Raw genomic sequence first — 57,671 nt, 5'->3', positions numbered from 1 at the left:
TAATTGATGACCGAGAGTTGACTTTATCAAAGAAGTTTTACGAAAAAATACAATTAGAAAAGTACAATGAATATAAAATTAATTATGTATATAATCGTTTGGTCAATAATGATGGTGAAATCGTGAAGCTTAAAAGATATGGTGAACAGCCATGGGGGAAATAACGAAACACTTTGAATGTTCAACATTAATTATACAGGGTAAGGAATTCACGGATATTCAAATACATCTGCAATTAATCTACCTATACCTCTAAGCAACCAAAATACTAATCTGAATGGGACTAGAAAGAGCTCTGGTAACCAAAAAAGCACATCAAGTAATAATTCAAATAGGGAGTAATTATTATTTACTTTCCTTTTTGTCGTTTTTCTTTTCTTACTTTGCCACCATTCCTTCATCAAACAACCTCGTTTTCTAAAAATAGTCGAATTTAAATAAATTTACGTGCTAGCTTTGATTTAGTTTCATTTTTGGAACGTTTGCCTTTGTATTCACAAGTGTCATAGCCAGTTACTCACTATTCGAGTAACTGGCTATATGAATAAGCTATAAAAGGAAGTTGAGTTAAAACTTGTTCTCGTTTAGAGTGGCCTATGTAGAAAATCCTATTAAATTCATCTTAAAAAGAGTCGGGCATCCTGATTATCTACATACTAAAACATTCCATAGACAATTAATCTAGCGCTTTCCTTTTTGTCATAATGAGTATAATCCCCCATGTTAAATATAGAATACAAGCCCATATAGTGCTATACAATAATACCGATATAGAGGTCGGTGCCCACACCTTAATAAATGCCCAATTTAAACCGCCAAGTAAAACTTCTGGTGCCAGAAAAATTGCGATTAACATGCTGGCAACAAGCATTGAATGGAGAGTTAATAATAGTATTCTCTTGGAAGCAAGCTTTGTCAATTGGCGTTGTTTTTTATAAATGCTTGAGGTCATTTTGATTACAAAATAGCAAAAGATTAGACTGATTCCTATAATAATGATACTTATAATCGTGGCGATTTTATCCAACTTTTGATAGCTGTTAGTATGTAGAGGAGTTGTTGTTTTACCTTCCCACAAATCCATAATCCCTTGTCCAATAGCAGTTGTCGAGCTTGTATTCATATTGGCTAAGATGGCTACCCCTATTTGCTCATCGGGCTGCATGATGAAATACGATGTAAAGGTTGGATTTTCTCCAGCATGGTAAATGTATGGCTTGTTTTCTTTTTCAACCACTGCCCAACCGGTAGCATAATAAGTATTTGTATCAAAAGGTTCTACCGTTTGGTCAGGATTATGTGATTCTTTAATGGTTGTAGCATCAATTGAATAAATTTCACTATTGCCTAACTGTAATTTCAACCATTTTGCGATATCATTTGCGTTACTGATAATATAGCCAGCAGGGATATTTCCACGGTAAATAGGTGGTGTAAAAGGTAACTCTCTCATAAGTCCTATTTTATAACCAGAAGCCATATGAGGGAATGCTACTTGATGAATTCCTACAAACGATTGATACATACCAATAGGTTGTAAAATCTTCTGTTTGACATATTGATCATAGGGCAGCTTAGTTACTTGCTCTATGATTAGTCCTAACACATCATAATTAATAGTTGCATACTCAAAAGAACTTCCTGGTTTTCTATTTAATGTTTGATCTAGTAATGTTTTGACAGTTAATTCAAGGGCGTTTTTGGCTGTGCTTTCTGGAATTTGAACAATTGAATTAGAAGGAATTCCACTTGTATGCGACAGTAACTGCTGAATTGTTATGATTTCCTTTTTTCCATTATAGGTCAATGTTAACCATGGGATATACGTTTGAATATCATCCGAACGCCTTAGTAACCCTTGTTTTTCCAATTGAAGAATGGCAAGGCCTGTAAAGGCTTTAGATGTGGAGCCTAGCTCAAAAAGAGTATCTGAAGTGACGGGTGTTTTTGTTTTTATATTTGCATACCCAAATCCCTTTTGATATACGGTTACCCCCTTATCGACAATAGTGACAGAAAGGCCGGGGATTTTACTAATGGCTTGTTGCTCCTCAATAAAGAGTTCAATGTTACGAATTTTGTCATCAGATGCTGCATGCGCAAATTCTGGTAGCATTGTACAACATACTAGCATTACAGTCATCATCACAGTTTTTTTAATAAATTGTGTCATGCTCATTTCTCCTTAACTTATAAATTACTTGTTTCAACAACGATTACTATAACAAGCAAATTATGGTCAAACCATCGATTCACATGACTATTCAATGGAGTACATGACAATTTTGTCATGTACTAGAAAAGGGCTACTCCTTATAGTGAATAGGAGAGCCCCAAAAACATTATTTTGTTTGTTCTGGAAGTAAATCGTTACCGTGAATGATTAACTTCGATGCTGAGATTAGAATGTCTCTATTTGCCGAATAATAGGGATCTAAAATTTGATAGAAGGCTTCCCATTGGGCAGCAGCCTTTTCATCTTCACCTTTTTGATCTAAGGCATTTGCTTCCTCATAGAGCTGTTTTAATTTTGTGTAATCCGATTCGCTAATGTCAAATTCGATATCTGACATATATTCTTCAAAGGAAACAGGTTTGTAATATGAATTAATTATTTCATAGAATTGATCCCATAACTTGATTGAGAGCTCTTCGTTTTTATCTTTATCTGCTTTTTGAGCTTCCTCATAGAACGCCTTAAGCTTTACGAGATCCTCTTTTGTTATGTCTAAGTCCATATCAGCCATATATTGTTCAAAAGTTAGTGGAGGATATAGCTCTTGGAAGTATGGCTCTAAAATAGTAAAGATTTTATCTATTTTTTCTCCTGCCTCATCTGTTTTATCTTCTTTAGTGAATTTTACCCAGTCATTATAAAGTGCTTTAAGCTGTTCTTTATCTTGTTTTTTGATGACTATGTTTTGCTCAGAAAATGCAGCTTCGTTAATAAAATCTTCAAAAGGCTCAGGCTGCCAATTTGCTAATTCATAAGGTCTTGTAATGTTATTCATGGCCTGATAAACTCGATCCATTTCTTCATAATTCTCTTCTTTTTCTGCTTTTTTCATGTCAGTAAAGAGTTTTTCTAATTGAACTAACTCTTCTTTTGTGACTTCTTTAGGTAAGCTTTTTTTATACACATCAAAAGTATAGAAATCTGAATAATCTTCTACAATGCTTCCTTCAACAGCGATTTCCTGTCCTTCCACTAGCTTCAATTTTTCGATTTGCTTGTCAGAGAATTTGTGTAAGCCAATAAAATAATTTTTGCCGTCAGACCCTTTAATTGAGATGCCATCGCCATCAAAGTACTTAATAGTACCTTTTATTTTTTGTTCTACTTGTATAGTGACTTGTTTAGTTGTATCTACTGAAGTTGCACCAGCTTGAAGCGGGGTCATTACGGCCATTCCTAGTGTTAATGCGGAAGCTAAAATCCATGTTTTCTTAAACGGTTTTTTCATCTTTATTCATTCTCCTTTAGGTTAACTTCTGTTACCAATTATTAGACGTTTTACCAAACAAAAAAGTTTTATCTTTTTAAGAAAAATTTGAAAAGAAATAGTGTTTTTTTTAAGACAAAAGAGCAACTCCTAAAATGGGAATGTCTCTTTTACAAAAAAATAAAAGCGTTGATTTTCACTACAGCGGTCGAGCTGTAGCACTCTAAAAAGATAAAAACCATCGAGCGTGAACTTTTCGATGGTTTTGGTCAATAATTTGAGGCATTTTTAAGTGAGCCTCCTTTATATTTCATCCTGGAAATAAATCTTATAAAATTTTCGATTTGTTGCCTCATCATAGCCAACTTCAATCAGTTCGTCTATTTGATCGATATGCTGAATATTGACTTGAATTTCAATATTGGAATCAAGCTTTATTTTACGTTTGTATTTTTTTTCAGCTTTTTCTAGTGCACTGTCAGAAATAACTGTTTCATAAGGTTTGACTGCATTGACGAGGATATCTTTTTGGGTAGCATCCGCTTGATCAAATACGGTTTCGATGTAATGGTCCACTTGAAACTCATCTTCGTTTCTAAAGTAGTCCAATGTTTTATTTAAAAAGCCTAGCTTCTCTGTGTTCGAATAATTCTCTTCTTTTAAAATATACTTTTTGCATTCATTTAGCGCTAAATCTGTATTGTGATAATGTTCATCGGCTGCTTTAATGTTTAAAAATCGTTCCTGCCAGTATACGATATCCTCTTTTCGCTTCGTTTTTATAAAAACAACAGGGGGTTTCTCTTCCCCCATATCTACAATGATGGCCATATTATTAATTTTTTTCACGTTTATGCCATCAACACCATGAATGATCATCTTATTATTGTCATTTTTGACATCTAAAAACATCTCTTTTTCATCAATTTTGACAATGGCAATGACCTTTTTAACTTCATTTAATAGAAAGCAATTTTCAAACAAGCCAATAAATAGCTCTCCGCTTTTAATATTTGGGTGCTGGGATACACTGTGTAAGTGCTTCGCCATATTTTGAGATTGTTCAAGAAAGCTACTGTCCTGTTCGAATATTTTTTTTGAATAGGTAAAAACTTCATTAAGCGCAATATCTGTTTCATGGAAAAATTCATATTGCTGCTCAAGCTCTACTTTACTAAATGCAAGCTGTGTAAAGGCTGCTTCTAGCATGAGCTCTGGCTGTATATAATCCTCTTCTCCTAAAATTAGTGTCGTCTCGCTCAAAAAATGGATACTATAGTGAGCTAATTTACTTTCATTAACTTCTAACATTTATTTCACCTTCTAATTTTTCATAGTAGCTAGTATACCATATCTTATTTTCTAAATTTCAATGATTAGAAATAATAAAACGGGATGTAAGGACTTGGAAATTCATGGATTAGAAAACAAAAAATATACCCTAATGTCAGCACTCAGGCATATTGAGGCTGATTTTTTGTCATGGGAGGATGTTGATGTTTAGAAGTTTAAAATAGGACTGCTTAGATAAAAATATGTAGTAATTAATTCCTTGTGGATTGGTAAAGAGGGTGATCATCATGTGGGAAAGGGTAATATCCTATATACCACAATGGCAAGTTTTTATGCAGGGTTTTTTAGCATTCGTTATTCCATTTTTGATTTTCAAATTATTTAATGGTTTAATACTTGAAAAAAAGAATAATGGCAAGATCGACATGAAAGAATACACGAATCAAAAGGAAGTAGATCAGCCATCTAGCCAAGAAACAGTTGCCTCGCTAACGGGTGATTTTATCAAAGATTTTGAACGAATAAAACAAGAACTTGGGCATAATTGGGATGCCCACTTTAGAGAATTTCACATAGGAAATACTCATATTCGTGCGGCTATTGTTTATCTTGAAGGTCTAGCAGATAAAGGGCAAATCGAAGAGCATATTTTGACTTCGATGATGGAGCGTTTTTCGGACACATCCGCCACTGCTTTAACAGAAAACGGCAACATGCAGAACCTCATGAAAAATAATATACCTATCGGGGATGTACTAGAAGAATCAACGATGCAAGGAATAGTAAGTAAGGTATTAATAGGTTATACAGCTTTATTTGTAGATGGTATGCCTAATGCTTTATTACTTTGTACGATAAATGGCAAGACGCGTAATATAGAGGAGCCTATTTCAGAAGCGGTTGTTAGAGGGCCAAGGGTAGGCTTTACAGAAAGATTAAGTGACAATACAGCTCTTCTAAGACAGCAAGGTGAAAATCAGCAATTATCTATCATTCAGATGAAAGTGGGGAAGAGGGTAAAAAAAGAGTTAGTCATTGCCTATATGGATGAGATAGTGGATCCGGAGTTGGTGGATGAAGTAAAAAATCGGATACAAACAATCGACCTTGATAACCTATTAGAATCGGGCTATATAGAGCAGTTAATTGAAGATAATTTTCTGAGCCCTTTTACACAAGTGCAGAACACGGAGCGTCCTGATCGAGTATATGGGGCATTAATGGAGGGGCGGGTTGCCATTATATTAGATGGCACACCATTTGCTTTAATTGTACCAGTTACAATTAATATGCTACTACAATCTCCGGAAGATTATTATGAACGCTGGTTTGCAAGTTCGCTCATTCGGCTTCTACGATACTTGGCTGCTGCGATAACACTTTTTGGTCCATCCATGTATATTGCTTTTGTGTCGTTCCATCAGGGATTAATCCCAACTAAGCTAGCACTGTCCATGATGTCCACAAGGGAAGGAGTTCCATTTCCAGCGTTAATCGAGGCGCTTATTATGGAGGTAGCCATCGAAATTTTACGAGAAGCTGGACTTCGTTTGCCCAAGCCGATCGGTCCCACAATGGGTATCGTCGGGGGTCTTGTTATTGGAGAAGCAGCTGTACAGGCTGGAATTGTAAGTCCGATTATGGTTATCGTCGTTGCTTTAACCGCTATTTCGTCCTTTGCTATCCCTCAATATAACGCAGGGATTACATTACGAATGCTACGATTTGTTGCTATGTTTTTTGCTGCCATATTTGGTCTTTACGGGGTCATTCTATTTTTCCTTTTCCTGGGCAGTCATTTAGTAAAGCTGAAGAGTTTTGGTGTTCCTTATGTTAGTCCGACTGTCCCATATAGAGCAGGGGATTGGAAAGATTTTATGGTACGTATGCCATTAATGATGATGAAACGCCGACCAAAATTATTACAGCCAAAAGATTCTGTTCGTAAAGGGGAAATACGAGGAAAGGAAAACAGTAGCCATGATTACCAGTCCAAAAGATAACATTACGACGTCCCAAACAATGGTCATTATTATTAATTATATTCTTGCAACTGGCATCCTCACCCTGCCTCGTGCCTCGGTAGAGAAGGTAAAAACGCCAGATGTTTGGATTAGTGTTTTTTTAGGTGGTCTTATCGCCATGATTGCTGGAGTGATTATCGTCAAGCTAAGTCAACAATATCCAGACAAGACATTTTATCAATACAATCAAGATATTGTTGGAAAATGGCTAGGATGGTTGATTAGTGCACTTGTCATTACTTATTTCTTTACGATTTCTGCTTTTGAGGTTCGAATAATGGCTGAAGTAACCTCCCTCTTTTTATTGGAGGGAACACCCACATGGGCTATTATTCTACCTTTCTTATGGGTGGGGCTCTATTTGGTGAGTGGTGGAATTAATTCGATCGGTCGTTTATTCGAAATTATATTTCCCATTACCTTTGTGATTTTCTTACTTGTCGCTTTTTTAAGCTTAGGAATCTTTGAAATCGATAATCTTCGACCTGTTTTAGGGCTGGGAGTCGTTCCGATGCTGAAAGGAATAAAAACGGCGACATTAGCATTTCTAGGTCCTGAGATTATGTTGCTCTTAGTGGCATTTATGTACCCATCTGATAAAAAGAAAGCAGTCAAAGTCGTCTTAGTGGGCATAGCGATTCCATTACTTTTTTATGTTATTACTGTCGTAATGGTGATTGGCGCTCTTTCCATCGAAGGGGTCATGACAAGAACATGGCCAACAATCGAACTCATGCGGAGTTTTGAAATTCCAGGATTAATTTTCGAGCGCTTTGAATCATTTTTACTTGTTATATGGATTATGCAAATTTTCGCCACCTTTACCATTACCTATTATGCTGCCGCTCTAGGGTTAGCTCAGCTTTTTAAAAAAAGTATGCACCCTTTTCTATATGGATTATTACCGATTATTTATATTATCGCGATGACACCCAAAAATATAAATGACCTTTTTAAATTTGGCGATAAGATCGGTCATGCTGCTTTATTTTTATTTGGTGCACTACCCATAACCTTACTCCTTATATCAAAATTGAAGGGCGATAAAACATGAAGAAACTCTATCCATTTTTACGTATTTCTCTAGTAATGATTGTATCTCTCCTACTTACTGGTTGCTGGAGTAGTAAAGAGATTGAGGATTTAGGATTGATTGTTGGTACCTCATTAGATTTAGCAACAGAAGAGGCTACCACTGAGGAACAAAAAGAGGCTAAATATGCTAATAGAACGTTACTCACCGTTACGAATCAAATGGTCACTTCTGAGACAACTGTTACAGGAATGAAAGATGGAACATTACGAGAAAAGGCATATAAAAATGTTTCTGAAACAGGGGATGTTGTTTTGCCTACATTACGAAATATGCTATTAAAGTCTGACAAACATTCATTCGCGGAGCATTCCAAGGTTACCATTATTGGCGAAGAACTTGCCAGCACCATTAACCTGCAACAGCTGTTGGACTTTTTTCTAAGAGAGCTGGAGATACGGCCAAGCGGATTGCTTCTTATTGCTCAGGGGCGGGCAAGTGAGACACTTGAAACAAATGAACCAACGAAAATTCCTGCCTTTCAATTGGTAGAGATGATGGAGGGGAATGAAAGAACAACCAAAATTTTGCCACCTATGACCATTGCAAAATTAGAGGGGAAATTATATTCTGATTCAAGCTTTTTATTACAAAACGTCGTTTCAGAAGATGGAGAAGTAAAATTTGTAGGTGCTGCTGTCATTGATGGGAAAACTAAAAAACTTCGAGGCTTTCTGGATGAAAACGACTTAGGGGGCATTGCATGGATCACGGGGAAAGGGGAAGGGGGGTTAGTAAAGGGGTTTGATAAAGAATCGGATTCACCTATCGTTTATGAAATAATGTCTATGAAAAGTAAAATCATACCAAAAATAGATGGTGATCGTATTTCATTTACAGTGAACATTCAATCGGAAGGAAGAATTGCTGAACATTGGGTACTGTCAGACAAAGCATTTAATAATAAATTTTTAAAAAAAGCAGAGAAAACAATTGAGGAAGAAATTCAACGATTAGTGATGAAAACGTCGGAAAAGCTGCAACAGGAATATCAAACAGATGTTGCAGGATTCGGCAATAAATTAAGAATAAAGTATCCAAAAGAGTGGGAAAAGATAAAAAAGGATTGGGATAAAATATTTAGTGAAGCAGCTATAAAATGTGAAGTTTCCATAACCATCAAGGATTATGGAACGTCAGGTGATTAACGTATTAATCACCTTTTTATTTATTTCTATATATTGGAATTATAGGGAGGATTATAATATTCAATAATGTCTTTGAAAGACTGGTGCCAACTGCCGCAAAGCTGTTACAGAATATGTAGAAGCCGCTAAATATGTTTTAAATTGAACAATCTGAGTTCCTTTAAATAGTTTGTAATTCCTCTTTTTAGGATAGACTTTTATCAAATGAAAGGAGGAGGTTTCAACATGCTACAGTTTGATTCAAAAATAGTTGGAAAAGAGATAGGCTATGGTTATTTGCGAGATCATATTATTCATCGCGGTTTTACAATTGGTGGGAATTGGGAGTATCATAAAGGGAGCTTCGACGCGGTACTATGGAGAGGCGGCGGCGAAACAATATATTTACGCGTGCCCTTTATCGTAACAGCAGGGGAATTAGACAATGAAGATGCCCAAATTCGATTTCAAAAGCCGTTTGTCATTAAACATGTTGCTAACGTTGGTTTAGATTATGATGAAGGTTCTCTACTGGATGCTACAGGAGCTAGCCAGTTCCAGACACCGCTTGATAAGGATGGGCATATTCATGATAAAAGTAGATGGATTCAGGCGGGTGAACAAGTTGTAGAAGAAAAAGTACTGCCTTTTTTTATCAACTAATTAGATAAATATGTATATTCTTTCGAGCGTTCTTATGTCTTTTATCCTTCCATTTTTGGGAACTTATAATCAAAAATAGAAAATAGAATTGTCGTAAGAATTTACCAACCTTATAATAGTGGTAGCAGACAACTACTATAAGAGGTGAGTTTATGGATAAAATAGCTATAGATGACTTTTATTATTCCTATCTAAAATTACGACAAGAACGACTCATCCATCGAAAAGAAGCTTATCTTAAAGTGCTAGAGCACACAAAAACATTTGGTGAAATAATTATGTTCGAAAGTATAAAAGTAAGTAAAAGAGACGTCTAGGGCGACGTCTTTTTCTATTTCAAAAAATAGTATTATTTTTATGACAGAAAAGGAGGAAACAAAATGAGGCGAATGATTCCGATTTTACTGCTAGTCATTTTTCTATGTTTGGGCTGTACATCTACAGAGGGGAAGGATGAACGGAAGGTCATACAAGAGGAACCCTTAAAAGTCACTCCAAACGTTGAAGTAATAGCAGAGCAATTACATACACCATGGTCTATTGAAAAGAGTGATACAGCGTTATATGTAGCAGAAAGACCAGGGAATATTGTGAAGATTACGGAAGATGTAGTTGAAAGACAACAGGTTTTATTAAAGAAGGATTTGTCGTCAGCTCCAGAAGCAGGTCTCCTAGGATTTGTGTTAGCTCCTGATTTTACAACAACATATATTGCTTATGCGTACTATACGTATGAAGAGGAATCAGCGCAATTTAATCGGGTTGTGACATTAACGTTAATCGATAATAAGTGGCAGGAAACGGATCTCCTAATTGATCGAATACAGAGTGGTACATATCATCATGGTGGACGTTTAAAAATAGGTCCCGATAGCAAATTGTATGTTACTGTGGGCGATGCAACCCAGCCATCTTTAGCACAGGATTTAGATGCGTTGGAAGGAAAAATTTTACGTCTCAATTTGGATGGTTCCATACCGAATGATAATCCCTTTCCTCGTTCTTATGTGTATAGCTATGGGCATCGAAATCCGCAGGGATTAGCATGGGCAACGGATGGTACGATGTACGCAAGCGAACATGGCAATGCAGCAAATGACGAAATCAACGTGATTGAAAAAGGGAAGAATTATGGTTGGCCGCTCATGGAGGGAACAGACAAACAGCAACGAATGGTTACACCTCTATTTACTTCAGGCCCATCAAAAACGTGGGCACCCTCTGGCATAACCGTAGTGAATGATCGATTATATGTTGCGGCACTAAGGGGGACAGCGGTGCTAACATTTGATATGAGCAAGCATAAACAAGATGTACTATTATCAGATTTCGGAAGAATACGAGATGTCTTTATGGATGATAGCTATTTGTACTTTATCAGCAATAATACGGATGGACGTGGCAATCCACAACCCGATGACGATAAACTATACAGAACACCGTTATGATATAATATTTGTGAAAACATGGAATGCCATGTTGAAGGGAGAGGACTAATATGGCTAATTATCTAAAAATCGCAGTAGCAATTGATTTCTCAGAACAATCATTGAAGGCTTTAGAAAGAGCGAGTCAATTAGCGATGCAACACAATGCTACTTTGCAACTAGTGAATGTGATTGATACAAAATCTTTTGGTGCGGTGTCAGCCTATGATTTAAAATATGCAGAGGAATTGAAGAAAGAAAACAAGAGCAAAATGGCAAGCTTGGAAGAGCAAGTGGTTCAGACCGGTGTTCAAAGCGTAGAGTCAGTTGTAGAAACGGGTTCGCCAAAGGGGATTTTGACACAGCTTACGAATGTTGATTTGATTGTATGTGGAGCAACAGGGTTAAATCGAATGGAAAAAATGATGCTAGGGTCTGTAGCAGAAAAAGTAGTACGTCATGCTCATTGTGATGTATTAATCGTTCGATAATTTTACGGAAATCTTCGTCATATTTATATGGATAATAACACAACAAACCTGCTTGTCATCTATATACAAGCAGGTTTGTTTTTTATTCGATTGTTTGTGCGTTATCTACTATGTTTTGAGGAATATCAATTGTTTTAAGGTGATTGAAATCAGTATAAGTAACGACTGATTTTGTATTCATTAACAATTCATCACCTTCTACTGCCATTTTCAAATCAAAATTCATATCCATTTTGTTTGTATCGAAAGTCTTTTTATCGATGTGTAGCACATAGTTGATTTTTTCAATTGTTAGTTGATCCATAGGGTTTTCTTCTAATCCCATATCCTGCATTGATTTATTAATCTCAGAATCAATTAGCTCTTTAAATTTATCACCTTTTGCTTCTAATGTAAGGACGTATTCTTTATCAGTTTGTTCAAATGTAAAATCTTTGATGAACTTTTTAAGTTGTTCTAACTGTTCCTTTGCATCAGCAGAAGCAGCCGTTTGATCTAAAATAGCATCAAAATTCTCATCAGGAAGTTTTAACCAACTGTCTGTAGTCACATCTTTCATGAAAAGGCCAGCGTCTTTTTTCATATACATTTCAATAGGCATGTCCGTTGTTTCTTGGCCTTCACTCATCATATCTGGCATTGACATTGAGCCTGATAAATGCATAGCAAGTGGATCAACGATAATGTCCATTTCCATTTTAGAGTTGATAGAGAATTCCATAGCCTCTTCGCCAGCTCCAACCTTTGTTACCTGTGTCATGTCCATATTAGCACTAGCACTTTTAATATCAGCCTGGCGATCCACTGCTTTGTCATACACTTGTTCTAAAGTGAGTTTGCTTTTTTCGGTTGTGTCTTTCGTAGGTGTGGCACTTGAATTACAAGCAGCAAGCGTTAATGCTAGTGTTCCAACTGCTAATACTTTAAAAATCTTCTTCATTACTTTCATCTCCTATTCTTGGTAAAAAACACTATCTACTAGTATACGCCCAAGAAAAGGAAAAGTTTCGTTATTTTATAAAATGAATCTAATTCCTTAGTAATAAAACAATAATCTTGCAACAACGACCAGTGACAAGCATGAAAATTATTAAAAAAGCTGTCACTGACCAATCGAATAATGCGAAAGGCCGTGACAGCTTTTAGAGGAGCTTTTCTTCAACAAGCTCGAAAATATCTAAATGAAATTAATTACTTAGTAACCCCAGATCATGGCGAACAATGTACCAATGATTGTTACAACACCTACAAATACTGAATATAAAATCGTTGTATATAACGTTTTCTTATCTTCAGATTCACCGATGTGCATAAATAACACTAATTGTACAGTTGCTTGTGCAAGGGCAGTGACAAGTAAAATAGCGAATGCCATTTTATAACTCATATCAAAGGTTACAACGGCTAAAGCGACAAGTGTCAGTAATAGTGAGAAGCCGAAGCCCATGACATGTTGTTTTGGGAATAATTCCTTCATCAGCTAATCAGTCCTTTCAAATAGACGAAGCTGAAGATGAAAATCCAAACAACGTCTAGGAAATGCCAGTACAATGAGAAGATAAACGCTTTGTTCGCTGTTTGTGGATTTAAACCACGTTTAGCTACTTGGATAATGATAGCTAGTCCCCAGAAGAAACCAAATGTTACGTGGGCACCGTGTGTTCCAAGTAAAGTCATTAATGATGACAAGAATGCGCTTGTTTGAATTGTCGCACCTTCATGTACATAAGTGATGAACTCATCAATCTCAATAGCTAAGAAACCTAGTCCAAGTAAAAGGGTAATGATGAAGAAAGTCATCATTGCCTTTTTACGACCAATACGCATTGCATGAACACCCAGACCAATGGTGAAACTACTTGTTAATAATAAGAATGTTTCCCATAGTACTGGTGTTAACTCAAAGATTTCGGCACCATTCGGGCCATTACCTGTCCGTGTGTGAAGTGTGAAATACACAGTAAACAATGTGGCAAATAACACGATCTCGGCGCCAAGGAATATCCAGAAACCAAAGATTTTTAGGCGATTTTCCTCTGTACTATATTCTAATGGAAGTGAAGAATCGATTTTCATATTATTTATCACCTCTCAAGCTTTTCTCAGTTGCCATAACTTCCTCAACTGAAATATAACGACCATGGTCTTTTTCGAAAGAACGATGGATCATGAAGCCAAATACACCAAGCATACTAATGATGGCTGGAACCCATAGATTAAATACAGCGAAGAATGCTGCAAGGAAGAAGAATCCACTCATCCAGAATGGTGTGCCTGTATTATTTGGCATGTGAATTTTTTCAATTTTACCTGCTGTAATATCGCGACCTTCTTTTTTCGCGAACCAGAACTCATCTAAGCGAGTAACAGTTGGAACTACTGCAAAGTTGTATTCTGGTACTGGAGAATGAGTAGCCCATTCAAGTGTACGACCATCCCATACATCTGCCTTTTCATTGCGAGGCATATGTTTCCAGCTGTAGTAGATATTATAAACGATCAACGCAAAGCCGACTGCAAGTCCTAAAGCACCAACGAATGATAACATGTTCAATGGTCCATAGCCTGTTGATTCTGAGTAAGTGTACATACGACGAGCATAGCCATCTAAACCTAAAATGAATAATGGGAAGAATGTTACATTGAAGCTGATTGCAATAAACCAGAACGCAGTTTTCCCTAATTTTTCATTTAAACGGAAACCGAACATTTTTGGCCACCAGTAGTGATAACCTGCAAGTACACCGAATACTGTACCTGGAATTAAAACGTAGTGGAAGTGGGCAACTAGGAACATCGTATTATGATATTGATAGTCAGCACTTGCCATCGCTAACATTACCCCTGTAACCCCACCAATTGTGAAAATTGGAATAAAGCCAAGTGCATAAAGCATCGGTGTTGTAAATTGAATTTTCCCGTGCCTCATCGTCAGTAGCCAGTTAAATATTTTAACACCAGTAGGAACGGCGATTGCCATTGTCGTAATAGAGAATACGCTGTTTACCATTACCCCGTGACCCATTGTATAGAAGTGGTGAGCCCAAACTAAGAATGATAGTAAAGAAATGACAACCATACTCATAACCATTGATTTATAACCATACAAGTTTTTACGTGCAAATGTTGCAATGATTTCTGAGAAAATACCGAAAGCAGGTAGAATAACGATATAAACTTCAGGATGTCCCCAAACCCAGAATAGGTTGGCCCAAAGCATATCCATACCGCCGTCTTGCATAGCAAAGAATTTTGTACCGAATTGACGGTCTAACATCATAAGAGCAAGCGCTACAGTTAATACTGGGAATGCGAATACAATAATTACGTTTGTAATTAAAATCGACCACGTAAACATTGGCATTTTCATTAATTTCATACCAGGTGCACGCATTTTAATAATGGTCGTGATGAAGTTAACACCTGTCATCAATGTACCAATACCTGATAATTGAAGTGCTAAAGAATAATAGTTATTCCCTACAGTCGGACTAAAATCCGTACTTGCAAGTGGGAAGTAGGCTGTCCAACCAGCATCTGGCGAACCACCGATAATGAATGATAAGTTTAATAAACCCGCACCTGCTGCAAATAACCAAAAGCTGACAGCATTTAGACGTGGGAAAGCAACGTCACGTGCACCGATTTGAAGGGGGATGACAATGTTCATTAAACCAATAACAAATGGCATAGCCATAAATAAAATCATTAATAAACCGTGTGTTGTAAAAATCTCATTATAATGTTGTGCATCAAGAAGTCCGTTATCCGGAACTGCTGTTTGTGCACGCATTAACAGTGCATCGATACCACCGCGGAATAGCATTAATAATGCTACAGCGATATACATAATCCCGATTTTTTTATGGTCAACAGTTGATAGCCAGTTTTTGTAGAAATAGCCCCATTTTTTGAAATAAGTAAGGCCAGCTACGATAACGACTGCTCCAACTACGATACTAATAGCTGCCGCTAAAATCATCGGTTCTTGCATTGGATGGAATAATTCTTCCATACTCATTGGATGCGCTCCTTTCAAAATTAAAAAATTAATATTCTACTCGTTCAAGTTAAATGTAAATTAATGACCTGAATGTTCATTATTCATATCTTCTTCAGACATGTCACCATGATCCATGTCACCCATTTTCATGTTTTTACCATGTTCCATTGGGGCAGGGCTGAATTCTAAGTGTGTAGATGAGAAGCTTTGGCGACCAACATGCTCAGCCTTTAAAAGCTCATCAAATTTTTCTTCTGTTAATGGTTTTTCTTTTGCTTTAACATCAGCTACCCATTTGTCGAAGTCTTCTTGTGTCATAGATTGTGCTTCAAATTCCATTTCTGCAAATCCGCGTCCATTGAAGTTAGAGTTACGTCCCATGAATGAACCCACCTCATCTGCAGCAAGGTGAATGGTTGTTAACATATCACTCATGGCATATTTTTGACCTGCTAATTGAGGAATCCAGAAACTTGTGATCGGACCAAATGAGTATAATTTAAACTCAATTGGACGATCCACTGGAATGTTGACATAGTTAACTGTTTCAACACCTTCTTCAGGGTAACTAAAATGCCATTTCCAGTTTGATGATGAAGCATAAATTACTAAAGGTTCTTTATCGTCATATCCTGCTGGCTGAGCCTCTACAGTAGATGTTGTTCTTACAGTTACAACGGCCAAGAATGCAACAATAATAATTGGAATTACTGTCCATGTGATTTCTAGAAGATGGCTACCCTCTTCATGAGGTGGCTCATAATCAGCAGCTGTTTTAGATGCACGATATTTAGTTAGCATAAAGGCTAAAAGCACATACACGACTAGTAATATAAAGGCCATTGTAATAATGGATAAAATAATTGTGTTTGATAATGTTTCGGCATTTGGCCCTTTAGGATTGAACACTGTTAATGGCTCACATCCAGAAAGAAGTGCAAGAGCACCCAATGCTACAAACATTAAACTTAATTTTTTCTTCATGTTTGACTCCTTTCTATAGAACGGCTATTCATAAAATTCATGTGTTTTTTGTCAGTTCACATTTATAAATAGTGGATACTGAGGTCACCTCTTTTATCTTGGCGTACCAATCAACAACTTAAGAATTTACAATGGCATGGTTCAATATGAAACATAAATCTTGAAGTTGATTGGTCTAATGCAAGCGTTAGCAAAATCAATGATTTGTGCAATCGTTTCACATACGTACATGTCTATAACGATTGTCACATCTTGTCGTTGTTTGCACATTGGATTATACGCCCTGTTTTTAAGAAAAAACATAATTTTGTTATGAAAAAGATAGTAAAGATACATTGAATTTGAACATTTTTTGAACAAAAATCGTTATTTTAGTATTGGTATTTTAAGGTTTTGTTCATTAAACACTGTGGAAACGTTGAAAACACTGGATTCTTCATGTTTAACTAAGTAAATAGTTTTTTTTATGAAAAATTGCATTTCACATTTTGGACGCTGTTTTGTAATAAAATCAGTATCTCATCGGGCATAATAATGTTTTTTATTTGCCTTTTTTATATAAAAGGAGTAGCTAAAGAGTCTTTGTATGGAAACATTAGGATGAACTATCAATGAAAGGAATGATTGAAAAGGGAATAAATGGGGAGTGTTATTAATTATGTTAATATAACAAATAGTTTTCTTGATTATACATAAATTTACATATTCATATTCTGTTTGAAAAACAAAAAGCAAACTAAGAAAAGTCTTAGTTTGCTAGTATGGTAGAAATTTTTCATGTTTTTGAGAAAGAAACGTATTGAATCAGCATTTTTTAGTCAGTCACCAAGCTTTAGCCATTTGGCTACTTGTCCATAAATTGTATTTTGTAATTGAGGGGCTTTATTATTCATTTTTAAAGAAAAATATAATGTCTTCATGAAGTTTAATGTACAAGTACGCCCACTAAAAAAGCTTTCGTTATAACCTTGAGTCATTAAATGCATTTCAAATTTGTCAAAGGCTTGTTCAACAAATTCAATCAAAGCTTTCTCCGAGTAATTTTGTTGTAATAAAGCATCTACGATGTTAATTAATCGCTCTTCTTCATCGTTAACATAGACTGTACCTTTCCAAGTGGCAAGCTTTAGTGCATGTAAAATGGACGGAGCATATTGCAAATCGAATTTTGGGTGTTTAATGGTCATGGCGGCTAAATCAGCTCCATGTGAAATACTATGTGCCCATCCTTTATCCTGTACGTAACCTCTTGTATCTTGCTCTAATAATAGATAACGTCCAATTTTTTTAAAAAACGGTTGCAACTCATCGTCCTTTAAAACAAGCATCTCGGCATCCTTTGCAAGCAAACCTGCAATAAGCAATGCAGAGAATGACCTAGTAAAGACACTGTCTGTTGGCGCTTCTCCGATATGTAAATATAAGGAGTTATCACTAGTTGCTGTTTCAAATAAAAATTGTAATTGTTGTGTGCTTAATAAATTATCACTCAGTAAATTAATAAACGTACGATAAATTAAATGATCGCGCAATTCAGCATCAGTTGAGCCAATATGAATCATCATTTCCTGTAAGAGCCATTCTCCTTTGTCCTTCATCATTGCCTGACGTTCATGCAGTGTCATGGTAGAAAAAGATTGTAGTGTTTCTTTTAAATTCATATTTAAATGTGCCTCCATCATAAGGATTGTTCTATTATTATAGCTCTTTTTTAAGCAAATCGACCAATTTGCAATCCTGATGGACGGTTAGTATACAAATACTTTAATGTTGAGAGTTGCTATAATATTATTTCCAGAAGCTATAGAAAGTTGTTATGATAGAAACGCAACAAAATGGAAATGCTTAAATAGGAGTAACAAAAAAAGACATACCGATGAAGTATGTCTATCTCTACCTATATTATGGCGGCTGACTTTATACCGATTGGCCACTCAATCAGTGAGTGTTGGTTTGTCTTCAGCTCAACGAGAATATTGGTATTTTTTATAGCATCAATAAGCCATTCACTGTAATGACGATTCGGCTCAGGATGTTGTAAAATTTGATGCATATCTTTTTTGTCAACATGTAACAGTTTGTCATTACATTCAATATTTACTTTTTGAGGAATTATAGAAAGAGTTTCATTTTGATGTCCAATTGCAATAGAACCGGGGATTGTTCCAAGAATACGTAAAAGATAAGTGCTAGCCTCTTGCGTGTAAACATCAATTTTTGTACGTGTTAAAAATTCAAATTCAATCGGACTATCTTGAGTAGGTCCGTCCGCTGTAGAAAATGAAATGACTTTAATCGATAATGCCTCGAATGCAGGTGAGATACAATGGTCAAATTCTGTGATTGTATCTAGTAATTGCATGTATTCCACTCCTTGTTAAGAACTTGATTTTCTGGATGCAGACAACCGTGTAGAAAGTCTGCAAGTTGTAATAGATTTTCGACTAATGTAATTATAATACATTTTATTACAAAATATGAATGTAAAAACAATTATTTTTGTAAAAAATAAGAAACTTGTGGATATTTTTAGTAAATAATTGAAAAGAAAAATAGAACGGAGGAGGTGAGGGGAATGACAAAACGTAAGCGTCATGTCATTAAACATGACAATATTGTTGTTTTTCCAGGAGCTGTCCAAACATTAATACGTGAAGGGCATATGTTTGCAGAAAATTATCAATATGAGAAAGCTATTGCAAGTTTTGAAAAGGCCTTTATATATGAAACGGGTGATGAATTTGCACTTAGTGCTTATGCCTTTGCTCTATACGAGTTAAAGGATTATGACAAAGCGAAAGGTGTTTGTGAACAGCTTTTTGCCATGGGGACAACCATGTATGTGGAAGTCATGGAATTGTACATTACAATTTGTATGCAGCTGAAGGAATACCATCAAGTAGAGACGTTAATCACAACCCTCCTTGAGGAAAGCGTACTGCCAAGTGATCAAGTGGAGAAATTTGAACGATTAAAAAACCTTAATAGAGAAGTATCTAAAAATCTTGAAAAAAAAGAAAATGTGCAACAGTTTATTGAGGAGCAGGAATATGAACTAGAAAAATTCAGTGCACTAACAGCCAATGAGCAATCTATAAAATTACATCGTCTGATGGATACCAATGTAAGGCAATTAAAAACGGCATTGCAAGAAATTATTGAAAGTTCGACCGTTCATCCTTTTGTCCAGAGCTTGGCTTTAATCTTATTAGTTGAACAGGAAGTTTCAATGGATATTATGGTTTCGAAATTAGGGCATTCAAAAACGATAAACCCAGCACAACTATCGTTACCTAATCAATTACCACAATATGGTGAAATAAAAAATATAATTGAAGATAAGTTGGCACAAGACCCAACGACGTTAGAAATGGTACAATATTTAATGGCGAAACATGCTATTGTCACATTTCCCTTTGAATGGCATCCTTTTGTGGCAGAGGATGTAGCCTATAGTTATATAGATTTTGTATCATCAATGCTAGGAAATGTGAAAGAAATGGATGATGACATCGTAGACTTTTTACAAATGTTAGAAAAGCTAACAGAACTACATTAGGCATGAAAAAAGTTGAAACTATACACATCTATGTTATACTAAAATGGTTGTCAAAATCGTAGTTACGAATGAATTGTCTAACATCCTAAACTTGATTATTTATTTGGAGGTATTTATACATGTCAGCAAAATGGGAAAAACAAGAAGGTAATATCGGTACTCTTACAATTGAAGTACCAGCTGCAGAAGTAGATGCAGCAATGGACCAAGCGTTCAAAAAAGTTGTAAAACAAATTAATGTACCAGGTTTCCGTAAAGGTAAAATGCCTCGTAAAATGTTCGAACAACGTTTTGGTATCGAATCTTTATACCAAGATGCATTAGAAATTATCGTTCCTGATTCTTATGCAAAGGCAATCGATGAAGCTGGAATTATGCCAGTTGATTACCCAGAAATCGCAGGTACAGAAAACTTTGTACATGGTCAAGATTTCTCATTCACTGCACAAGTAACAGTTAAACCAGAACCAAAACTAGGTGACTACAAAGGTCTAGAAGTAGCTAAGCTTCCAGTTGAAGTAACTGATGAAGAAGTAGATGCTCAAATTCAAGAGCAATTAGCTCGTAAAGCTGAACTAGAAATTAAAGAAGATGAAGCAATCGTTGAAGGCGATACAGCAGTAATTGATTTCGAAGGTTTCGTAGGTGACGAAGCTTTTGAAGGTGGTAAAGGTGAAGACTACCCACTAGAAATCGGTTCAGGTTCTTTCATTCCTGGTTTTGAAGAGCAATTAACTGGTGTGAAAGCTGGCGAATCTAAAGATGTAGTTGTTACATTCCCAGAAGAATACCATGCGGCTGAATTAGCAGGTAAAGAAGCTACTTTCAAAGTAACAGTGAAAGAAGTTAAAACAAAAGTTCTTCCTGAATTAAATGATGAATTCGCAAAAGAATTAGATTCAGAAGTGGAAAGCGTAGAAGCTTTACGCGCTAAAATTAAAGAACAAACTGCAGCACAAAAGGTAGCTGAATCTGATGCAGCTCTTCGTGATGAGCTAGTAGAAAAAGCTTCTGAAAATGCTGAGTTTGAAGTACCAGCAGGTATGATTAACTCTGAAACTGATCGTATGTTACAAGAGTTTGGCCAACGTCTACAAACACAAGGTATGAACTTAGATTTATACTACCAATTCTCTGGTCAATCAGAAGAAGATTTACGTGGTCAAATGAAAGAAGAAGCAGAAAGCCGTGTACGTGTATCTTTAACACTAGAAGCGATTGCTGAAGCTGAAAAAATTGAAGCAACTGAAGCTGATATTGAAGCAGAATTAGAAAAAATGGCTGCTCAATTCAACATGACTAAAGAGCAAATCACAGGTGCTTTAGGTGGTACGGCAGTACTTGAAAACGACATCAAAATCCAAAAAACAGTTGAGTTTTTAGTAGAAAACGCTAAAATTACTGAATAAGATTTTATGTAATTAGATAGCTAAAAAAAACAAGGTACGGCATTAAACCGTGCCTTGTTTTATCACATCAACTAAAAATCAGTCCCCTTAAAGTTTAGTACGACTCACTTTACACTTCACATACATAGTATTGTTTTTATTTTTACACGATGCTCATTTAACTTCATTCTGTAAGATCATAAGGACATTAACAATCAACATATCTTCGAATGAACAAAGCCTTTGTAGATGAATGTAGTAGATTTATAAATAAAAAGCTATGTAGCTGATCGAGAAATCAGTAGTTGATGACAGCTTGAATCTTATGTGTCAGTAGTGAAGAACCGAGACCTTAGGTAACGAAAGGTTACGCAAATGGGTTCCTGAAAAATATGCTGCAGACGGCGAAGGAAGTAAACAACATGACGTTATAATCTACTTGCATGAATGCGAAGGCGTAAATGATGCAGACAATTTATTTGATAAAGGTTCAATAATCTTGTAAGATTGTTGCTTGAATAGGGGTGAAACATATTGTTCAAATTTAATGATGAAAAAGGCAATTTAAAATGCTCATTCTGTGGAAAACCACAAGAACAAGTACGTAAATTAGTAGCAGGTCCTGGTGTGTATATTTGTGATGAGTGTATTGAGCTTTGTTCAGAAATCGTTGTTGAGGAACTAGGTGTAGAAGAGGAAATCGAATTTCAAGATATTCCAAAACCAAAAGAGATTCTAACGATTTTAGATGAGTATGTAATTGGACAAGAGCGTGCTAAAAAAGCATTAGCAGTTGCGGTTTATAATCACTATAAACGCATCAATACAAACAGTAAAATTGATGATGTAGAATTGGCAAAATCGAACATTGTGTTAATCGGCCCAACTGGTAGCGGTAAAACTTTATTAGCTCAAACGTTAGCACGTATATTAAATGTTCCATTCGCCATCGCGGATGCTACTTCATTAACTGAAGCAGGATATGTTGGTGAGGACGTTGAAAATATTTTATTAAAGCTAATCCAATCAGCAGATTATGATATCGAACGCGCTGAAAAAGGTATTATCTATATTGATGAAATTGATAAAGTTGCACGTAAGTCAGAAAACCCATCCATTACACGTGATGTTTCTGGCGAAGGTGTTCAACAAGCACTTCTTAAAATTTTAGAAGGAACTGTTGCAAGTGTTCCACCACAAGGTGGCCGAAAACATCCTCATCAAGAGTTTTTACAAATCGATACAACCAATATTCTATTCATTGTAGGTGGAGCATTCGATGGTATTGAATCCATCATTAAACGTCGCCAAGGTGAAAAAATAATTGGATTTGGATCAGATCCGAATATAGTGGACGTAGATGAAGGTTCTATCATGTCTAAGCTGATTCCTGAGGATTTACTGAAATTTGGTCTAATACCAGAGTTCATTGGTCGATTACCAGTACTAGCTAGCCTAGAGCAATTAAATGAAGCTGCACTTGTACAAATTTTGACGGAGCCTAAAAATGCACTAGCTAAGCAATATCAGAAAATGCTTGAACTAGACGGTGTTGAGCTTGAGTTTGATGAAGGTGCGCTTGCGGAAATTGCGAAGGAAGCAATCGAGCGTAAAACAGGTGCACGTGGTCTTCGTTCAATAATTGAGTCAACGATGCTTGATGTAATGTACGAACTGCCTTCACGTGAAGACGTAAAAAAATGTATCATTACTGCAAAAACAATTACGGATAAAGAAAAACCGAAATTGCTTCTTGAAGATGGCACTGAACTCGATGAAGGTAGCGACACAAAAACTTCAGCATAGCGTATAGAATTGGCTGTCTACCGTTATGAGATAAAGAGTAATTAGCTGACTTCGATTGTGCAATGTTCGCACATATCGACAGTCAGCTTTTTATTCATTCTTACATATTGGCCAACTGACTTGTAGAAATTTTTGGCTCGTTTCAATAACTAGTGTGAATCAGTTTTTTAAACACATACTAGTAGCGCGGGAATTGAACATGAAAATTTTGACGGAGGTGAATACCCGCATGGTAACTATACAAAAAACAACAAATGTACCATTATTACCTTTACGTGGACTTTTAGTATTCCCATCGATGGTGTTACATATTGATGTGGGTAGAAATCGTTCTGTAGCGGCGCTAGAACAGGCAATGTTAGAGGACCAGATGATTTTATTGGTAACACAAAAGGAAATGCACGATGAACAGCCAGAAGAACAAGATTTATATGCGATTGGTACAATGGCTTATGTCAAACAAATGTTAAAATTACCAAATGGTACGTTGCGAATTTTAGTTGAAGGAGTTGCGCGTGCTTCTTGGAAAAACTATCATGCGCTAGAAAATTATACATTGGTTGATATTGATGTAAAAGAGGATTTGTTGGATAAGGATGTGGAAACGCAAGCTTTAATGCGTACACTCTTAACGTATTTTGAAAAATATGCCAAATCATCTAATAAAATAACAGCCGAAACCATCAACACTGTTGCAGATATTGAGGAACCTGGACGTTTAGCAGATATTATTGCATCACATTTGCCTTTTAAAATTGCAGATAAGCAAGAAGTATTGGAAATGCTAAATGTAAAAAAACGACTAGATCACTTAATTATTCGTTTGCATGATGAGCAAGAAGTACTCGATCTGGAAAAGAAGATTAATTCAAAAGTAAAGCAATCGATGGAGCGCACGCAAAAAGAATACTATTTACGTGAACAGATGAAGGCTATCCAAACAGAGCTTGGCGATCGTGAAGGAAAAACGGGTGAAGTAGCCGAATTACGAAAATCCATTGATGAGTCTGGGATGCCAGAGTCGACAAAAGAAGTGGCACTAAAAGAATTAGATAGATATGAAAAAATTCCAAGTGCTAGTGCCGAGAGTGGCGTTATCCGAAATTACATCGATTGGCTCATTTCATTACCTTGGACAAATGCAACTGAGGATCGTATGAGTATCGATCATGCTGAGAACATTTTGAATCGTGATCATGCTGGCTTAGAAAAAGTTAAAGAAAGGGTTCTTGAATATTTAGCTGTACGTCAGTTGAAAAATTCACTTCGTGGCCCAATACTTTGCTTAGCGGGACCACCAGGGGTGGGGAAAACTTCATTAGCTCGCTCCATCGCGGAAAGCTTAGATCGTAAATTTATTCGTATTTCATTAGGTGGGGTTCGTGATGAATCTGAAATTCGTGGGCACCGTCGTACGTATGTCGGCGCTATGCCAGGTCGTATTATCCAAGGAATGAAAAAGGCTGGTACCATTAACCCGGTATTTTTATTAGATGAAATTGATAAAATGTCTAATGACTTCAGAGGAGATCCTGCAGCAGCAATGCTAGAAGTTTTAGACCCTGCGCAAAACAATACATTTAGTGATCACTATATCGAGGAAACATATGATTTATCTAATGTCCTATTTATTGCCACTGCCAATGATTTAAGTAGTATTCCAGGGCCATTGTTAGATCGTATGGAAGTAATTTCTATAGCGGGCTATACAGAAATTGAAAAAGCGCAAATTACAAATAATCATTTAATTCCTAAGCAATTGAAAGAACACGGTTTGAAAAAGACACAAGTTGTTATTAAAGATGAAGCAGTAATTGATATAATACGTTATTATACACGTGAGGCTGGGGTACGTGGTTTAGAACGTCAAATTGCTACGCTATGTCGTAAAATTGCCAAAATAATTGTCTCTGGTGAGAAAAAACGAGTGACGGTTAGCTCAAAATCCTTACAAGAATTGCTTGGTAAACACCGTTTCCGTTATGGACAGGCTGAAAAGGAAAATCAAGTAGGGGTTGCAACTGGTCTTGCTTACACAACAGTTGGTGGCGACACGTTACAAATTGAAGTATCCTTAACCCCTGGAAAAGGCAAATTGCAACTAACAGGTAAGCTGGGAGATGTCATGAAGGAATCAGCTCAAACTGCTTTATCCTATGTTCGAACAAAAATGGAGCAGCTTCAAGTAGATCCAGAATACTTTGATACACATGATATTCATATTCATGTTCCAGAAGGTGCTGTCCCTAAAGATGGACCATCTGCAGGTATTACAATGGCAACAGCCATTGTCTCTGCAATTCTTAACCGACCGATTCGCAGGGAAGTAGGGATGACAGGCGAGATCACATTACGTGGTCGAGTACTACCTATAGGTGGTTTGAAAGAAAAAACATTAAGTGCTCATCGTGCAGGATTAACGACTATTATTTGTCCAAAGGATAATGAACGCGATATAGAAGATATTCCTGACAGTGTCCGTGAGCAACTTACATTTAAACTAGTGTCATCGGCAGATGAAGTATTAGCCTATGCACTGGACGGAGGTATTTAGAAAAATGAAAGTCCATAATGTCGAAATGGTCATTAGTGCGGTAAGACCAGACCAATATCCAGAAGATGGACTGCCAGAATTTGCATTAGCTGGTCGTTCAAATGTAGGGAAATCTTCCTTCATTAATCGAATGATCGGACGTAAAGCTTTAGCGCGTATTTCGTCAAAACCAGGTAAGACACAAACACTTAACTTCTATAAAATCGAAGAACAATTATTTTTTGTAGACGTTCCAGGTTATGGTTATGCTAAGGTTTCGAAATCAGAGCGTGAAGCGTGGGGAAAAATGATTGAGCGTTACTTTACAGGGCGCCAAGAATTAAAAGCAGTTGTACAAATTGTTGATTTGCGTCATCCTCCAACGGCAGATGATCGCATGATGTATGATTTTTTAAAGCATTATAATATTCCTTGCATTGTGATTGCAACAAAGGCAGATAAAATTCCAAAAGGTAAATGGGATAAGCATAAAAAAATTGTCAAAGAGACATTGGAGATGGAAAAAAATGATCCACTTATTGTCTTTTCTTCAGAATCAGGCCTTGGTTTTGAAGAGGCTTGGCGAACTATCGAAAATAGAATGTAAAAAAAAGCATCTATTGGTTCTATTGATTAGGACTGTAGATGCTTTTTATTTTTGTATAAGGTATGGAGAGAAAGTTGGAGAATATACTTGAGAAATTAAATATTTGACCGATAAGGTAGATAGGAGGTGGACTGTATGGATATAGCAGCTTTATCGATGGCAATGAATCAAGCAACACTTATGCAAAATGTATCTTTAGCTGTAACAAAACAAGCGATGGAGATGCAACAGCAAAACACAGAACAATTAGTTGAAATGTTAGATGCTCCACATCCGACAGCTGGACATACAATTGATGTTCAGGTCTGAGCAGGAAAGGTAGCTTTAATTGAAAGCTACCTCTACTTTTAAAAATTAACGGGTAGCGATAGAAATTGTAACTTTATGAATGAGAAAAACTACCAATAATACGATATACTATTCATGACTAAATTTTAGCAAGGAGGCAGCAGTTTTGAAAAAGTATTCATACATACTATCGATTATGTTACTAATGGTTCTAGTTTTTTCCTTTAACCAAACAGCTAAGGCAGCCCAACTAGTGACTGGTACCTTTGTCGATGTAACATATTCAGAATATACAAAACCAGATGGCACGATTGAAAAGCAGCTTAGTAAAGTGACATTGCAAAATGATCGAGGGCGTACTGTAACCTACAATATCAATAAGAACACTCGATTATTTATTAATAATACGTCCACAACTATAGAAGGTTTTAAACTGGGTATGGAAGTGGAAGCTGACATTTCTTTAAGAAGTGTGGTGGAACTACGAGGGAAATCAAATTTACCAACAGAAACGAATGTTCCATCGACTGGAGGCAACAGTACAACAATTGCTGGTGTTGTAACGAGTATTGATCCTAATGGATTATTTATTATGGTAAAACCAGATGTTGGTGCAGAATCTATCTATTATATAAATAAAGAAACCGTTTATCAAAAAAGCTCATCAGCAACAGATATCAGTGCACTGTATGTTGGAGATCGAATTAAATTGAGCTTGAAGAATAAAAATACTTCTATCGTTACTAAAATAGCGATAAGTGAAACGGGTACTCTAGTAGAAAACCTATATAAAGGCGAAATACAAGCGGTAAACCCTAATGCCAATAAATTAACTGTCAAAAATCAACATGCTTTTGTTAACTGGCAGTTTGGCTCTAAAATTACTACAGACCTTTCAACGATGCCTTTTACTTCCAAGGTGCCAATATATGTTGGAAATACTAAAGTAGAGAAGGGTCAACTTAAAAATTATATTGGTAGTGAAGCATACTACGCGACTGTAAAACAATTTGGAAAAGAAGTTATAGAGAAAATTGTAGTATTAAAAAACAATGAACGCACTTATTATGAACCAATGCTATCTGTGGATACAGATTACAAACTGTTAAAGCTTAAAACAGCGGGTTCAATGTATTTCCATAACGGAACTATTTTAATTCGTAATGGACGTTTAATTGAACCAACGGGGCTTATGGCTTATGGTACTGCATTTGTGATTGCAGATGGTGCTGCCCGTGATCATTATGCACAGGTAGTGCAAGTGACGAGTGATAGCTTTATGTCACCAAACTTAGCTGGTCATGAATTATATTATGGACGATTATCTCAAGCTGATGGATATCTGATTGAAATTGATGATGCTATGAAAATTGAATCCAATGTTTTCAAGAAAACGGATCGTACTGTACTTTCTGTAAGTAATTCAACAAAGGCAAAAGTTGATGACGGAAATAGAACCTATAGTGTTATGCCTGATATTGAACTTTATTTATCCGAGGGCCGTTATGGTTACTTCTATGTGAAGGATGGCCATGTACAAGCACTTCACATTTTAGATAATGCGAAGCCTGTTGCACCATTAATGCTTACAGGGAAGTTGCAATCTGTGAAATCAACGTACCCTGCTGTCATTAACGTTAAGAGTGTTAGTCAATGGCAAAATGGCCGTTGGTATGAAGCAGGTGAGATGATTAATATGAATATTGATCAAGCGACACTGATAAAAGCAGGCAAAGTGATTCAGGCCTCTGATTTACAGCCATCGGATCGTTTAGTTGTATTATCGGATCGCTTTGTGAAGGGACATTTTATTTTAGTAGATTAATGTAAATAACAAATTAAAAAATCTGCGAGTCTAATGCGAACAGTATTAGCAAAAAAGGCGATGTATTCCTGATTAAAAAGAATTCTTCGCTTAGGCTTATAGGCTAAAATTGTCAATACTTTCGAAGGATAAGCAGATTTTTGTTTTAGAGTTTAAAGCTAGCATCATGATTCACTTTATGTACAGTGAAAGAGAGGATAAACGCATGCAAAAACATTGGTCAAAATTAGTGTTAGTCGTTCTGGCTATTTTTGTCATTAATTCGATTACGCCATTCAGTGCTTCTGCTGCTTCATTAGAAACAACGGGTGCCGTGAAAAATGAATATACATATGAGGAAGCGATATTTCTTTCAGGGTCACCTGTTATTTTTAAAGGAACAAGCAAAGATATTAAAATTTCACAAAAAGAATCCAAGGGCAAACTAACTGAAACGTATAGTATGAAGTTAACTGGCAACAATGGCGCTACATTAACAAGAAACATTGCCTATGAGTCAGATGTTGTGGATTATGCAAGTATTGGTCAGAAAACTTCTAATGGAGAGGTTAAGAAATATACTGAAAAAATTACTATCGGATCGATTACTTATTCTTTAGTCGATTATCAATTTTCCCAAGGAACTGTTACAGATAATCGCGCAGCTTCTGATTATTACTCGGGAAATGTAATTTCGAGAAAGACCTATGCTTATGAAACTGGCAAAGGGAAAAATGCGGTTAAAAACACGATTACAATTGAAACTGATAGCAGACATGCAGGCTATGAAAACTTTTGGGGTGCAACTGAAACACAAATTTCAGAGTCTGTTTATACATTTAGTGATGGTAAGACAAGCCATGTGAAAAATCGTGTATCTACAAGTAAATCACGTGTCTTGAATTACGAGGAGAATCTAGGTACTTTAGGCAGCTTCGAAGGTGGATATGCTGTTGTCAGTGAAAAGGATGTTATATCGGAATACACTTATAATTTAGCTTCAGGACAAAAAGGCACACTAGATTTAGATACAGAATATATGCCAACTATTGAACGCCTTATTATTCCTAAATTCCGGGATTTAACAAACCATTATGCGAAAGAAGCAATTGAAAAACTTTATTCTCTAGGTATTTATTCGGATTCAAGCAATTTCTTCTCACCTAAAACGCCAATGAAACGTATTGATTTTACTACAGCTATTGGTAAAGCAGTTGACTTACGCGTGTTTGAAGAGAAGAAATCAAGAAAGGCTCCTACTGCAAGTGTCTTTAAGGATTTAAAAAGATCGACTAAAGACTATTCCTATATTGAATCAGCCTTAAATAAAGGAATCATTAAAGGGGTTTCTGCCGATTATTTCATGCCTGATGGTGCTATCACAAGAGCACAGGCTGCTACTATCTTTGTTCGTGCCTTAGGACTAGAAAATAGAGCGCCGAATCCTGGCTATTTAACGAAATTTACTGATGACAATCAAATTCCGAACTATGCAAGAGATGGTATCTATATCGCCAATGAGCTTGGATTGATGATTGGCGATTCTGCTGGACGTTTTAATCCAAATAAGCCGCTATCTCGTGCAGAAGCTTCCGTTGTCCTAGAACGATTCCTGAAATATTTGGAGGACGACTTAAAACAAAACTATCGTGATGACATATTGTTCTTTAACTAAAGAAAGGGCTGAACTACCATGACATATATAAAAAAAGCATGGCTTACTATGCTGTGCTTCATGCTTCTCTTGATGACAGCAACACCTGTTGTTACACAAGCAGCAACAACAATTAGAGATGTTCCGACAAATAGTAGCAACTATAAAGCCATTTCTTGGGCTGTTGACAATGAATTGATGTCTTTGAACAATGCCAATAACTTTTTACCAAATGAGCAAGTGACAGATCGAGAGCTTGTCCTTATGTTTGCTAAGCTAGACCGCAACTACGCATTATCTTATATCGATAGTGTGGCTTATAACTTTTATAGTGACTTTTATTTACCGTTTAATGGAACGCACGTAAATGCTAATCGATCAAAAGCGATTACTCGGGGTCAATTTGCACGAATATATGCTGCTTTTAAAGGTGTGGATTTAGATGAACCACAGGCAGTTCAATATTTATATTCAAATAATTTATCTACAAGTAGTTCAGGCAAAAAGACATTTGCAAGCTTTAATCCATCAACAAAATTAACGCGTGGTGATGTCGCAACATTCTTATACAGAGCAGTTCAAAATGGTAACTTTGCAGTACAAGGATTAACACGTAGTGCGGCTGGCCGTGATAATGATAGCATTACGTTACCACCAGGGTTTATGGGCTCCAATAGTGCTGATTTTGAAGAACCAAAGGATAATTCCAATGATTTTACTGGACCCGAGTATGTAAATAATGCATTGCAAAGTATTGTGGTGGAAAAACCTGATTTAATTGCGAATGAAGTGGATTCAACACTTGTGACGGTATCGTTAAAGGCTTGTAATGGTGATCCTATTGCGGATGATAAATCCTATACATTCCGTGTGACTTCAAATTACGGTACGATTATCGATACTTCCGGTGAAGCAGTTAGAACTGTCCAATCTGATGGTTCAACTGTGTCAGCTATTGTTGTAGCACCAAAATTAATGAAATCTGCTCGTGACATTATTTCCTTTGAATTAGTTAATAACACTGATCCAGCAATGAAGTGTCTTGTTGGGCAAAAATTAAAAGCAGAGGTGCGTTATTCACCACAACCAGAATTGCGTATTGATTACCAAGTATATGATCCTACAAATACAGATGATGATAATGGCAATGTGACACCACCATATGTCCCATATGAGAAATTGCCAGAGTTCTTCACACAAAACTTAATTGATGTGTACGCACCAGTTCCATTGAAGTATGATGGGGATAAAAAGCTATTTAGTATTGGGCAGCAAACTAATGTAACAGACGCTTTAGGTAATGTACAAAATGTCTATTTACGTTACGGAGGCTCAGATTCTAGATATCCAGCCCTAGGCTATGAAAATGCTATTTTACAATTTGAAAACTACAATATTTCTGTTTATCTATTTGAGGAACTTTTAAATCGTCGTTTGGATAACTCTGTAACATCCCCAGCTAAAACAGAAATTATGTATATGATTTCTGAAGATGGTCGTCCGATTTATCGTGTTCAAGGTATTGATGATGCTATCGCCTCTCAGGTAGAGAACATTAACCCAGTTGGAGCCATCATCCAGCTTATGAACCATATGCCAGAAGAAAAAAAATTGACACTAGAACATTACGATAGTGTCATGAAAATTTATTCTATCTTTACAAACTTAAGTAACTATGATCGTACGGTACTATTAAAATATCAAGGCGGGAAGCTACTAGGACAAGTAGAGGCCTATAAAAAACGAGTAGAGGCATTGAAAGAAAGTGCAGATGCTGCTTCTAGACCATCTGGCAAGGATCGATATACAAAAGTCATGGTGACTTTAGTTCGTCCTGGTGGAGAACCTGTTACGGATTATCAAGGAACTGTGAAAATTAAGTTTGATGGAGTAGAAAAAACAGCTTCATTTATTACGAATACTTCAGATCCATTAAACAATACAGGTAGTCCAGGTACGGCTGTTGCATACTTTGATTCCATTATTTATGGGAAATCCAAAGTAGAAGCAACCCTTGTCAATCCAATAGACCCTCGCTATGCAACGATTTTGAAGGGTTTAAAAGATAAAACAGTGACCAAAGATATTTTCACTAATCCGAACTTCAGTAAAAATTCATGCTCATTAGCAACAGAAATGGCTTATGTAGTGGATTATTCTTCTTCTATGAAGGCTGTTGATCCAACGAATTATCGTGGTAAGAAAATGATTGAATTCATCAATCAATTGAAGGCGAAAAATAACATTGTTATCGAAACCAACACAAAGGCAACAATTCTTGGTGAGGGTACAACAGATGCGGTATTGAAGAAGGACCTCTATAAAGCATCTAAAGATAAAGGTGCTACAGATATTTTTGCAGGTATTGATATTGCATTAACGAAATTCTCAAACGATACAAAAACAGCTAAGGCTATTGTGGTTGTATCTGATGGGAAAACAAGCAAATCAAAAATGATAAAAGCTATTAATGATGCGAAAAAGCAAGGTGTAAAAATATATACCGTGAGTATGGGCAAGAAATCACAAATAAATGATGCTACGTTAATGCAACTGTCTACAGAAACAGGCGGAGCTTATTATCATGCGCTTGATAATTTACAATTGCATCAGGTGTTCCAAAAGTTGATTGATGCTATTTTATGTAAAACTCCAGCATCAAGCTGTATCAATCCTGATGATTTATTTGAAGAAGCCAATGTGTCATTACGAAAAGGCTATCTCACAATGAGCGCTCGTATTGATGGTAATTGTCCAAACGTTGCGAAGATTAATGTACGTTACAAATCAATTAGTGGAGATGTACAATTCGAGTTGCTAAAACGTAGTGATCATGTGTTTATGTTAACGAAAACAGTACAAACTATGCAGGACTTTAAAGTTAGCAATGAGATTGACTTAATCGCATACGATAAAGATGGAAATATTATTTCAATGAAAACTGTTTCCATCACAAATTAATGGAAAAAACTGCCGCCATCTAGGGGCAGTTTTTTAATTTGAAACAAAACGTATAATTTGTTACACTTAGTTTATAATAATTCTAATGTAGGTAACGGAATGCAGTTCTTCATGACATGTTCACAAATTATAGATGAACTATTGTCGAACTGTGCTATAATGAGATTTGTGAATTAGAACGTGTGAGGTGTTATTCATGCATACCATCGTAGTAGGCTTGAATTATAAAACAGCGCCTGTTGAAATAAGAGAGAAGTTATCATTCATTGAGAGTGAACTACCTCAGGCAATGGAAGCGCTGCAAAAGCAGAAAAGTATATTAGAAAACGTTATTGTTTCGACATGTAATCGTACAGAAATTTATGCTGTTGTGGATCAATTGCATACTGGACGTCATTTTGTGAAACAATTTTTAGCAGATTGGTTTGACTTGCCTGTGGAGACATTTTCTTCGTATTTAACAATTCGTGAAGAGGATGAGGCAGTCGAACATTTATTTAAAGTGACAGCTGGGATCGATTCAATGGTTCTAGGTGAAACACAAATTTTAGGGCAAGTAAAAAAAAGCTTTTTAAGTGGACAAGAGATTGGCACGACAGGAACGGTTTACAATCAACTATTTAAACAAGCGGTAACATTTGCAAAGCGAGCACATAATGAGACAGCTATCGGCGAGAATGCGGTATCCGTTTCTTATGCAGCAGTAGAATTAGCAAAGAAAATTTTTGGCTCTTTACAACGTAAGCATGTAGCTATTCTAGGCGCAGGGAAAATGGGGGAGCTTGCGATTGAAAATCTCTACGGCAGTGGAGTAGGAAAAGTAACCGTGATTAATCGTACGTTTGAAAAAGCGGAAAGCTTAGCCGCAAAATTCCATGGTCAAGCTAAATCTATGAAGGAATTACAATGTTCCTTATTAGAAGCAGATATTTTAATTACATCGACTGGTGCAACAGATTATGTCATTGATTATGAGCTCATGCAATTTGTCGAACGTTTGCGTAAAGGAAAACCGTTATTTATGGTAGATATAGCTGTTCCTCGTGATATCGATCCACGTGTTGGCGATTTACCAAATGTGTTCTTGTATGATATTGATGATTTACAAGGAATTGTCGAAGCCAATTTAGCTGAGCGCGAACGTGCTGCTGCTGATATTACGGATATGATTGGGCATGAAGTGATTCAATTTAAAGACTGGGTGTCAACACTTGGTGTCGTACCTGTGATTTCTGCATTACGTAAAAAAGCAAATCGTATTCAAGAAGAGACGATGACTAGTATCGAGAACAAAATGCCAGATTTAACGGAACGTGAACGTAAAATTTTAAGTAAACATACAAAATCAATTATTAATCAATTATTAAAAGAGCCAATCTTACAGGCTAAAGAAATGGCCAATTCTCCAAAAGCAAATGAACAGTTACGTTTATTCCAACAAATTTTTGGTATAGAAGAAGCTGTGGAAGCTGAAGTTCAAGAGATGACGAAGCAAGAGCTTGAGCGTAAAGAACGCGCACAGGCAACTCAAACTTCTGCTGAACCAAAGTATTCTTTCTAAATTATCTATTGCGTTTTGTACACTGAAGCTGTACGAAGTGGTTTTATGCAATTGGATTCTCTACTGATATTACATGAGGCGTTTTCGTATCTGTATGGTAAACTTAGGATACGAAAACGTTTTTTGTTTTCTTATTTCAGCATTACAATTTCACTACAAAGAAGGGATGTCTATTGGCGGATTTGACCATGACAAGGCTTTATGAGGTGATGATCGTCTTGTATGCAATCAGTCTAGTTTTTTACTTTACTGATTATTTTTATAAGCAAGTACGAGCAAGGCGCATTGCTTTCTGGCTTGTTTCATTTGTATGGATGATTCAAGGTGCCATTATTATTTTAACGTTTGTGGAAACAAAACGCTTTCCGATCTTATCTTTGTCTGAGGGGATCCTCTTTTATTCCTGGTTACTTGTGACGTTATCCATTATCCTGCACTGTATTGCAAGAGTAGACTTGCCGGTATTTATTATAAATATATTAGGATTTTTGTTCGCTAGTATATTTACGTTTATGCCTAAACGTCCTACTGGGACTGTCGGAGATACTTTAATTTCGGAAATGCTTTTTATTCATATATCATTTGCAATTTTGTCATATGCAGCATTCACTTTAACATTTGTGTTTGCCATATTATATCTAGTTTTATATCGTTTATTGAAGAAGAAAAAGTGGTCGCATCTATGGACAAGACTGCCATCTTTACAGCAAACGAGCAACTGGATGAATGTATCATTCTTTATTGGGATCCCAATGCTATTTATAAGTTTAATATTAGGGTTTGAATGGGCATTATTAACATTAGAAAGTCTTTCGATTTTCGATGCAAAAATCATAGGGTCCTTCATTATTTTAATTTTGTATTGCTTTATCTTATATGTGAATCGCAAAAGCAAGCTGACAGGTACAACTTATGCATGGGTACATATTTATGCCTATCTATTAGTTGTTGTGAATTTCTTCTTAGGAAGTAGTTTATCGCGATTCCATTTATGGTATTAGAGGAAAGGTTGGAGACTGTTGAGAAAAATTATTGTAGGTTCTAGGAGAAGTAAGCTAGCACTAACGCAAACAAATTGGTTCATTAATGAATTAAAGGCTGCTGGTGCTCCATTTGAATTTGAAGTAAAAGAAATTGTGACAAAAGGTGATCAGATTTTAGATGTACAGCTTTCAAAGGTAGGCGGAAAAGGATTGTTCGTTAAAGAAATTGAACAAGCCCTTTACGAAAAAGAGATTGATTTTGCTGTCCATTCTATGAAAGATATGCCTGCTGTATTGCCGGAAGGTTTAGTAATTGGCTGTATTCCTCCACGTGAAGATGCACGTGACGCATTTATTTCGAAGGGACATGTTAAATTTTCTGAACTACCTGCAGGAGCTGTAGTCGGGACAAGTTCTTTACGTCGTAGTGCGCAGCTACTAACAGTACGTCCTGACCTTGAAATTAAATGGATTAGAGGGAACGTTGATACACGTTTAGCTAAGCTTGAGACCGAAGAATATGACGCGATTATTTTAGCAGCAGCCGGTTTAAAACGACTTGGTTGGAGTGAAGATGTTGTCACTGAATTTTTATCAGTGGAGGATTGCCTGCCAGCCGTAGCACAAGGTTCTCTTGGTATTGAATGCCGTGAAGATGATACCGAGCTACTAGACGAGTTAGCTAAATTAACAGACCAATTAACATGGCAAGAGGCACATGCAGAACGAGCATTCTTGGCGGCTATGGATGGCGGGTGCCAAGTACCAATCGCTGGCTATGCCACATCAAATGGGGAAGAAATTACTTTAACAGGCCTTGTTGCTGCACCTGATGCATCAGTTGTATATAAAGAAACAGTAGTTGGTTCGGACGCACAAAAAATAGGGGAAGAGCTGGCTACTATTTTAACGAAGCAAGGAGCCTTCGATTTAATTCAACGTGTGAAGGCAGAGCAAGATGCAAAATGATTTACCTTTAAGAGGTAAAACGGTACTTTTAACAGGTACATCTAAAACAACAGCTATTGTAGATGATATTGCAGCTTTAGGTGGCCATGCAGTTATTGCCCCATTAATTGAAACATGCGAACGTATGGACAACAATGATGCAAAACTAATGAATAGTGCGCTTCAATTTGACTGGGTTATCTTTACGAGTCAAAATGCTGTTGATGCCTTTGCTAATAAAATGGGACGGCATCAAATAAGTGCCAAAAATTTTCGCGCAAAAATTGCTTCCATTGGCACTAAAACAACTACAGCGTTAGAAAATCTAGGATTTCAAGTGAGCTTTATGCCTTCCGTATTTAGTGCTGATATTTTCGTCAAGGAATTTCCAAATATAGCTGGTGACCATCCAAGTTGTCTGTTTATTCGTGGAGAAAAGGCGAAAAGTACGTTGAAGGATGGACTGCCCTTTAATTTAAAAGAATGGACAGTTTATGAAACGATAGAACGACAAGATCAAACGTTAGCTATTATTAATTGCATTCAGCACAATGAGGACGTCACAGTGATTTTTGCTAGTCCTTCAGCTGTAGATGTATATGCAAAAAGTGTAGCGGTACATGTTGGATGGCAGGCTACAAGGGTTGCAGCCATCGGTCATATTACGGAAGCAGCTCTTGAACAATACGGTGCAACTGTGGATATTATGCCGAGTGTATATACAATGCAAGCAGTCATCGAAGAATTAATGAAAGTAGGGGACAAATCATGACAAAACTACAATTTCAAAGACATCGTCGTTTGCGTGCCAATGCAACGATGCGATCAATGGTAAAAGAAACATACTTACATAAAGAGGACCTGATTTATCCTATTTTTGTAATAGAGGGCGAAAATATTAAAAATGAAGTACAGTCTATGCCTGGTGTTTTTCAATTTTCATTAGATAAACTAGAAGCAGAAATTGATGAGGTTGTTGCATTAGGAATCCCAGCTGTCATTTTATTTGGTTTACCAGCTGAAAAAGATGCTGTTGGAACTGGTGCATTCCATGATCATGGTATTGTCCAAGAAGCGACTCGCTTAATTAAAACGCGTCACCCTGAGCTTTTGGTCATTGCGGATACATGCTTATGTGAGTTTACGGATCACGGTCATTGCGGCCTAATTGAAGGCGATCAAATTTTAAATGACCCTTCATTAGATGTTTTAGCTCGCACTGCAGTATCACAAGTAAAGGCAGGCGCAGATATAATTGCTCCGTCTAATATGATGGATGGTTTTGTTGCGGCGATTCGTGCTGGGCTTGATGAAGCCGGCTTTGAACATATTCCAATCATGTCATACGCGGTGAAATATGCGTCAAGTTACTATGGCCCATTCCGTGACGCGGCGGATGGTGCACCACAATTTGGTGATCGTAAATCATATCAAATGGACCCATCAAATCGATTAGAGGCATTCCGTGAGGCAGAATCTGATATTGAAGAGGGGGCGGATTTCTTAATTGTTAAGCCTGCCCTAAGTTATTTAGATATTATCCGAGATATGAAAAATAATTATCCATTACCACTAGTAGCGTATAATGTTTCAGGTGAGTATGCGATGATTAAAGCAGCTGCTATTAATGGTTGGATTGAAGAGAAAAAAGTTGTGCTTGAAACATTATTAGGTATGAAACGTGCAGGCTCTGATTTAATTATTACGTATCATGCAAAAGATGTTGCACGTTGGTTGGAGGAGAAATAAATGACACGCTCTTACGAAAAATCAAAACAAGCCTATGCTGAAGCTGTTCAGTTAATGCCAGGAGGTGTTAACAGCCCTGTACGTGCATTCAAATCAGTAAATATGGACCCTATTTTTATGGAATCTGGCCATGGGGCTATTATTAAAGATATTGATGGTAATGAATATATCGATTATGTATTATCTTGGGGACCACTCATTTTAGGACACACTCATCCAGAGGTTGTCAAAGCAATTGCTGAAACTGCGGCAAAAGGCTCTTCCTTTGGTGCACCAACCTATACAGAAAATCGATTAGCTCAATTAGTATTAGATCGATTACCAGGCATGGAAATGATTCGCTTTGTTTCTTCAGGGACAGAAGCTACGATGTCTGCATTACGTGTAGCACGTGGTGTTACAGGTCGTGATAAGATTTTAAAATTTGAAGGATCGTATCATGGTCATGGTGACTCATTATTAATTAAAGCAGGATCTGGAGTTGCCACATTAGGTCTTCCTGATAGCCCTGGAGTACCAGCAGATGTTGCTCGTAATACGTTAACGGTAGCCTATAATGATTTAGAAGGCGCTAAAGCTGTTTTTGAAAAATTTGGTGCCGAGTTAGCAGCAGTTATTGTAGAGCCAGTTGCAGGGAATATGGGTGTTGTACCACCACAATCAGGTTTCTTAGAAGGTTTACGCGAATTAACATCTACACATGGTTCGTTATTAATCTTTGATGAGGTTATGACGGGCTTCCGTGTCGATTATGGTTGTGCACAAGGTTATTTTGGAGTTACACCTGATATAACGACGTTAGGGAAAGTAATTGGCGGCGGCCTTCCTGTAGGAGCCTTTGCCGGTACAAAAAAAATTATGGAGCAAGTAGCACCAGCTGGTCCAATTTATCAAGCAGGTACACTTTCAGGAAATCCATTAGCTATGACAGCAGGCTATGAAACGTTATCACGTTTAGATCGCAGTACTTATGAACACTTTAAACAACTAGGCGATCAGTTAGAGGCTGGTTTCCGCGAAGCGGCGACGAAATACAATATTCCTCACACTGTTAATCGTGCGGGTTCAATGATTGGCTTCTTCTTTACGAATGAAGAGGTAATTGATTTTGCAACTGCAAAATCATCGGATTTAGCTTTATTTGCTGAATACTTCCGATTGATGGCTGAGGAAGGAATTTTCCTACCACCATCTCAGTTTGAAGGGTTATTTATTTCGACAGCTCATACGGAAGAACATATTGCTAAAACAGTAGCTGCATTCCATAAAGTGTTTGCTCAATTGGCTAAGTAAAGTTTTATAGGGCATGCTAGAAAAAATCTAGCATGCCCTTTTTATATAAGTTAGAAGTCATTGTAGTACTTGAGCAATAAAAGAACAAAAGAGAAAATATAGCATATATTAACTACCAGGGACAATCATCTATACTGGATGAAGGACCTGCTTTTGTCAAAATTATATCTTTCAGCATAGCCAAAATGTGGACGATATCGTTTATAATATAGCTATTCATAAAAGAAAGTAGTGAATTAATATGGCAACAGGCACACATACAGTCGAAGTACCCGTAGGAATTGAACATGTATGGGATTTCGTCAGTGATATGGAGAAATGGGCAAAGCTTGTCCCAGGTTATAACGCACATGAAATGATTGATGACAAACATTCAACATGGACTTTTAAAGGAAATGTTGGAGTTCTGAAAAAAACAGTAGAAGTAGAAATTATTATTTTGGAGTGGGTAGCCCCATCTAAAGTAACATTTGAACTAAAAGGTCTTTCTGATAATTTTACAGGAAATGGCTATTTCCTTGCAGAAAGCATCGATGCTGAAAATACAAAAATGACAGGCTTCTTAGAAGTGATTGCTGGTGGGTTAGCTGGCCCTGTTTTAAACCCGATTTTCAAGCCGATTGTACCAAAGGCAACACAAATATTAACAGATCGTGTAGCGAATAAAATTAAATTAGTACATGTTTAACGGATGTTAGTACATTCATAAAAATGGCATGCTAGAAGTAATGTTCTAGCATGCCATATTTATACTAATTGCCTCTTTTTTATACTGTTCAATAGGAAGCTTTCTAGCATACTATCCCCTTATAAGACATATGATGCAAAGGGAGGGATTATTATCGAACACAAAACATGGAACATGAGCGAAACATTTTGTTTTCCTGGGTACGGTTGCCCAACAGAAATAGCGGCAGTGCAAATTAAGCCACAGTGGCAAGCAATGCAGTTAGAGGATTCACTTCGACTAATAGGCATATATCATATCACCGCACATGTACGCTTCGATTTTCAAAATATGCAAGCTTTTACAGGCGATGAGGATTTAATTTCAATTGATGCCCTAGATGTCCAAGGAGATACAGGTTATTTTGAGTATGCCGTGCCATTACATGTCGATTTACCAAAAGAATCAGACCTGAAGGATATAATGGTCAAAGATATTCGACCGAGCTTGACGAATCAGAAATGTCAGCTCGAGTGGACAGTCACAAGCGTTTTTAACGAATATGAGCCAGTTGTTGAAAATGACCATGTGATCGAAAATCAGCCCTTTACTGCCAGTGCCTTTGAACATGAAGAGACACTTGCTGTGCTGGAAGAAAGCACGCAAGTGAAAAAACAAACTACCGCAGTAGTAGCGGCTTCACACCAAGAGAAGACTACAACAGTTGACCAAAAAACAATTTTGAGAGAATCCTCAAGTCATATTGTTGTACGTGAGTCCAGCTCTTGGCATGAAGTGCCTTCTATGATTTGGGATCTAACAGAAGAATATACACCGCTTAAAGTTCGTGTATCAAATGATGTCTTTCAAAAGTAAATAGCTGAGAAGTAGCAAGAGTAATAAGAAAATTAAATCACCGGATGTTGGAACAATAATGACACGAATAAACTGAAAACAACAAATCGGCACGATAATCGTTCTACAGTAAAAACGAACTTGCCTTATCCAAGGTGGTAAAAGCCAGGGGTTATACTTGCGTCGACGCATTTGAAAATTCACTTCCTTTTCTATTTACTTTACTCTTATTAAAAGATGACTAAATCACTTGAAAAATTACACGTTTTTGCGGTACAATAAGGAAAATTAAATACAGATGCTATGATAGGGAAGAGTAAATTATGCTTACATTTTCAGAGAGGAAACGGTAGCTGAGAAGTTTCTATTTGTACTTAATTGAAGGTAGCCCTTGAGCAGCTTTAGTGAACTAACAGTAGTTAAAGCCGGTTAAACACCGTTACCGAATTAAGAGCCAGTAGATAAGGCTGAGAAATGTATTCGATGATCATTTTCTTAACCGCTGCTGGAATTAAAGGTGGTACCGCGAACTAAAACTCCTTCGTCCTTTTAGACGAGAGGAGTTTTTTTATTTGGTAAAGTGATTGCTTTATCAATAGTCTTCAAACATTAGGAGGAGTCAATATGACAGAAAACATTTCAATGCCAACTAAATATGACCCACAGTCCATTGAAGCCGGTCGCTATGAATGGTGGCTACAAGGGAAATTTTTTGAGGCGCAGCCAGAAAGCGGGAAAAAACCTTATTCAATTGTTATTCCACCACCGAACGTAACAGGTAAATTACACCTTGGTCATGCATGGGATACGACTTTACAAGACATCCTCATTCGTATGAAGCGTATGCAAGGATATGATGCACTTTGGTTACCAGGTATGGACCATGCCGGTATTGCTACACAGGCAAAAGTAGAAGCAAAGCTACGTGAGGATAATATTACACGTTATGATTTAGGACGTGAAAAATTCCTCGAGAAGACATGGGAATGGAAAGAAGAATATGCTGGACATATTCGTGATCAATGGGCAAAGCTTGGCCTTGGATTAGACTACACACGTGAGCGTTTCACACTTGATAAAGGTCTTTCAGAGGCAGTTAACACAGTATTTGTTCAATTATATGAAAAAGGCTTAATCTATCGTGGTGAACGCATTATTAACTGGGATCCGGCTGCTAAAACGGCATTGTCTGATATTGAGGTTATTTACCAGGATGTGCAGGGTGCCTTCTATCATATGAAATATCCTTTGGCTGATGGCTCAGGATATGTAGAGGTTGCGACAACACGTCCTGAGACAATGCTTGGCGACTCTGGAGTAGCTGTTCACCCGAAAGATGAACGTTATCAGCATTTAATTGGTAAAACAGTTATCTTACCGATTGTAGGTCGCGAAATTCCGATTGTAGCTGATGACTATGTTGATATGGAATTTGGAACAGGGGTTGTAAAAATGACACCTGCACATGATCCAAATGACTTTGAAGTTGGTAATCGTCACAACCTTGAACGTATCCTTGTGATGAATGAAGATGGCACAATGAACGAACTTGCTGGCAAATACAACGGTATGGACCGTTTTGAATGCCGTAAACAAATTGTTGCTGATTTACAAGAAGCAGGCGTGTTAATACGCATCGAAGAACATATGCATTCAGTAGGGCATTCTGAACGCTCTGGTGCTGTTGTAGAGCCATATCTTTCAGCACAATGGTTCGTTAAAATGCAACCACTTGCAGACTCTTCATTAGAGCTTCAAAAAGACCAAGAAGGTAAAGTAAACTTTGTTCCAGCTCGTTTTGAAAACACTTATTCTCGCTGGATGGAAAATATTCGTGATTGGTGTATTTCTCGTCAATTATGGTGGGGCCATCAAATCCCAGCTTGGTACCATAATGAAACAGGTGAAATTTACGTAGGAAAAGAAGCACCGGTTGATGCAGAAAATTGGACACAGGATGAAGATGTACTAGATACATGGTTCTCTTCAGCACTATGGCCGTTTTCTACAATGGGCTGGCCAGACGAGGCAAATGAAGAATATAAACGTTATTACCCAACAAATACACTCGTAACAGGCTATGATATTATTTTCTTCTGGGTATCTCGAATGATTTTCCAAGGTCTTGAATTTACAGAACAACGCCCATTCAAGGATGTATTAATTCACGGATTAGTACGTGATGGTGAAGGGCGAAAAATGAGTAAGTCACTTGGCAATGGTGTAGATCCAATGGATGTTATTGAGCAGTATGGTGCAGACTCATTACGCTACTTCTTAGCAACAGGTTCATCACCTGGTCAAGACTTACGCTATACTACTGAGAAAGTAGAGGCTGTATGGAATTTTTCGAATAAGATTTGGAATGCATCCCGTTTTGCACTTATGAATATGGATGGAATGACATATGATGAAATTGATTTAACAGGTGAAAAATCAGTTGCTGACAAATGGATTTTAACACGCTTAAATGAAACAATTGAACGTGTAACATCTCTGGCAGAGCGCTATGAGTTTGGTGAAGTTGGTCGTGAGCTTTACAATTTCATTTGGGATGATTTCTGTTCTTGGTATATTGAAATGGCGAAGTTACCACTTTATGGTGAGGATGAAGCTGCTAAAAAGACAACTCGTTCTATTTTAGCGTACGTACTCGATCAAACGATGCGTCTATTACATCCATTTATGCCATTCATTACAGAAGAAATTTGGCAACACTTACCACATGATGGAGAATCAATTACAGTAGCTGCATGGCCAACAGTACGCACGGATCTTCATTTTGCTGACGAATCAGATAATATGAAGCTCCTAATGGATATTATACGTTCAGTTCGTAATATTCGTGCGGAAGTAAACACGCCAATGAGCAAAAAAGTGCCGTTGTTTATCTCTGCGAAAGATGCTGCAACAGTGGCAGTACTTGAAGCGAATAAAGCTTATTTAGAGAAATTCTGTAATCCAGATACGTTAACAATTGGTGAAGGTTTAGAGGCACCAGGTCAATCGATGACAGCAGTTATTACAGGTGCCCAAGTTTTCCTACCACTTGTTGGGCTAATTAATTTAGAGGAAGAAATCGCTCGTCTTGAAAAAGAGTTAGAGAAATGGGCGAAAGAAGTAAAGTTAGTGACAGGTAAGCTATCAAATGAAAAGTTCGTATCGAAAGCACCTGAGGCATTAGTAAATGTTGAACGTGAAAAATTAGCAGATTATGAAAGTAAGCACGCGGTTGTATTAAAACGTTTAGAAGAACTAAAAAATATGTAATAGTTGAGCAATGGATGACAATAAAGTCATCCATTGCTTTTTTTATATGGAGCAAAAGTTATGCGTTGAAATGGGTAAAAATATATAGTACTATTTAGAATAATTAGTCTAATAGGTGAGGATGTTTATTAATGTAGTAGGAAACAAAACCTAATATGATGTTGTGTAATCGAGAAAAATGATCTGTAATGAAATAGCTATGGCAATTGAACGTTTTTTTGCGGGTTTGAGGTATGAATGGAGATGTGAAAATGACAGGTAATATGACAACCTATATTACGAAAGTCAATAAAGCATGTGATGACTTAGATTTTGTTAGTGCAAGGGTATTAATTGAAACAAATCTAGTAAAATTATCAGAAGCGAAAAATTATCGTTTATTAAATACCAGTGCGCGTGTGCTTATTAAACATGTATTAGCAAATAGGCAAACTCAACAGGAGTGTACAAAACTATCACGGGCAGATATGTTAATCATCAATAGAATAAATGAGTATTGCTCGAATTTTGATATTTCAATGTTAAAAAGAACATTAAAAAATTCTTTTGAATTAGTACAACGTCCTGATGTTATACCTTTATTAAACAATGATGCAAGAATTATTTTGGACAATATGGGTGCTCTGCTAGGGACTCACCAAGTACATTAACAGAATTACTTATCAAACACGCAGTAGCTAGCTGTGTGTTTTTTCTATTTTTTTGTCATTAATCTATGTTATTAAATGTTACTTGTACTAAAATAGAGATATTGCAGTAAGAGGGAGTGTTTCTTTTGTTTAACACAATGAACGAATGTACGGAATTTATTTTTACCCTAAAAGCCGTTGACCATAAACGTGCACCGCTTGTACTAATGAAAGAAGTACTAGCACATTTAGAGAATCCTCACAATAAACTACGCGTGATTCATGTGGCCGGTTCGAATGGAAAGGGTTCTACAGTGAATGCCCTTAGAGAAATGCTACAACACGCTGGGTACCAAGTAGGGGCATTTACTTCCCCACATTTAGAGCGAGTTAATGAAAGGATGACCATTAATGGTGAGCCGATAACTGATGAACAATTTTTATACTATTTCAATAAACTAGCTAAGATTATAGAAGAACAGTATAATGGAGATTTTCCAAGCTTTTTTGAAGTAGTAACACTAGTAATGTTTCAATTTTTTGCCGATCAGGGAATTGATATAGCGCTTATTGAAACGGGGCTTGGAGGGCGTTTAGATGCAACCAATGTCGTGTCGCCACTACTAGCAATTATTACGACAATTTCACTTGAGCATACTGCCTTTTTAGGTGATACATTTGCCAAGGTTGCCTCTGAAAAGGCTGGCATCATAAAAAAGGGTGTTCCGGTTGTTATAGGGGTTAGCAATGAAGAAGCATTAGCTGTTATAAAACAAACAGCAGATGCACAACAGGCTCAATGCTTCATTTTAGGACAAGATTTTACTGTTTCAGATATTTTACAAGGTACAGACGTTCAGCAATTCACGTATGAAAAGAGTAATATTGTAATGACTGATATAGCTTTAAAAATGGCTGGTCCCCATCAAATCAATAATGCAATCCTTGCCATTACAGCAATCCTCGCATTACGGGAAGAGGGAGCCATTACCCTGTCAGACCAATCCATTCGGCATGGACTTCTATATGCACATTGGGCTGGTCGCTTCGAACAATGGCCACAAAAAATTGTTTTAGATGGTGCCCATAATTCAGAGGGGACTGCTGCACTTATCCAAACACTTAAAAATGTATTTCCAAAAAGCCATTATCGTTTTGTGTATGCAGCATTAGCAGATAAGGATCACGCAAATAGTATTGCACTAATGGATGATGTTGCAACGTCAATTACTTTTACACAAATTAACCTACCCAATGCAATGCCTGCTAAAGATTTATCCATATTATCAACGAATGCCAATAAATCGTACCATGAGGATTGGATGGAATCTGTACAAACTGTACTACGTGAAAGAGCTGAAGAGGATGTTGTTGTGATTACCGGTTCTTTATATTTCATAGCGAATGTTCGCCAGTGGCTACAGGAGGAAGGACGATGATACCGGGATTCAATCACTATAAAGAGAAGTGGGCTGTCCACAGTGATGATGTCATAAAACCTGGTCTTGTGGCGATGGAGGAGGCTTTGCTATTAGTTGGAAACCCTCAGCAAGCCTTACATGTTGTACACTTGGCAGGCACAAATGGGAAGGGCTCCACATTAACCTTTCTTGAGGCTCTCGCCAAAGAACATACATTACGAGTGGGTAAATTTATGTCACCTTGTATAGTCGATGTGCACGACCAAATTCAAATAGATGGTCAACCTATTACCGAAGCTGATATGGATGCCGTTTTTCGACAAATGCATGCAGCCGGTTTAAGTGGGAAACTAACAGATTTTGAACTTTTGACTGTGGCAGCATTTTTATATTTTGTGAATAATGATGTTGATCTTTCATTGATTGAAGCGGGTATGGGGGGATTATTGGATAGTACGAATGTGGTCATACCCATCGTCTCCATTATCCCAAGTATAGCTTTAGAGCACACCCAATTTTTGGGCAATACAATTGACAGTATTGCGCGCCATAAAGCAGGTATTATTAAACAAAATCGCCCTGTCATTATCGGTAATTTGCCAGAAGATGCCAAGCGTGTTGTTTATGCAGAGGCTACTCAGAAAAAAGCCAACGTATATGAAATAGGTCAACATTTTTCAATATCCTCATCGACTGAAGGAGAATATTATTTAAATGACGGACGAAATGTCCAATTCTCCCATCTAACACGTTCAATGAAAGGGCCTCATCAGGCCAATAATATGGCACTTGCTATCTCAGCATTCCTTGAAGTGGCAGCATTTTTTAATGTGCCTGTGAAAAAAACAGCAGTTCGAGAGGCTGTGAAAAAAGCGGCTATTTTAGGCCGTTTTGAAGAAATCATACCATTTGTTATTGTCGATGGGGCGCATAACCCAGCCAGTGCTGAAACATTAGTAGAAACGATAAAAAATGAGTTTCCAGGAGAGCAAATCACATTTGTTGTGGGCATACTAGCAGACAAAGATGTTCAACAAATTCTTCGACTGTTAGAGCAAGTTAGTGATGAATTTTATTTTGTTGATTTTGATAATCCAAGAGCGATGGCTGCGCAAAATTTGCTGGGTCTTTCCAAAGCAACATCTAAAAATATCTTAGTGGATTATGTGCAATTTTTACAGGTACAATCAGACAGCAAGCGAAGAACGGTTGTATCTGGCTCATTATATTTATTAACGGCAGTACGAAATAGCTTAAAAGTATGAAATGACTAGGGCTCCTAATAGGAAGTCCTAGTTTTTTTATGAATGTATGCCGCTTTTGTTATGAATCAAATCTCATTAAATTCGCATTTACACCACTAATTCTACATATACTTTTATATATTGAAATCTCGTTTTATTGAAACGTGTACGGATAGGTGGAAGGATGAGGTGATAGATGGATGAAAATTGTAAGTCATGTGATGAAAAAACAAATATTTCGGGCAATGATTATTGGTGGATTTGTGGGTTTGTTAGGTGTAGCCATTTTTTTAGGTGTTTTACAAGCCAGTACCCAGTTACCGATAAAGAATAAGGGTAGTGATGTGGCAACTAATCAATCACAATCAGAAACCATTCCAACTGCCGGTGAGACAACCAGTACATCTAATGCACCTATGTTTTATGCTAGTCAAGCAGGCGTATATTCTAACTATGAGAGTGCAAGTGCATTTGTTGCTGAGTATCCTGCATTAAAAGAGAGCGCCATTATTGAGGTTGATGGTAAGTTTTATGTTTGGACAAGCATGGTAAATGAAGAAAGTCAGCTTAAATTTTTACAGGAACCCGCAACCTTTAAAAAAGCATTTAGTGTTAGTGGTGAAAGCTGTAAGGAGCCAACTCTTGTAGAACTGCCAACAGCATTAGCAGACAAAAAAGCTACAAAATTAAATTTTAAGGAAAACGGGAAGGATTCAACTTTACCTGAGGATTGGCAATCAATTGGAGCGGCTGCCTCTACTATTTCTAACGATGTCAGCGTCATCCGTTTGCAAGTTTTTGCTCATTATCAGGCGAAAAATACTTGTCTCCAAGTGAAATTTTAAAAGTAAAAGATAGTAAATCATTATTATCTTGATTTTTAGAAAATTTTCAAATCGAACATTCTTCTGTATCATAAGGATAAGGAAGGATGGTCGGATCATGTTAAAAACAAACCACAAGCTTATACTTGCCTCTGCTTCACCAAGAAGAAAGGAATTGTTAGAAATGTTAGCACTTCCGTTTGAGGTCATGACAAGTGAAGTTGAAGAAACAAGTGTACAAGCAAGTTCCATGCAGGAATATGTAAAAGGAGTAGCCCTCTTAAAAACACGAGATGTAGCGAAAAAAGTATCCAATGCAACAATCATTGGTGCTGATACAATTGTTGTCGACAATGATGAGCTGCTACATAAACCAAAATCTCGTGAGGAAGCTATTGCTCATTTATTACGTTTATCAGACCGTAAACACGTCGTGATGACAGCGGTCGCTATTATTGAACCTAATGGGAAGGAAAACCTCTTTGTGGAAGAAACCACAGTTGTTTTTCATCCTCTATCGAAGGTATTGATTGAAGCCTATGTCGATTCTGGAGATCCTTTCGATAAAGCAGGAGGCTATGGTATTCAGACGTTAGGCACACTTTTAGTGAAACGAATTGAAGGAGATTATAACAATGTTGTAGGTTTACCACTTGCAGCGTTGTTTTCGCAATTGGTCAACCTACAAATAGTCCAATATGCGAAGGAGTGAGCATTTTTGCTAGATAAAGCTTTACCTACTTTGATGTTACGTGATGTTCATTTGGAGGATCGCCCGCGTGAAAGACTAATGCGACAAGGGGCAGAAAGTCTATCCAATCAAGAGCTAATTGCTATTTTATTGAGGACTGGCACAAAAGAAGAATCCGTTCTTGTCCTCGCGAATAGAGTATTAACTGTTTTCGAACGTCTCCATTATTTAAAACACGCTACCATTGAGGAAATGGTCGCTATTAAAGGAATTGGTGAGGTAAAGGCTATTCAATTATTAGCCGCCATTGAACTTGGTCGACGACTCGCTCAAAAACAAAATGATGAAAAATTTACAATTCGTTCTCCACAAGATGCGGCTGCTTATTTAATGCCTGACATGACTTCTCTTAATCAGGAACATTTTGTTGTTCTTTTTTTAAATATCAAAAACCAAATCATTCACAGACAAACGATTTTCATTGGCAGCTTAAATGCCTCTATCGTGCACCCACGGGAAATTTTTCGAGAAGCAGTGAAGCGATCTGCTGCTTCAATTATTTGTGCGCATAATCATCCTAGTGGAGTACCAACTCCAAGTGAGGAGGACATTGAGGTCACAAAGCGAATTGAAGAGGCTGGTTATATTATGGGGATTGAATTAATTGATCATGTAATTATCGGCGATCACCAATTCATTAGTTTGAAGGAAAAAGGGTATTTTTAACTCTGCAAGAAATTTGCAGAGTTTTTTAGTTTGATTAGATGTCTTAGGAGAGCTTTACAATCAAATTTGAATATCTTATCGCTATGACAATAGAGGCATTTTCCTAAAATTTTTGTATTTTTTTGTGGTTTAATGGCGAACCTTTTTCGATTCAAATCGTTAATGTATTCTAGAAACTGATATTATCTTCACAAAAATTGGTAGCTTGATACACATTGTCTTATGAGAATAAAAATTATATGCTAATCTATACGTACTATTTTTAGTTTAAGAGGGAATTAAAATAGTATCTTTTCTGCGAGATAAAGTATGTGACACTACAAATTCTTGCGCTTTTCCGTTATAATGAAGGGTATGAATTTTATCTTGATTCAGGAAAGACTCCCATCGAAAATGATGGTGAGCTAAATAAGTGTGTAGTTTTTTCAAGGTGTGAAACACTAACTGATGAAGATAAAAACTTTGGCGGAGTGTTATGGGTTTTGAGGAGGAGTCAATTGTATTTTTATACAATTCAAATTCCTATACATGACTGTCAAAGATAATGGATGTCAATGAAAGTATGGCTTAAATAGAAAGGGAGTACACAATTTGTTTGGACTAGGAAGCAAAGATGTCGGGATTGACCTCGGCACAGCGAATACATTAGTGTTTATTAAAGGAAAGGGAATCGTTTTACGCGAACCTTCAGTAGTAGCAAAAAATACGAAAACGGGAGATATCGTTGCCGTTGGTAATGATGCTAAAAATATGATTGGTCGTACACCTGGCTCAATCGTAGCAATTCGCCCAATGAAAGATGGCGTTATCGCTGATTTCGATATTACGACAGCAATGATTCAGTATTATTTAAGAGAAGCCTCTAAAAATTCTGGCGGCAATTGGAAAAAACCAAATGTTATGATTTGTGTGCCTTATGGTATTACTTCAGTGGAACAACGTGCGGTTATTGATGCAGCTCGACAAGCGGGCGCAAAAGAGGCTTTCACAATCGAAGAGCCATTTGCAGCGGCAATCGGATCAAATTTACCAGTATGGGATCCAACAGGGTCAATGGTAGTTGACATCGGCGGTGGTACAACAGAAGTAGCTGTTATTTCACTAGGCGGTATTGTAACAAGTGAGTCCGTACGTGTTGGTGGGGACGCAATGGATCAATCTATCATTTCATATATCCGTAAAACGTATAATTTAACAATTGGTGAACGTACTGCAGAAGCGGTAAAAATGGAAATTGGTACGGCATTAGCTGAAGGACCAGAAGAGAAGATGGAAATTAGAGGTCGTGACCTTCTAACAGGTTTACCAAAAACAATTGAAATCTCTTCACAAGAAATTTCTGAGTCATTACGCGAAGCAGTTGCATCAATTATTGATGGCGTTCGAAAAACATTAGAACAGACACCTCCCGAATTATCTGCGGACGTGATGGAGCGCGGTATCGTATTAACTGGCGGTGGCGCACTATTAACAAACTTAGATAAAGTGATTAGTAAAGAAACAAATATGCCAGTATTTATCGCAGAAGATCCTTTAGACTGTGTAGCAATTGGTACGGGTAAAGCTTTAGATCATATGGACTTAATTCGTCAACAACAGGTTAAAGGGTAAGGAGGTTTAGGCAATGCCACATTTTTTTTTCAATAAGAAAGTAATTTTGCTGCTCGTAGGCATGGTTTTTCTTGTGGCATTGATTAGCTTCTCATTACGTGATCGGACGAATGCTACTTTACCAGAGCAAATTATTAAAGATACTGTCGGCGTCGCACAATCGCTTGTTGCGAAGCCGGCGAATTATGTTAATGGTATTTTTAATAGTATTGACTCCCTCTTAAACACGTACGAAGAAAATAAACGTTTAAAAGCACGCTTAGAAGATTTTGCAGTTGTACAAGCTGAGGCTACGGATTTAAAATCAGAGAATAAAAAGCTTCGTGAGCTTTTGGATAAAAGTGAGAGCTTAAAGGCGTATAATCCTATTCAAGCAACAGTGATTGCTAGAAATCCTGACCAATGGGAAGAGAAAATCATTTTAGACAAAGGATCTTCTCATGGAGTTCAAAAAAACATGGCAGTTATGACGGCGAAGGGGCTAGTTGGGAAAATTACACTAGTGACGCCTTTCACTTCTGAGGTAGAGCTTTTAAATACAAATAATCCTAACTATCGTGTTTCTGCAATGGTGTTAGGTGAAAAAGAAGCATACGGTTTAATCGAGGGCTTTGATGAAGAACGTAATGAACTCATTATGAAGCGAATCGATTCTAGTTTTAAGGTTAAAGAAGGCGAGCAGGTAGTTTCTTCAGGACTCGGAGGTATTTTCCCTAAAGGTGTTCCTATCGGAGAAATTACAGAGGTTAGTACAGATGATCACGGCTTAACAAAAATGGCGTATGTCAGACCATCTGCTGATTTTTCGATTTTAGAGCATGTTGTTATTGCTAAGCGTACATCTACAGTTATTGATGGTTCAGATGGTAGCTCAACGAACGAAGATTTAACAAACCCGCAAGATACGAATGAAGAGGAGGCGGAATGATGGTTCGTTTTCTCATTCCTTCTGTGGCGGTTTTACTATTCTTGCTAGAACCAGAGTTTGCGATGCTTTCTCCAATTGAAATTAAGGGGGAAGTGTATTTTCTAGTACCGCGTTTTTTAATCTTATATCTCATTTTTATCTCCATCTATTACAGCCGTCAACGCGCGGTAATGTATGGACTTTTTTTTGGTGTCTTGTATGATGTGTTTTACATTGATATTATTGGATTATATTCAGTTCTATATCCACTTATATGTTTTTTAGCAGGGTCTATCGTGAAAGTTATACATCAGCACTTAGTCGTAACAACAACTATTTCAGTTGTGTTAGTAGCCATTTTAGAATTTATACTCTATCAATTTTTCTTCTTGATCGATTTTACAGCAATACCTTTAGCAGATTTCTTACGTTCACGACTACTGCCAACAATCATTGCAAATGCTTTATTTTTAATGATTCTTGGTTGGGCCTTCAAGTATCTAATTAATGCGCGTGTCTTACAGAGAGCACGTGAGGTTTCTTAACAAAGAACAACGTGAGGTGAGGCATTCATGAAAAAACAATTAGTTAATATGAAGGGAACGAAGGACGGATTTGTACTGCGTCTTGACGACCAATGTGCTTATAGCGATTTAGTAGAAGAATTAAAGAAAAAAGTGTTAGAAGGCGGTATCGATGGTAAAGTAGATGTACAATTATACTTAGGCTATCGATACTGTACTGATGAACAGATCGATGAGCTTATCCATATTGTGCAAGAAACAGAGCAACTCATTGTAGCGAGTGTACAAAGCGAAGTACTGACTGTCCATGAAAGCAACCAGAAAATGATTGAAAGTCAACAAGATACATATTTAGGTGTGGTCAGATCAGGGCAGATTCTACGTTCGTCTGGGGACATTATCATTGTAGGAAATGTCAATCCAAACGGTCGGGTTGAAGCTGGTGGCAATGTGTATGTCTTAGGTAAACTAAAAGGAATCGTGCATGCTGGTGTACAGGGCAATAAGGAAGCAATCATTGCTGCCTCTCAATTTGAAGCTACGCATATTATGATTGCTGATCAAGTGGAAGCAATGTCAGATGAGCATGTGAAAGAAATTAATCAAGCAGAAATGACTTGTGCATTTATTGGTTACGATGGACGCATTACGTACGATCAAATTCACGCCTTAAAAAATATTCGACCATTGTTAAATGTGTCTAAGGGAGGAAGCTAGTGTGGGAGAAGCGATCGTCATAACTTCGGGTAAAGGTGGTGTCGGAAAAACAACGACATCGGCTAACCTTGGGACTGCATTGGCTCTACAAGGTAAAAAAGTATGTTTAGTTGATACAGATATTGGCCTGCGTAATTTAGATGTTATTTTAGGCCTAGAAAATCGTATTATTTATGACCTAGTAGATGTAGTAGAAGGGCGCTGTAAAATACATCAAGCATTGATTAAAGATAAGCGCGTGGATGATAAACTATTTTTATTACCTGCTGCTCAAACGACAGATAAAAATGCTGTTACCCCTGAGCAAATGAAGAGCTTAGTAGAGGAATTAAAAAGGGACTATGATTATGTATTAATAGATTGTCCGGCAGGTATTGAACAAGGCTATAGAAATGCCGTAGCAGGTGCAGATCATGCGATTGTTGTCACAACACCTGAAATTTCTGCTGTTCGAGATGCAGATCGAATTATTGGTTTATTAGAACAGGAAGACATAACTGCTCCTAAGCTCATCATCAATCGTATTCGACAACATATGATGAAGAGCGGTGACACTTTGGATGTTAATGAAATTACAACCCATTTGTCTATCGATTTATTAGGAATTATTGTTGATAGTGAAGGTGTTATTTCATCTTCCAATAAAGGAGAACCAATCGTAATGGACCCTGCTAATAAAGCATCTTTGGGCTATCGAAATATTGCACGTCGTATTCTGGGCGAATCGGTTCCATTAATGGCTATTCAAGATGAGCAAAGAGGTATGTTTTCAAAACTTAAATCATTATTTTCAAGATAAATTAAAACCTTTTCGTGCAATTGTGCGAGAAGGTTTTTTGCATGTTTGGACATGCAATCACATATAGTGTGGAAAAAAGGATGAGGGCTTGTTTAAAAAATGGAAATGGTTTATCACGATACTACTTGTGGCAGCAACTATGCTTGTAATTCGTTTAGAAGATCAGGGTGTAGTTGATACTCCTATTCGAAAAATGGTAACAACCTCGGCAGATTTAACGTACTTAAGTGAGCTAGGGCAAAGTTGGTTCGACAAAGAAAATGAAACCATTACAGTATCTAGTGATGTGGGGCAAGCAGATCTTTTAACATTTGCTAATGCCCAGGTTTTTAAAGAGGGATATTTATTGCAGTACGATGTTGGTTTACCAGTTTATGCCGGACAGAATGGTTTAGTCGTGTTCACAGGTCATACCAAATATACTGGTAAGACTATGACCATTAGTTATGATGATGGTACAACCGTCTCTTATGGCATGCTAGATAGCTTAGCACAGCTTCCGTATACATCTATACAGGCAAATGATTTGATTGGTATGAAAGAAGCTGGGCAACTTTATCTTTCCATTGAAAAGGGAGATAGCCATTACGATTTAGAGCAAATTGTACAATGGTTGGAAACGATGGAGACTAATGAAGATTAAATTACATCTTCTTTGTATTCCTCTCGTATTTGTCATGATTTTTAGTGGACAACTTGCTTATTACGCTATTATTTTTTTCTCGCTATTGTGGCATGAAGCAGGTCATTTATTAGTAGCTTTACTGTGCGGCGTAAGAGTGAAATCATGTGTTATTACACCTTACGGGGGGGAAATACAATTTGAAAATCCAGCGGTTGTGCAAGCATCGTCACTCCTATGGATTGCATTAGGAGGACCAATCGCTACTATCTTGGGGATTGGCCTCGCTTTTTTTATGCCTGAACTAATTGCAGGTAAGCTTATTAGTGTTCAACTTGTGCTATTATTAGTGAATATGATCCCCATCCTACCATTAGATGGTGGTAGGATATTGTTAGCGTGGTTATTCTTAAATTTTCCAAAAGCTCAAGTGGTGGAAGTGTATTATTGGCTGTCCTTCATAGTGGCCACTACATTATTTCTGATAACTTTAAATTTCCTACCGCAATCTATTTTTTTAGCAATTATTTGTTTATTCATTTGGCTACAAGTTTTAAAAGAATGGCGTTACCGAAAATATCGTATAGCTTTTGAAAAATATGTTATGAATAGATTGACTTAAAAAAAGCCGTGTGGTAATATTTTAATGTTATTGTTTGTAGCACCCGTGCTACTACAACCGCTCTGGGAAGGTATAAGTATCTTACTATAAGATCACCTTTATAAAACAGGCGAGTCTGAGTTTAAGAGGAGGTGCAGTAAAATGTACGCAATTATTGAAACTGGTGGTAAACAAATCAAAGTAGAAGCTGGTCAAGAAATCTACGTTGAAAAATTAGGCGTAGAAGCTGACGAGGTTGTAACTTTTGATAAAGTTTTATTCGTAGGTGGCGAAAACGTTAAAGTTGGTGCTCCATTCGTAGATGGTGCTACTGTAACAGCGAAAGTTGTTAAAGAAGGCCGTGCGAAAAAAATCGTTGTTTTCAAATTGAAAGCTAAAAAGAACTACCGTCGTAAACAAGGTCACCGTCAACCTTACACAAAATTAGTTGTTGAAGCAATCAACGCTTAATAGTGAGGTGTAGCGAATGATACAAGTTACGATTCATCATGATGAAAATAGACATGTGTCAGCATTCGAATTTTCAGGACATGCTGGGTACGATGAATCTGGGAAAGATTTAGTATGTGCAGGAGCATCTACCATTGCCATTGGTACTGTAAATGCTATTTATGCATTATTACAAATTCAACCAGAAGTCGAACAAGCTGCTGAAGGTGGAGGCTATCTTAAGGTGGATCTTCCAACAGATTTAGAGCCTGAAGTAGATGCAAAACTACAGTTAATTGTTCAAGTAATGACTGCCCAAGTGTATTCTATGGTGCAGAATTACGGACAATACATCCAAATCAACTACAACCAAGTAGGAGGTGGAACTCGATGAAATTATTATTAGCATTAGACCTTCAACTTTTTGCATCGAAAAAAGGGGTAGGTTCTACTAAAAACGGACGTGACTCTGAGTCTAAACGACTTGGTGCTAAACGTGCTGATGGCCAATTCGTAACTGGTGGTTCAATTCTTTACCGTCAACGCGGTACAAAAATTTACCCAGGTACAAACGTAGGTCGTGGTGGTGACGATACACTATTTGCTAAAGTTGACGGCGTTGTTAAATTCGAACGTTTAGGTCGCGATCGCAAACAAGTATCTGTATACCCAGCACCACAAGAAGCTTAATCTTTTATAAGATATCATAAAGCGGAGGACTGCATTTATTGCAGTCCTTTTTTTGGCTAAATTTCAGCCTCTTTCAACAGACGACTGTAGAATTAAACATGGATCAATAGCTCAAGGTGATGACGGTTTTCATTTTATTTCAGTAGAGTTAAAACCATCGAAATAAAGGAATTCTGTCTATGGTAGCCATGCCTTGAGGCAAGGACTAATCAACATCTTGTTGGTCCAAAGCAAACTGATTCTTTATTCAAATATGCTCAGGGATAATTGAATAAAGAATTAAGGGAAAAATACAGCAAAACTTGTTATACTAGTAAAGATAACTTTATTGGAGTGAATGGGATGAACAATCAATCACTAACCATTAGTGAAGTATTACGTTTTGCAAATCATGATTTTGTGAATCAACTGCAATTGATTCGCATGAATTTAGATTTAGGTAGAGTTGATGAATCAAAGGAACTTATTCAGCATTTTTCAGAACAGTTAAGAGTGTTTTCTATCCTCAATCGACTACAATTACCACAAACAATTGAATGGCTCCAAACAGCAGGATGGCGTTTCCCTTCCTTCACTTGGAAAATAAACGGCGAGATAAAAAAGCCTGTGACCAATGAGATTGATCAGGAAGTTGTAGATTACTTAAACAAAACAGTTATGCATGTTTATGATACATTAGATCCATTTACAGAGCAGATCCTAACGCTTGATGTACGTGTTGACGATCATACATTTGCCGTG

54 protein-coding genes and 2 other annotated features (2 of these 56 only partly in view) are annotated in these 57,671 nt (G+C 37.0%); of the genes, 43 read left to right on the top strand and 11 right to left on the bottom strand.

All coding sequences use genetic code 11. The annotated features are described in order from the left end of the window. On the top strand, nucleotides 1–164 hold the 3' portion of the coding sequence (locus A2J09_RS12390) for a hypothetical protein (RefSeq protein WP_012295511.1). 154 nt of this gene lie to the left of the window's left edge; the window shows 164 of its 318 coding nt (coding positions 155–318); the start codon falls outside the window, past its left edge; its stop codon occupies nucleotides 162–164. Nucleotides 165–209: 45 nt separating this feature from the next. On the opposite strand, the gene A2J09_RS12385 is transcribed toward A2J09_RS12390, so the two are convergent. From A2J09_RS12385 to A2J09_RS12370, 4 genes are all read right to left on the bottom strand, one after another. Then, complete coding sequence (locus A2J09_RS12385) at nucleotides 210–401, bottom strand: hypothetical protein (protein ID WP_031419331.1); 192 nt, start codon at nucleotides 399–401, stop codon at nucleotides 210–212. Nucleotides 402–676: 275 nt separating this feature from the next. Beyond that, nucleotides 677–2,173 (bottom strand): serine hydrolase domain-containing protein, encoded by a 1,497-nt coding sequence (locus A2J09_RS12380; RefSeq protein WP_012295510.1) that lies wholly within the window; start codon nucleotides 2,171–2,173, stop codon nucleotides 677–679. Between the two features lie 169 nt (nucleotides 2,174–2,342). Then, nucleotides 2,343–3,464: a hypothetical protein gene (locus A2J09_RS12375; protein ID WP_012295509.1), complete on the bottom strand. Its 1,122-nt coding sequence runs from the start codon at nucleotides 3,462–3,464 to the stop codon at nucleotides 2,343–2,345. Between the two features lie 282 nt (nucleotides 3,465–3,746). Then, complete coding sequence (locus A2J09_RS12370; RefSeq protein ID WP_012295508.1) at nucleotides 3,747–4,754, bottom strand: nucleoid-associated protein; 1,008 nt, start codon at nucleotides 4,752–4,754, stop codon at nucleotides 3,747–3,749. Nucleotides 4,755–5,068: 314 nt separating this feature from the next. Here A2J09_RS12370 and A2J09_RS12365 point away from each other — a divergent pair, with 314 nt between their 5' ends. From A2J09_RS12365 to A2J09_RS12340, 7 genes are all read left to right on the top strand, one after another. Then, nucleotides 5,069–6,739 (top strand): spore germination protein, encoded by a 1,671-nt coding sequence (locus tag A2J09_RS12365; RefSeq protein ID WP_012295507.1) that lies wholly within the window; start codon nucleotides 5,069–5,071, stop codon nucleotides 6,737–6,739. After that, nucleotides 6,717–7,814, top strand: coding sequence for a spore germination protein (locus A2J09_RS12360; protein ID WP_031419326.1), 1,098 nt, complete (start codon nucleotides 6,717–6,719; stop codon nucleotides 7,812–7,814). Before A2J09_RS12365 ends, A2J09_RS12360 begins: the two co-directional genes overlap by 23 nt. After that, nucleotides 7,811–9,001, top strand: coding sequence for a Ger(x)C family spore germination protein (locus tag A2J09_RS12355; protein ID WP_012295505.1), 1,191 nt, complete (start codon nucleotides 7,811–7,813; stop codon nucleotides 8,999–9,001). The genes A2J09_RS12360 and A2J09_RS12355 overlap by 4 nt, the downstream gene beginning before the upstream one ends. Nucleotides 9,002–9,226: 225 nt before the next feature. Further along, entirely contained in the window at nucleotides 9,227–9,643 is a 417-nt protein-coding gene (locus A2J09_RS12350; protein ID WP_031419325.1) for a YugN family protein, read from the top strand. 152 nt (nucleotides 9,644–9,795) lie between these two features. Next, entirely contained in the window at nucleotides 9,796–9,960 is a 165-nt protein-coding gene (locus A2J09_RS23975) for a hypothetical protein (protein WP_012295503.1), read from the top strand. Between the two features lie 63 nt (nucleotides 9,961–10,023). Beyond that, nucleotides 10,024–11,091 carry a PQQ-dependent sugar dehydrogenase gene (locus A2J09_RS12345; protein ID WP_036162264.1) on the top strand — a complete coding sequence of 356 codons (1,068 nt, stop codon included), beginning with the start codon at nucleotides 10,024–10,026 and terminating at the stop codon, nucleotides 11,089–11,091. A gap of 50 nt (nucleotides 11,092–11,141) precedes the next feature. Then, the gene (locus A2J09_RS12340; RefSeq protein WP_012295501.1) at nucleotides 11,142–11,561 is read left to right on the top strand and encodes a universal stress protein; all 420 of its coding nucleotides are present in this window, start codon (nucleotides 11,142–11,144) and stop codon (nucleotides 11,559–11,561) included. A gap of 82 nt (nucleotides 11,562–11,643) precedes the next feature. On the opposite strand, the gene A2J09_RS12335 is transcribed toward A2J09_RS12340, so the two are convergent. The 7 genes from A2J09_RS12335 to A2J09_RS12305 all read right to left on the bottom strand — a co-directional run bounded on the left by A2J09_RS12335 (nucleotide 11,644) and on the right by A2J09_RS12305 (nucleotide 18,910). Then, entirely contained in the window at nucleotides 11,644–12,501 is an 858-nt protein-coding gene (locus A2J09_RS12335; protein WP_031419322.1) for a DUF6612 family protein, read from the bottom strand. A gap of 255 nt (nucleotides 12,502–12,756) precedes the next feature. Further along, a complete protein-coding gene (gene qoxD / locus A2J09_RS12330) occupies nucleotides 12,757–13,038 on the bottom strand; it encodes a cytochrome aa3 quinol oxidase subunit IV (RefSeq protein WP_012295499.1) in 282 nt (93 codons plus the stop codon). Then, a complete protein-coding gene (qoxC, locus tag A2J09_RS12325) occupies nucleotides 13,038–13,637 on the bottom strand; it encodes a cytochrome aa3 quinol oxidase subunit III (protein ID WP_012295498.1) in 600 nt (199 codons plus the stop codon). The genes qoxD and qoxC overlap by 1 nt, the downstream gene beginning before the upstream one ends. Before the next feature lies 1 nt (nucleotide 13,638). Next, nucleotides 13,639–15,582 carry a cytochrome aa3 quinol oxidase subunit I gene (gene qoxB / locus A2J09_RS12320; protein WP_031419321.1) on the bottom strand — a complete coding sequence of 648 codons (1,944 nt, stop codon included), beginning with the start codon at nucleotides 15,580–15,582 and terminating at the stop codon, nucleotides 13,639–13,641. A 60-nt stretch (nucleotides 15,583–15,642) separates the two neighbouring features. Continuing rightward, nucleotides 15,643–16,548, bottom strand: coding sequence for a cytochrome aa3 quinol oxidase subunit II (gene qoxA, locus A2J09_RS12315; protein ID WP_012295495.1), 906 nt, complete (start codon nucleotides 16,546–16,548; stop codon nucleotides 15,643–15,645). A gap of 818 nt (nucleotides 16,549–17,366) precedes the next feature. Continuing rightward, on the bottom strand, nucleotides 17,367–18,209 hold the full coding sequence (locus A2J09_RS12310; protein ID WP_036162262.1) for a DUF2785 domain-containing protein: 843 nt from the start codon (nucleotides 18,207–18,209) through the stop codon (nucleotides 17,367–17,369). 236 nt (nucleotides 18,210–18,445) lie between these two features. Further along, nucleotides 18,446–18,910 carry a hypothetical protein gene (locus A2J09_RS12305; protein ID WP_012295493.1) on the bottom strand — a complete coding sequence of 155 codons (465 nt, stop codon included), beginning with the start codon at nucleotides 18,908–18,910 and terminating at the stop codon, nucleotides 18,446–18,448. Between the two features lie 213 nt (nucleotides 18,911–19,123). On the opposite strand from A2J09_RS12305, the gene A2J09_RS12300 reads away from it, so the two are divergent. From A2J09_RS12300 to A2J09_RS12135, 35 genes are all read left to right on the top strand, one after another. After that, entirely contained in the window at nucleotides 19,124–20,107 is a 984-nt protein-coding gene (locus tag A2J09_RS12300; protein WP_012295492.1) for a DUF3196 family protein, read from the top strand. A gap of 119 nt (nucleotides 20,108–20,226) precedes the next feature. Further along, a complete protein-coding gene (tig, locus tag A2J09_RS12295; RefSeq protein ID WP_012295491.1) occupies nucleotides 20,227–21,516 on the top strand; it encodes a trigger factor in 1,290 nt (429 codons plus the stop codon). 513 nt (nucleotides 21,517–22,029) lie between these two features. After that, the gene (gene clpX, locus A2J09_RS12290; RefSeq protein WP_008180649.1) at nucleotides 22,030–23,301 is read left to right on the top strand and encodes an ATP-dependent protease ATP-binding subunit ClpX; all 1,272 of its coding nucleotides are present in this window, start codon (nucleotides 22,030–22,032) and stop codon (nucleotides 23,299–23,301) included. Nucleotides 23,302–23,530: 229 nt separating this feature from the next. Then, complete coding sequence (lon, locus tag A2J09_RS12285; protein ID WP_031419316.1) at nucleotides 23,531–25,855, top strand: endopeptidase La; 2,325 nt, start codon at nucleotides 23,531–23,533, stop codon at nucleotides 25,853–25,855. A 4-nt stretch (nucleotides 25,856–25,859) separates the two neighbouring features. Continuing rightward, nucleotides 25,860–26,441 carry a ribosome biogenesis GTP-binding protein YihA/YsxC gene (gene yihA / locus A2J09_RS12280; protein WP_031419314.1) on the top strand — a complete coding sequence of 194 codons (582 nt, stop codon included), beginning with the start codon at nucleotides 25,860–25,862 and terminating at the stop codon, nucleotides 26,439–26,441. A 135-nt stretch (nucleotides 26,442–26,576) separates the two neighbouring features. After that, nucleotides 26,577–26,750, top strand: coding sequence for a YjfB family protein (locus tag A2J09_RS23060; RefSeq protein WP_012295488.1), 174 nt, complete (start codon nucleotides 26,577–26,579; stop codon nucleotides 26,748–26,750). A gap of 145 nt (nucleotides 26,751–26,895) precedes the next feature. Continuing rightward, nucleotides 26,896–28,554: a hypothetical protein gene (locus tag A2J09_RS12275; RefSeq protein ID WP_036162259.1), complete on the top strand. Its 1,659-nt coding sequence runs from the start codon at nucleotides 26,896–26,898 to the stop codon at nucleotides 28,552–28,554. Between the two features lie 205 nt (nucleotides 28,555–28,759). Further along, complete coding sequence (locus A2J09_RS12270) at nucleotides 28,760–30,208, top strand: S-layer homology domain-containing protein (RefSeq protein WP_031419312.1); 1,449 nt, start codon at nucleotides 28,760–28,762, stop codon at nucleotides 30,206–30,208. Nucleotides 30,209–30,226: 18 nt separating this feature from the next. Further along, on the top strand, nucleotides 30,227–33,148 hold the full coding sequence (locus tag A2J09_RS12265) for an S-layer homology domain-containing protein (RefSeq protein ID WP_012295485.1): 2,922 nt from the start codon (nucleotides 30,227–30,229) through the stop codon (nucleotides 33,146–33,148). Between the two features lie 196 nt (nucleotides 33,149–33,344). Then, nucleotides 33,345–34,709: a glutamyl-tRNA reductase gene (hemA, locus tag A2J09_RS12260; protein WP_012295484.1), complete on the top strand. Its 1,365-nt coding sequence runs from the start codon at nucleotides 33,345–33,347 to the stop codon at nucleotides 34,707–34,709. A 173-nt stretch (nucleotides 34,710–34,882) separates the two neighbouring features. Continuing rightward, nucleotides 34,883–35,710: a cytochrome C assembly family protein gene (locus tag A2J09_RS12255; protein ID WP_031419310.1), complete on the top strand. Its 828-nt coding sequence runs from the start codon at nucleotides 34,883–34,885 to the stop codon at nucleotides 35,708–35,710. A gap of 18 nt (nucleotides 35,711–35,728) precedes the next feature. Beyond that, on the top strand, nucleotides 35,729–36,661 hold the full coding sequence (hemC, locus tag A2J09_RS12250; protein ID WP_012295482.1) for a hydroxymethylbilane synthase: 933 nt from the start codon (nucleotides 35,729–35,731) through the stop codon (nucleotides 36,659–36,661). Further along, complete coding sequence (locus tag A2J09_RS12245) at nucleotides 36,651–37,412, top strand: uroporphyrinogen-III synthase (protein WP_012295481.1); 762 nt, start codon at nucleotides 36,651–36,653, stop codon at nucleotides 37,410–37,412. Before hemC ends, A2J09_RS12245 begins: the two co-directional genes overlap by 11 nt. Then, entirely contained in the window at nucleotides 37,409–38,389 is a 981-nt protein-coding gene (hemB, locus tag A2J09_RS12240; protein WP_012295480.1) for a porphobilinogen synthase, read from the top strand. The genes A2J09_RS12245 and hemB overlap by 4 nt, the downstream gene beginning before the upstream one ends. Then, a complete protein-coding gene (hemL, locus tag A2J09_RS12235) occupies nucleotides 38,390–39,682 on the top strand; it encodes a glutamate-1-semialdehyde 2,1-aminomutase (RefSeq protein ID WP_012295479.1) in 1,293 nt (430 codons plus the stop codon). 241 nt (nucleotides 39,683–39,923) lie between these two features. Continuing rightward, complete coding sequence (locus A2J09_RS12230) at nucleotides 39,924–40,370, top strand: SRPBCC family protein (RefSeq protein ID WP_012295478.1); 447 nt, start codon at nucleotides 39,924–39,926, stop codon at nucleotides 40,368–40,370. A gap of 228 nt (nucleotides 40,371–40,598) precedes the next feature. Then, entirely contained in the window at nucleotides 40,599–41,225 is a 627-nt protein-coding gene (locus A2J09_RS12225; RefSeq protein ID WP_231112964.1) for a valyl-tRNA synthetase, read from the top strand. Nucleotides 41,226–41,498: 273 nt separating this feature from the next. After that, nucleotides 41,499–41,756, top strand: a binding site (T-box leader). 72 nt (nucleotides 41,757–41,828) lie between these two features. After that, entirely contained in the window at nucleotides 41,829–44,474 is a 2,646-nt protein-coding gene (locus tag A2J09_RS12220) for a valine--tRNA ligase (RefSeq protein ID WP_012295476.1), read from the top strand. Between the two features lie 251 nt (nucleotides 44,475–44,725). Then, a complete protein-coding gene (locus A2J09_RS12215; RefSeq protein WP_031419303.1) occupies nucleotides 44,726–45,124 on the top strand; it encodes a hypothetical protein in 399 nt (132 codons plus the stop codon). 137 nt (nucleotides 45,125–45,261) lie between these two features. Further along, entirely contained in the window at nucleotides 45,262–46,542 is a 1,281-nt protein-coding gene (locus A2J09_RS12210; protein WP_012295474.1) for a bifunctional folylpolyglutamate synthase/dihydrofolate synthase, read from the top strand. Beyond that, nucleotides 46,539–47,789, top strand: coding sequence for a bifunctional folylpolyglutamate synthase/dihydrofolate synthase (locus A2J09_RS12205; protein WP_012295473.1), 1,251 nt, complete (start codon nucleotides 46,539–46,541; stop codon nucleotides 47,787–47,789). The genes A2J09_RS12210 and A2J09_RS12205 overlap by 4 nt, the downstream gene beginning before the upstream one ends. 179 nt (nucleotides 47,790–47,968) lie before the next feature. Next, nucleotides 47,969–48,613, top strand: a complete 645-nt coding sequence (locus A2J09_RS12200; protein WP_012295472.1) for a hypothetical protein — start codon at nucleotides 47,969–47,971, stop codon at nucleotides 48,611–48,613. A 97-nt stretch (nucleotides 48,614–48,710) separates the two neighbouring features. Beyond that, complete coding sequence (locus A2J09_RS12195; protein WP_012295471.1) at nucleotides 48,711–49,304, top strand: Maf family protein; 594 nt, start codon at nucleotides 48,711–48,713, stop codon at nucleotides 49,302–49,304. Between the two features lie 33 nt (nucleotides 49,305–49,337). After that, entirely contained in the window at nucleotides 49,338–50,009 is a 672-nt protein-coding gene (radC, locus tag A2J09_RS12190; protein WP_012295470.1) for a RadC family protein, read from the top strand. A gap of 591 nt (nucleotides 50,010–50,600) precedes the next feature. After that, the gene (locus tag A2J09_RS12185) at nucleotides 50,601–51,620 is read left to right on the top strand and encodes a rod shape-determining protein (RefSeq protein WP_012295469.1); all 1,020 of its coding nucleotides are present in this window, start codon (nucleotides 50,601–50,603) and stop codon (nucleotides 51,618–51,620) included. 13 nt (nucleotides 51,621–51,633) lie between these two features. Beyond that, nucleotides 51,634–52,548 carry a rod shape-determining protein MreC gene (mreC, locus tag A2J09_RS12180; RefSeq protein WP_031419298.1) on the top strand — a complete coding sequence of 305 codons (915 nt, stop codon included), beginning with the start codon at nucleotides 51,634–51,636 and terminating at the stop codon, nucleotides 52,546–52,548. Continuing rightward, nucleotides 52,548–53,072, top strand: coding sequence for a rod shape-determining protein MreD (mreD, locus tag A2J09_RS12175; protein ID WP_004226656.1), 525 nt, complete (start codon nucleotides 52,548–52,550; stop codon nucleotides 53,070–53,072). Before mreC ends, mreD begins: the two co-directional genes overlap by 1 nt. Before the next feature lie 27 nt (nucleotides 53,073–53,099). Beyond that, complete coding sequence (gene minC, locus A2J09_RS12170; RefSeq protein WP_012295466.1) at nucleotides 53,100–53,768, top strand: septum site-determining protein MinC; 669 nt, start codon at nucleotides 53,100–53,102, stop codon at nucleotides 53,766–53,768. A gap of 1 nt (nucleotide 53,769) precedes the next feature. Further along, nucleotides 53,770–54,567: a septum site-determining protein MinD gene (minD, locus tag A2J09_RS12165; protein ID WP_012295465.1), complete on the top strand. Its 798-nt coding sequence runs from the start codon at nucleotides 53,770–53,772 to the stop codon at nucleotides 54,565–54,567. Between the two features lie 88 nt (nucleotides 54,568–54,655). Further along, nucleotides 54,656–55,210, top strand: coding sequence for a M23 family metallopeptidase (locus A2J09_RS12160; RefSeq protein WP_031419297.1), 555 nt, complete (start codon nucleotides 54,656–54,658; stop codon nucleotides 55,208–55,210). Beyond that, nucleotides 55,200–55,811, top strand: a complete 612-nt coding sequence (locus A2J09_RS12155; protein WP_031419296.1) for a zinc metalloprotease — start codon at nucleotides 55,200–55,202, stop codon at nucleotides 55,809–55,811. The genes A2J09_RS12160 and A2J09_RS12155 overlap by 11 nt, the downstream gene beginning before the upstream one ends. Nucleotides 55,812–55,856: 45 nt before the next feature. Further along, nucleotides 55,857–55,938, top strand: a sequence feature (ribosomal protein L21 leader region). Nucleotides 55,939–55,952: 14 nt separating this feature from the next. Further along, a complete protein-coding gene (gene rplU / locus A2J09_RS12150; RefSeq protein WP_012295462.1) occupies nucleotides 55,953–56,261 on the top strand; it encodes a 50S ribosomal protein L21 in 309 nt (102 codons plus the stop codon). Nucleotides 56,262–56,277: 16 nt separating this feature from the next. After that, the gene (locus A2J09_RS12145) at nucleotides 56,278–56,634 is read left to right on the top strand and encodes a ribosomal-processing cysteine protease Prp (protein WP_031419295.1); all 357 of its coding nucleotides are present in this window, start codon (nucleotides 56,278–56,280) and stop codon (nucleotides 56,632–56,634) included. Beyond that, complete coding sequence (rpmA, locus tag A2J09_RS12140) at nucleotides 56,631–56,930, top strand: 50S ribosomal protein L27 (RefSeq protein WP_004226673.1); 300 nt, start codon at nucleotides 56,631–56,633, stop codon at nucleotides 56,928–56,930. Before A2J09_RS12145 ends, rpmA begins: the two co-directional genes overlap by 4 nt. A 342-nt stretch (nucleotides 56,931–57,272) precedes the next feature. Continuing rightward, on the top strand, nucleotides 57,273–57,671 hold the 5' portion of the coding sequence (locus A2J09_RS12135; RefSeq protein ID WP_031419294.1) for a Spo0B domain-containing protein. The gene runs 129 nt beyond the window's last position; the window shows 399 of its 528 coding nt (coding positions 1–399); its start codon is at nucleotides 57,273–57,275; the stop codon falls past the right edge of the window.

The sequence above is a fragment of the Lysinibacillus sphaericus genome (assembly GCF_001629735.1).
Taxonomy (GTDB): Bacteria; Bacillota; Bacilli; order Bacillales_A; family Planococcaceae; genus Lysinibacillus; species Lysinibacillus pinottii.
This window is presented reverse-complemented; position numbering and strand designations above follow the sequence as displayed.

What these genes read in the sequence shown, in the direction of transcription:
- A2J09_RS12195 (WP_012295471.1), top strand. Translation starts at nt 48,711, where the DNA reads ATGTTAAAAACAAACCACAAGCTTATACTTGCCTCTGCTTCACCAAGA.
- minC (WP_012295466.1), top strand. Translation starts at nt 53,100, where the DNA reads ATGAAAAAACAATTAGTTAATATGAAGGGAACGAAGGACGGATTTGTA.
- A2J09_RS12385 (WP_031419331.1), bottom strand. Translation starts at nt 401, where the DNA reads ATGAAGGAATGGTGGCAAAGTAAGAAAAGAAAAACGACAAAAAGGAAA.
- qoxB (WP_031419321.1), bottom strand. Translation starts at nt 15,582, where the DNA reads ATGAGTATGGAAGAATTATTCCATCCAATGCAAGAACCGATGATTTTA.
- A2J09_RS12230 (WP_012295478.1), top strand. Translation starts at nt 39,924, where the DNA reads ATGGCAACAGGCACACATACAGTCGAAGTACCCGTAGGAATTGAACAT.
- A2J09_RS12350 (WP_031419325.1), top strand. Translation starts at nt 9,227, where the DNA reads ATGCTACAGTTTGATTCAAAAATAGTTGGAAAAGAGATAGGCTATGGT.
- mreD (WP_004226656.1), top strand. Translation starts at nt 52,548, where the DNA reads ATGGTTCGTTTTCTCATTCCTTCTGTGGCGGTTTTACTATTCTTGCTA.
- A2J09_RS12205 (WP_012295473.1), top strand. Translation starts at nt 46,539, where the DNA reads ATGATACCGGGATTCAATCACTATAAAGAGAAGTGGGCTGTCCACAGT.
- A2J09_RS12300 (WP_012295492.1), top strand. Translation starts at nt 19,124, where the DNA reads ATGACAAAACGTAAGCGTCATGTCATTAAACATGACAATATTGTTGTT.
- A2J09_RS12360 (WP_031419326.1), top strand. Translation starts at nt 6,717, where the DNA reads ATGATTACCAGTCCAAAAGATAACATTACGACGTCCCAAACAATGGTC.
- A2J09_RS12200 (WP_012295472.1), top strand. Translation starts at nt 47,969, where the DNA reads ATGAAAATTGTAAGTCATGTGATGAAAAAACAAATATTTCGGGCAATG.
- A2J09_RS12145 (WP_031419295.1), top strand. Translation starts at nt 56,278, where the DNA reads ATGATACAAGTTACGATTCATCATGATGAAAATAGACATGTGTCAGCA.
- A2J09_RS12355 (WP_012295505.1), top strand. Translation starts at nt 7,811, where the DNA reads ATGAAGAAACTCTATCCATTTTTACGTATTTCTCTAGTAATGATTGTA.
- A2J09_RS12220 (WP_012295476.1), top strand. Translation starts at nt 41,829, where the DNA reads ATGACAGAAAACATTTCAATGCCAACTAAATATGACCCACAGTCCATT.
- A2J09_RS12370 (WP_012295508.1), bottom strand. Translation starts at nt 4,754, where the DNA reads ATGTTAGAAGTTAATGAAAGTAAATTAGCTCACTATAGTATCCATTTT.
- A2J09_RS12245 (WP_012295481.1), top strand. Translation starts at nt 36,651, where the DNA reads ATGCAAAATGATTTACCTTTAAGAGGTAAAACGGTACTTTTAACAGGT.
- A2J09_RS12365 (WP_012295507.1), top strand. Translation starts at nt 5,069, where the DNA reads ATGCAGGGTTTTTTAGCATTCGTTATTCCATTTTTGATTTTCAAATTA.
- hemL (WP_012295479.1), top strand. Translation starts at nt 38,390, where the DNA reads ATGACACGCTCTTACGAAAAATCAAAACAAGCCTATGCTGAAGCTGTT.
- radC (WP_012295470.1), top strand. Translation starts at nt 49,338, where the DNA reads ATGTTACGTGATGTTCATTTGGAGGATCGCCCGCGTGAAAGACTAATG.
- A2J09_RS12210 (WP_012295474.1), top strand. Translation starts at nt 45,262, where the DNA reads ATGAACGAATGTACGGAATTTATTTTTACCCTAAAAGCCGTTGACCAT.
- A2J09_RS12345 (WP_036162264.1), top strand. Translation starts at nt 10,024, where the DNA reads ATGAGGCGAATGATTCCGATTTTACTGCTAGTCATTTTTCTATGTTTG.
- A2J09_RS12155 (WP_031419296.1), top strand. Translation starts at nt 55,200, where the DNA reads ATGAAGATTAAATTACATCTTCTTTGTATTCCTCTCGTATTTGTCATG.
- rplU (WP_012295462.1), top strand. Translation starts at nt 55,953, where the DNA reads ATGTACGCAATTATTGAAACTGGTGGTAAACAAATCAAAGTAGAAGCT.
- A2J09_RS23975 (WP_012295503.1), top strand. Translation starts at nt 9,796, where the DNA reads ATGGATAAAATAGCTATAGATGACTTTTATTATTCCTATCTAAAATTA.
- yihA (WP_031419314.1), top strand. Translation starts at nt 25,860, where the DNA reads ATGAAAGTCCATAATGTCGAAATGGTCATTAGTGCGGTAAGACCAGAC.
- A2J09_RS12375 (WP_012295509.1), bottom strand. Translation starts at nt 3,464, where the DNA reads ATGAAAAAACCGTTTAAGAAAACATGGATTTTAGCTTCCGCATTAACA.
- qoxC (WP_012295498.1), bottom strand. Translation starts at nt 13,637, where the DNA reads ATGAAAATCGATTCTTCACTTCCATTAGAATATAGTACAGAGGAAAAT.
- A2J09_RS12265 (WP_012295485.1), top strand. Translation starts at nt 30,227, where the DNA reads ATGACATATATAAAAAAAGCATGGCTTACTATGCTGTGCTTCATGCTT.
- hemA (WP_012295484.1), top strand. Translation starts at nt 33,345, where the DNA reads ATGCATACCATCGTAGTAGGCTTGAATTATAAAACAGCGCCTGTTGAA.
- A2J09_RS12215 (WP_031419303.1), top strand. Translation starts at nt 44,726, where the DNA reads ATGACAGGTAATATGACAACCTATATTACGAAAGTCAATAAAGCATGT.
- A2J09_RS12340 (WP_012295501.1), top strand. Translation starts at nt 11,142, where the DNA reads ATGGCTAATTATCTAAAAATCGCAGTAGCAATTGATTTCTCAGAACAA.
- tig (WP_012295491.1), top strand. Translation starts at nt 20,227, where the DNA reads ATGTCAGCAAAATGGGAAAAACAAGAAGGTAATATCGGTACTCTTACA.
- rpmA (WP_004226673.1), top strand. Translation starts at nt 56,631, where the DNA reads ATGAAATTATTATTAGCATTAGACCTTCAACTTTTTGCATCGAAAAAA.
- A2J09_RS12335 (WP_031419322.1), bottom strand. Translation starts at nt 12,501, where the DNA reads ATGAAGAAGATTTTTAAAGTATTAGCAGTTGGAACACTAGCATTAACG.
- mreC (WP_031419298.1), top strand. Translation starts at nt 51,634, where the DNA reads ATGCCACATTTTTTTTTCAATAAGAAAGTAATTTTGCTGCTCGTAGGC.
- A2J09_RS12310 (WP_036162262.1), bottom strand. Translation starts at nt 18,209, where the DNA reads ATGAATTTAAAAGAAACACTACAATCTTTTTCTACCATGACACTGCAT.
- qoxD (WP_012295499.1), bottom strand. Translation starts at nt 13,038, where the DNA reads ATGAAGGAATTATTCCCAAAACAACATGTCATGGGCTTCGGCTTCTCA.
- A2J09_RS12270 (WP_031419312.1), top strand. Translation starts at nt 28,760, where the DNA reads ATGCAAAAACATTGGTCAAAATTAGTGTTAGTCGTTCTGGCTATTTTT.
- A2J09_RS12305 (WP_012295493.1), bottom strand. Translation starts at nt 18,910, where the DNA reads ATGCAATTACTAGATACAATCACAGAATTTGACCATTGTATCTCACCT.
- lon (WP_031419316.1), top strand. Translation starts at nt 23,531, where the DNA reads ATGGTAACTATACAAAAAACAACAAATGTACCATTATTACCTTTACGT.
- hemB (WP_012295480.1), top strand. Translation starts at nt 37,409, where the DNA reads ATGACAAAACTACAATTTCAAAGACATCGTCGTTTGCGTGCCAATGCA.
- A2J09_RS12380 (WP_012295510.1), bottom strand. Translation starts at nt 2,173, where the DNA reads ATGACACAATTTATTAAAAAAACTGTGATGATGACTGTAATGCTAGTA.
- qoxA (WP_012295495.1), bottom strand. Translation starts at nt 16,548, where the DNA reads ATGAAGAAAAAATTAAGTTTAATGTTTGTAGCATTGGGTGCTCTTGCA.
- A2J09_RS23060 (WP_012295488.1), top strand. Translation starts at nt 26,577, where the DNA reads ATGGATATAGCAGCTTTATCGATGGCAATGAATCAAGCAACACTTATG.